Origin of the sequence: uncultured Acidaminococcus sp. (genome assembly GCA_900538365.1) — a bacterium.
Classification (GTDB): Bacteria; Bacillota; Negativicutes; order Acidaminococcales; family Acidaminococcaceae; genus Acidaminococcus.
In genome coordinates this window covers 1-57,671 of record UPXT01000003.1, presented here as the reverse complement: position 1 = coordinate 57,671, position 57,671 = coordinate 1, and the positions used below count along the sequence as shown (strand labels likewise).

The following is a 57,671-nucleotide window of genomic DNA, read 5'->3' as shown; positions in this document are numbered from 1 at the left end:
AACTTTCGGGAACCAGCACATCATTGAAACTGATTCCTCTCGTGTGGAGCGTATGGCTCCATACATGTTCATGACGGTGAAGGAACCCCAGCACAGTAATGGGTATCCAGCTATACACAAAAATCGGATAAAAGATGGTATAGAACCAAGATTTAGGCGCTGCATGGATTTTTAGAAGAATCACGGCAGGAATGACGTACTGACCAATCCCAATAACCTGCCAGATTTCATAAGGCAAAATGGCGTAGAGCACATTCGTATAAAACGGAACATGGGCGTAGATTGTACTGGCAATGACAAAAAGCGTTGAGAGAAGGAGAAAATAAGGCTGAAACAGATCGATAACACCGTCAAGAATGATGATATCCCGTTTCTTGATGCCTTCCTTAAGCAGCTTTGGGATATACCGTTCCCCGACATCAAAATGACCCTGTACCCATCTTTTTCTCTGGTTCCAGGACTGTTTGAAGGTCAAGGCCTTTTCATCATAGACAATTGCATTGTCACACCAAGTCGTCGGGATACCTTCCAAGAGGGATTTCATGGTAAATTCCATGTCTTCCGTCAAGCAAGTCGCTTCCCATCCGTACTTCTTAAGGATATCCACGGCAATGCACATCCCCGTGCCGCCAAGAATGCTGGAAAGACCAATATTGTATTTGGCTCTGGACCAAACCGCATTGGTGATCCAGAAGGAAATGGCAAAGACACCGCTTACCCACGTATCATTAGGATTTTTGGAATCAAGGTACCCTTGAATGAGGCGTTCCCCTTTTTGATAGCGGGAATTCATTTCCATGAGAAAATCAGGATGTACAAGATTATCAGCATCAAAAATAACGACCGCGTCAAATTGACGATCCATTTCAAAAAGCCGCTTGAACATCCATTCAAGGGCAAAGCCCTTCCCCTTATCAGTATCATTGAAACGCTCATGAACGCTGGCACCGGCCTTGCGTGCGACTTCCGCCGTATGGTCCGTGCAATTGTCGGCTACGACAAAAATCTCATACATGGAATCAGGATAGCGAAGCATGCGAAGATTTTCCACCAGTTCGCCAATTACCCGTTCTTCGTTATGGGCGGCCGCAATGACAGCAAAGGTTGTCTTTGGCGTTGTAATTTTCTTTTCTTTTTTTCCAGGCAGGATTCCGAATAAAGACAGGACAAAATAGTAAATGGTAAAAAATACAATCATGACCTGAAGCGGAATCATGATGATGTCAAAGTAACTCGTCATGAAGGACTCCTACTTACTCCCCTGCTTTTTTTCCCGTAACCTTAACATAAATGGCATTGAGGACCCCGCAAATCGTGTAGGTAAACATGATGATAAAAGGCCAAGCATGGAAATTGGTTACAAGCATATAAAGACCAATGGCAAAAGACAAAATGACAGGAACCTTGAAAAGAGGATTGCCGTGACCCTTGAAATCAGGGTAACGAACTTCACTGTACATCAATTTTGCCACTAAAAGCGTCAGGATGGCCGTCCCCATCGGTCCAAATTGATAACCGGAAAGCACATAGGTCACAAGGACGCAGGCGCCAGCCGGTGCCGGCATGCCTTCAAAATACCCTGAAACAACGCCCGTGTTGACATTGAAACGGGCTAGGCGCAGCCCTGCACCAAAGGTGAAAAGGGACGAAATAATCTGTCCCCATAGACCCAGTTCTGTAAGACCATAGGTATAGATCAAAACAGCCGGAGCCATCCCGAAAGAACAAACATCGCAAATGGAATCCATTTCCTTACCGAAGTCCCCGCTGACACCCAGAAGGCGTGCAGCCCGTCCATCGCAGGAATCCGCAAGGACGGCCAAAATGATGAAGATGGCAGCCCTGGAAAATTCCCCATCCATGGAAAGATAGATGGATAAAACCCCAAGGACCATGCTAAAACCACTGATGCTGTTTGGAACCATGCGTCTATAATTCATTGTACTTGCTGCCTCCCCATAATTGTAATACCGCCTTTGACTTTATCTCCCTTTTTGACAAGAATCTCTACGTCGCGAGGAACGACAAGCTCTGTACTGGAACCAAATTTGATCATGCCGTACGTTTCTCCTTGCAAGAGCTGCTTGCCAAGCGTTGTCCAAGAGACGATGCGCCGAGCAAGGATGCCTGCAATCTGAACGACGAGAACGCGGTAGTTTTCGTTTTCCAGTCCAATGGCCATGCGTTCGTTGACGATTGGCGCAGATCCTTTGAAAGCAGGCTCAAAGCCGCCGCATGTATAGCGCAGATATTTAACAAATCCTTTAATGGGTGCGCGATTGGTATGGACATTGAAGACGGACAGGAAGATGGTTACCTTTTTGGCTTCCTCATGAAGAAATTCGTCGTCAAAAAACTCCTCAACAGCCATGACAGTCCCATCAGCGGGGGAGTATAAGACATGGGGATCATCCGGCAGGGGGCGATCCGGTTCCCGAAAGAAATAGGCAAAGTATATGGTCAGGATAAGCGGAATCCCGGCAAATGCGGGATCGGCCAAAAAGCCGACAAGGATGGTTGCTGCCAGACCTGTAAAAATAAACGGATAGCCGTCCTTGATGATTGTATATCGGGTCACGCCCTCACCTCCATTATCTGGTTATTATAATACACTTCAGCGCCCTTTGTCTATTTATGGGCCCTTTTTTCCTTCTGGACGGCAAGAACAAAACGCGGCAGTGCCATCATCCGACCAATCCGTCTTGGCTCCTTGTAAAGACGATAGAGCCATTCCAGGGAAGCTTTCTGCATCCAGTGAGGGGCCCGTGTCGTCTTACCAGCCAGAACATCAAAGGAACCGCCTAGCCCAATCCGTATGAGGGGGCTCAGCTGTTTAGCATGATCACGCAGCCAATACTCCTGCTTAGGTGCGCCAAGGGCTGCAAATAAGATCTGGGCACCGGAATCATTGATTCCGTCAATGATTTCGTCTGTCTCTGTTTCCGAAAAGAACCCATTACGAGTGCCGACGATTGAAACACCGGGAGCCATTTTTTCAGCTTTCGCTTTTGCAGCTTCTGCAATACCGGGAGCAGCTCCAAAAAAGTAGAGTTTGATTCCTTCCTCGGCCGATTTTTTGAGGAGTTCCACGAATAGATCGAAACCAGCCACCCGTTCGGGGACTTCGTATCCCAAGGTGCGACCAGCCCAAACCGTTCCTGCCCCATCTGCCAGAACCAGGTCGGCCTCTTGAAGGAGCGTACCGTAACGTTTATCTTCCCGCGCCATCATGATGATTTCAGCATTGGCAGTAACCACCTGTGTGGGAATCTTCTTTGCAATCCGATCCATAAGGAAGGAGACAGCTTCTTCCATGGAAAAAGGTGTAACAGGAACGCCAAGGATATCGATGGCCTTTTTTATGAGCATACCCTGCTCCTTTCATCAAGTTAGATGGCTCTTGCTTCAGAGGGTACTTCCGTGAAATTGATACCAGGATTCCGCTCCAAGAGCCAGTTAAGGTTCCATTCATTGGATACAAGAACGACGGGACGGCCCAATTTATCATAGACAAGCATCCCATTATCAAGGCCTTTCATATTGCGAATGGCCTCTGCATCATCAGCATAGACCCAGCGGGCCACACTGTAGGGCAATCGATCCATGAGAAGCTGGGCACTGTATTCATTTTTAAGGCGATAATCCAGGACTTCTAACTGAAGGATACCGACAACGCCGACAACAAAGCTTTCCATGCCGATATTCTTTTGACGGAACACCTGGATAGCCCCTTCCTGTGCCAGCTGTACAATGCCCTTTTCAAACTGTTTACGTTTGAGGGAATCCTTAGGCTGGACCTTGGCAAAGATTTCAGGTGGAAAGATGGGGAAATCCTCGAATTGGATTTTGTTCTTTTCAGTCGTAAGGGTATCTCCAATGGTAAAGATGCCTGGATCGAAGACACCAATGATATCACCAGGGTAGGCTGTTTCAACGGTAGTCCGTTCCTGTGCCATGAATTGTTGAGGCTGGGAAAGCTTGACAGGATGGTTGCCTTGGAGATGCCAGACGCTCATGCCCTTTTCAAATTTGCCGGAACAAATGCGCATGAAGCTGATGCGGTCACGGTGGGCCGGATTCATATTGGCCTGGATTTTGAAAATAAAGGCGCTGAAATTCTCATTGTCAGGCAGGACAATGCCGCCATCCTTGAGTTTGCGAGGCTGTGGTGCAGGGGATAGTTCCAAGAATTTTTCAAGGAAAGGCCGGACACCGAAGTTTGTCATGGCAGAGCCAAAGAACATCGGCGTCAATTCCCCATCAAGGACCTTTTGGAGATCAAATTCATCACCGGCCAGATCAAGGAGTTCAATGTCATCGAGCAGCGTCTGATAATTGGCTTCGCCAATGGCTTCCTTGATTGCCGGATCATTTAGGTCCCCCGTTGTCGATTTCAGGATCTTGCTGCCATGGCTGTTATCATTGTCAAAGAGCTCTACCTGTTTTTTGATGCGGTCGTAGACCCCGATATAGTGCCCGTCAACCCCAATAGGCCAGTTGATAGGAAAAGCATTGATGTGAAGGATCTTTTCGATTTCATCCATAAGATCCATGGGGGCACGGCCATAGCGGTCCAATTTATTGACAAAGGTAAAGATCGGCAGTTTTCTCCGATGGCAGACCCAAAATAGTTTTTTTGTCTGTGGTTCCACGCCCTTTGCTGCATCAATCAGCATGACCGCGGAATCGGCAGCAATCAAGGTACGGTAGGTGTCTTCACTGAAATCCTGATGGCCCGGTGTATCAAGGATATTGACGCGATAGCCATCATAATCAAATTGGAGGACGCTGCTTGTAACAGAAATTCCTCTCTGCTTTTCAATTTCCATCCAATCCGAAACGGCGTGGCGATTTGTTTTGCGGCTCTTGACCGATCCGGCAAGATGGATGGCGCCTCCATAAAGAAGCAGTTTTTCGGTTAAGGTTGTTTTACCAGCATCCGGATGGGAAATGATGGCAAACGTCCGCCTTTTATTGATTTTATCCTGTAATTCGCTCATCGATGAAACTCCTCCTAAGGCTCGGTTAAGGTCGACTCCATATGCCATGATCATACCCTGAAAGAGGCATGAAAAAACGCCACAAAGTTTCGAACTTTATGGCGTCAAATCACAAATTGGTCGGAGCGGCGAGATTCGAACTCACGACCTCTTCCACCCCAAGGAAGCGCGCTACCAAACTGCGCCACGCCCCGACAACAGTAGTAATTTTACTCGATATTCTCCATAAAGTCAACCCTTATTTTTTGAAATTGCAAAAATAAGGAGACTTCAATGGGCCATTTCCGCTTCATCCGCCGCGAAAAGGACTGCGCCTTCTGTATCTAGGCTGACTTGATGGAGGGTGTAGGCAATGCCAAGCTTCTGGAAAGGCGCTGCCAAGGCCGCCGCTATACAGGAACGGTCCTTTCCCTCCGGCACATAGGCCATGAGAGTCGAACCCGATCCGGAGATGACAGCATTGTATGCACCGGCATCGCGGGCCCCCTTAAGGGCCTCTGCCGCCCCCGGAATCAGGGAAAGCCGATACGGCGTATGTAACTTGTCTTCCAGGGCTTCCGGCAAGTTTTCAAATTGTCCTGTAAGGAGCGAGCCAACGAGCATGGCTGCCCGACTAGTAGAAAACACAGCATCCTTATAGGGAATCTCTTTCGGCAGAACCTTCCTGGCCTCTTCCGTAGATACATGAATGGCCGGAACCAAAACAATCATGCCCAGGGGACGGGCCGGCAGGAAATGCAGGCTGCTCACCTTATCATCAGCCATAACATTAATGGTAATCCCACCGAGAATTGCCGGGGCCACATTATCCGGATGCCCTTCAATGAGGGTTGCTTCCGTAACCAGTTCGTTTTTGGTCAGCGGTGATCCCAGCATGGCATTAGCTGCCATAAGCCCGGCCACAACCGCCGTGGAACTGCTCCCCAGCCCTCTGGAAACAGGTACGTGGATGACGCTTGTAACACGGATTCCCGTGGCTTTCCCCTGATGTTTCTCCCATAATGTATAAAAGGAAGAGACCGCCAGATTATGGCGGCCTAAAGGAAGGCTTTCAGCACCTTCCCCTACCCCTGAAACTTCGATTCCTTGCGGGATCCGTTCAAAAGTGAAAATATTATAGAGGGAACAGGCGAGCCCTAAACAGTCAAACCCAGGTCCGCAGTTTGCGGAAGTTGCAGGTACACGGACCGTGACTTTTTGAACATCCATATTTCCACTCCTTTATCTACTTAACAGAGGGATTGGTCATCTTCAACGCGAAGTACGTTGCTGATGCGATTGACGACCTTCGTTACGGCCAGTTCCTTTGTGGCTTCTTCCAGATCATAAACGGAAACAGGATGGGTAATCACGACAATTTCTGCCAAATCACCCAATTTTCGAGTCTGCAGAACGTTGAAGAGGCTGACTGCGTGTTTGCCAAAAACACTGGCAATCTGAGCCAGGACACCCGGTGCTTCGTCAACGAGGAGACGCACGTAAAACTGGGAGAAGACTTCCTCCTTAGGAGCCAAGGTTTTCTCTTCATAGCAGGTGCAGCCAACCCGTCCGTTGCATCCTTCATGGATGTTGCGAGCGCATTCAATGATATCCCCGCAAACCGCACTGGACGTCGGGAAGCGTCCAGCACCGCGTCCATAAAACATGGCTTCACCGATTGGCTTACCTTCGATGTAGACGGCATTGAAAACATCATCCACCGACGCAAGAGGATGATTCTTACGGAGCATTGTCGGATGGACCCCAACCGAGATCTTCCCATTTTTCAGCTGCTTGGCAATGCCCAAGAGTTTGATGGTATAGCCCAGTTCCTCAGCGTAGACGATATCGCGAAGGGAAATCTTTTCAATGCCCTCAATTTCGACTTCATCCAAATGGACCCGTGTATTGAAGGCAATAGAAGAAAGAATGGCAATTTTTCGTGCCGCATCAAAACCACCAATATCAGCGGTCGGATCCGACTCGGCATAGCCCTTTTCCTGTGCCTGTTTGAGCACTTCGGCAAAATCCATATGCTCCTCGGTCATCTTGGTCAGCATGTAGTTCGTCGTTCCATTGATGATACCCATAATGAGCGAAATACGGTTGCTTGCCAAGGATTCCTTGAGCGGTCGGATAATGGGGATTCCCCCTGCTACCGATGCCTCAAAAAGAAAATCAACATGATGGGCGGCAGCCAGTTCAAAAAGTTCTTTCCCGTGAACAGCTACGACATCCTTATTTGCTGTGACGACGTTCTTACCGGCCATCAAGGCTTTTTTCATATACTCAAGGGCAGGATGCTCCCTCCCAATCAGTTCAACAACAATATCAATATCAGGGTCACCGATGATATCTTCAATATCCGTGACAACTGGCAGGGACGGATCCAAGGCACGCACCTTTTCCGGATGCCTTGCCAACACTTTTTTGATACGGATAGGCGTCCCCACCCGTTCCGTAATGAGCGCCTCATGATCTTTCAGGACAAGGATCACGCCTCCACCAACAGTTCCTGTACCTAAAAGCCCAATATTGATTTCTTTTTTCAAAATAAGGACCCCTTTAATCGACCTGACCAAGCACGTCCAGCCGTTTTACTCCCTCGATGAGGCGAACTTTGTCCAGTAGGGCCTCCATATCGATGGAGAGGAATTTTGTTTCCACGGAAATGGTTGTGTTGGCAACACCCTGTAGGGGAACACCTTGGTTGATCGTGATGACACTTCCCCCATCAGCGGCAATTGTGTTGAGAACGCTAGAAAGAACGCCCGGTTTGTGTTCCAGGAGCAGGGAAATAGTGATGACCTTTTCACGACTTGCATCATAGAAGGGAAAGACGTAATCCTTATATTTGTAGTATGCACTACGGCTTAGCCCAACCTTTGCAACAGCTTCATTGACAGTCTTAAGTTTACCGCGTTTGAGGATTTCCTTGACCATAATCGTTTTTTTGATGGCTTCGGGTAGGATTTCCTCTCTGACTAAATAGAACTCTGATTTTTTCTCGTTTGTCATGTTGCATCTATCCTTTTCCAAAGAATATTTATCCTTTCTAGAAGGACATTATATCATAATTCAGCAATTAGTTCCACTCTTTCTTTCCCGATCGTGACATAAGATCGTGGGCTGCAAGAGTAATTTCCTTATGATGGTACAGGACTTCGTAAAGTTGATCGATAATAGGCATTTCTACGCCGAGTTTGTGGGAAAGGGCATAAACGGTCTTTGTGGTACTCATGCCTTCAATGACCATATGGGTTCCCCGTTCAATTTCATCAGCAGTTTTTCCTTGGGCAAGCAGGGTGCCTGCTGTATGGTTGCGGCTCAATGGACTTGTGCAGGTCGCAACAAGATCTCCGATTCCACTCAGCCCGGCAAAGGTTTCCTGGTGAGCCCCTAGTTTGAGTCCCAGCCTTGTCATTTCTGCAAGGGCGCGGGTGATAAGGGCTGCCTGGCTGTTTTCACCAAGCCCCATACCTGAAATCATCCCCGTCACGAGGGCATAGCAATTTTTTAGGGCACCGCATAACTGAACACCGAGGATATCCTCTGAAATATAGGGGCGAAAATATCCATTGAGGAAAAGATCTTGCAAGGTTTTGGCTGTCTTGGGGTCCTTGGAAGCGATGACAGAAGCTCCCGGCTGCTTTTGGGCAAGTTCCTTGGCAAGATTGGGACCGCTGAGTGCTGCAATGGCCTGCGACTCAGGAAAATAGTGTTCCAACACATCCGACATCAGCTCTCCCGTCTCCCGCGAGAAGCCTTTTGTACAGGTAAGAAGGATCTTCCCTTTCCCCTTTGAGACCTGAGAAAGATCCCTGCACAAAGCCTCCATTCCCTTTGAAGGGACAACAAAGACAAGGACCTTCGCTTTTCCTACCCATTGAAGATTGTGGGTTACATGAATGGACGGTGAAAGCGTAAGGTCTGGCAGATAGTCGGTATTGATCCGCGTCTGTTCAATGAGAGCGGCTTTTTCTGGATTCCGAGCCCAAAGCACGACGTCATGGCCATTATCAGCAAGGATTTCCGAAAGGACGGTTCCCCAGCTTCCTGCACCAATTACAGCTATGGACATGGGTTCCTCCTTATTTTTTATCTTTCAAGGACAAATGACCTTCCCGAATCTTGTTTTCCGTGCCATGAAAGAGCCGGACCATATTTTCATAATGGCGGACAATGACAACAGCAGCAATAATTGCTGTGAAAATCACAAGGGAAAGATCGTAGCCCAAATAGTAGGCGCCAAGGGGCGCACAAAAGGCAGCCACGATAGAGCCCAAAGAGACATAGCGCGTAACAAAAACGATGGCAAGCCACACCGTAAGGGCAAAGACAGAAACATCAGGCATAAAATAAAGCAGGACACCAAGCCCGGTGGCAACGCCCCGGCCGCCCTTAAAATGGAGGAAACAGGAAAAACTGTGTCCCAAGATGGCGGCAGCTGCACAGATGAGCTGCGGCCAAAGGTCAGTAGAAACAAAACGGCTGACCAGCATAAGAGCCACAACGCCCTTGCCCAGATCCCCCAATAAGACCAGGGAAGCCATGCGGGCACCGACAGTCCTAAAGACGTTCGTCGTCCCAATGTTATGGCTTCCATACTGCCTAATATCAATACCACAGATGGCTTTCACAAATACGAGGCCGCAAGGAATGGACCCCATGAAATACCCGATAAGAGCTGCTAACAATACACTCATTCCAATGCGCCTTCCTTATGGGTCAGTTTTCTTCATTCTTGCCGCGGACAATGAGATTGATGGGCGTTCCTTGGAATCCAAAGGCTTCCCGCAGCTTATTTTCCAGGTAACGCTGGTAGGAAAAGTGCATGATTTCCGGTTCGTTGCAGAAAATCACGAAGGTCGGCGGTTTAACCTTGACCTGGGTTGCATAAAGGATCTTCAGGTGTTTGCCCTTTTCCATCGGCGGTTGGTTCATGGCCACGGCATCGGTTACAACCTGATTGAGGATGGACGTTGAAATCCGCATGGCATTGGCTTCGGCCGCATCCTTGATGAGATCAGGCAGGCGGCTGATACGCTGCTGCGTCAGAGCCGAAACATAAACGACATTGGCATAGGGCATGAAGATGAGTTCCTTGCGGATAGTTTCCGTATAGTGAACGGTCGACATCTCATCCTTTTGATACAAATCCCACTTATTGACAACAAGGACAATGCCTTTACCCGCCTCGTGGGCGTAGCCTGCAATCTTTTTATCCTGCTCGGTCACCCCCTCAACGGCATCGAGGACCATGAGGACAACATCGGAACGGTCCACTGCACGCAGGGTCCGGATGATGCTGTATTTTTCAATCGGTTCGTCGATTTTCCCTTTGCGGCGCATTCCTGCTGTATCTATGAAGAGATAAGTCTGCCCATCCTTCATGACAGGAACGTCAATGGCATCACGGGTTGTCCCTGCTACATCACTGACGATGGAGCGGGTCTGGCCAATAATGTCATTGAAGATGGAGGATTTGCCCACATTCGGTCGGCCAATGATAGCGACCTTGATAACGTCATCATGTTCGTCATCGTCAGATTCATCCTCATCAGGGAAATGGGATACAACGGCATCAAGCAGGTCTCCGAGGTTGAGTCGGTTTGACGCCGAAATCATATAAGGTTCGCCAATGCCCAGGTTATAGAACTCATAGGCTTCCAATTCCTGGGTCGGCGTATCGGCTTTATTAACAGCAAGGACGACCGGTTTTTGGGCCATACGGATAAGTTTGGCCACTTCTTGGTCCTCCGTCGTAACCCCCGTACGAGCGTCACAGACAAAGAGGATGACATCGGCTTCCTTGATGGCAATCTTAGCCTGCTCCCGAATGGAAACAGCAATGGAGTCGGTATTGGCAATTTCAATTCCGCCCGTATCGACCATCATGAAGCGACGGTCGAGCCATTCTGCTTCGGCATAAAGACGGTCCCGCGTGACACCCGGTGTATCTTCCACAATGGAGATGCGGCTGTCTGCGAAAATATTGAATAACGTTGACTTGCCGACATTCGGTCTGCCGACAATGGCAACAATGGGTTTACTCATATAGGATTCCTCTTTCACTCATTCTGATCATGCTTCCGGAGCCATGAAACGGCTTGAGCCGTCTCGCCGGTTAGATAAAATTGCGCCTCTTGAAGGTCCTGATAGGTCCTGCAACCAAGAAGGGTGTAAAAATCACGGACCTTCTTCAGCAGCTGCCGCAGGAAATGAATGGTTTCCTCAATTCCTTCCTGCTGGAGCTTTTGAAGCAGATTCCCAGCCATGGCAACCGCCGAAGCCCCGAGGACCTGGGCTTTGACCACATCAAGGGCGCTCCTGATGCCCCCTGAGGCAATGACCCCATTTCCCCACCCGGCCGCTTCTACGACGGACAGCAGGGAAATGACTGTAGGAATGCCCCATTCCGCAAGTTCTTCATTGCCTTCTGGATAGCGCTGATGCTCAATGGCAGGGAAATTCGTTCCTCCTGCCCCACCAATATCAAGGACCGTGACACCAACATCAAGGAGGGCCTGGGCCTCTTTTTGAGCCATGCCGCAGCCTGTTTCCTTGACAATGACAGGGACCCCGACACCTTGAACCATGGCTTCTATATGGGACAGGCACTTTGAAAAGTCCCGATCTCCTTCTTCCATGGCAAGTTCCTGAGCAGGATTCAGATGAATCTGAAGGGCGTCGGCACAAATCATGTCAACGGCAGCCTTTCCTTGTTCTACAGAGGCAAAAGCACTTAAATTGGCAAAGATAAGCCCCTTGGGATTGCACTTACGAACAATGGTATAGCTGTCACGATGAAATCCCGTCCGCACCGCACCAAATTGAGAACCCACTGCCATGGCTGAACCCGTTTCGCGGGCAACGACAGCAAGGGATTCATTAATTTTTGCGACCGAGTCTGCGCCGCCTGTGATGGCATTGATGATAATCGGATGGGTAAGTGCAGGCAGTCCAGGCAGGAAACAAGTCAGCTCTACCTCATCGCGGCAGATGCCTGAAAGGCAATGATGAAGCAGATGAACGTCAGAAAAGCCGGAAGCGCAAGGCCCATCCCCGATACAAAGTGCGTATCGGATATGATCGAGCTTACGACTTTCCCGGCTTTTCATTGGAGACTCCTTTAATTAGTTGGCTTCGTTTTCAACCTCAGCGAGTTTTTCGCCCAAATCCTGGGAGAGGGCGCCTTTTTTGCCAAGGTACTGGCTCATTTCAGCCTTTTCAGCATCTTCCTTTGCTTTGGTGATGCTGAGGGCAATCTTCTTATGTTCCGTGTCAACACGCAGAACCTTGACCTTGACTTCCTGACCAACTTCCAGAACATCTTCCGGTTTTTCGATACGCTGTTCGGAAATTTCGGAGATGTGGATCATGCCTTCGTTTTTATCGTTCAATTTGATAATTGCACCGAAGGGAAGGAAGCGAAGGACCGTACCGGTAACGATGTCACCGACATGGATATTCTTTGCGGCAGCCTGCCAAGGATCTTCCTGGAGAGCTTTGACAGAAAGGCTGATGCGACCTTTTTCAGCGTCGAGACCTTTGATATAGACCTCAACTTTGTCACCGACTTTGTAAAGATCAGCCGGTTTGACGCTACGATCCCAAGAAATTTCAGAGATATGGACAAGACCCTGAACGAAAGGTGCGATTTCAACGAACATGCCGAAATCAACAATGCTCCGAATCGTCCCTTCAACAGTTTCACCTTCATGGAAGGTTTCAAAAGCCTTATCCATGGCTTCCTTGCGTTCTTCTTCACGACGAGCGCGTTCTTCCTTATAGGCTGCGTTTCTGGCAGCACGTTCTTCTCTCAGGACATTTCTGCGGGAGAAGACAAGACGTTTCTTTTCAGGGTTGATTTCAAGAAGGGAAACTTCAAGTTCCTTGCCTTCATATTCCTTGACATCATCCACATGTCTAAGATCAAGGTGAGAAGCAGGAATGAAGCCCGTCAAGCCTTCATAGGCAACGGTCAGGCCGCCTTTGACAGCACGCAGGCCCTTAACGGTAACAACTTTCTTTTCATCCGTGAATTCTTCCGGCAGTTTCAGCCAAGCCTGGTCAGCTTCAGCTCTCGTCTTGGAAAGAACAACGAGACCATCCTGGTTTTCGCTGGCAATGACTTTCAGCGTGACCTTATCGCCTTTATTTACAGTGGGAGCGACGGTTTCCTTGGTACCACCCTGAACCCATTGGTCAAAAGGTACGGAACCTTCGCTCTGGTAACCAAAGTTAACAACCACTTCATCTTTAGTTACGTCGATGACCGTGCCCTCTACGATCATACCAATGTGCAGTTTCATGCTTTCTTCTTGTCCCAACAGTTCTTCCATCGTTTCCATAGCTACAATAGCCTCCTCAATAATTTCCTGCGGTGTAGATGCACCAGCAGTAATGCCAATTTTTTCTGCTCCGGCAAGCATGGATAAGGTAATCTCACTAGCGTCCTGTAAAAGATAGGTTCGCGGATTGATGGGTTGTGCAAGCTCCGCCAAATGGCGTGTGTTGGCACTGTTTTTCCCGCCAAAGACAAAGAACGCGTCACAGCTTCCAGCAAGCTTCCTTGCTGCTTCCTGCCGTTCAGCAGTGGCTGTACAGATGGTTCTTTCCACCTTGTAGTCACCAGATCGTTTCTCCTGCGACAGATGAAGCAGAAGGTTAAACTTCCCTGCCTCAAAAGTCGTCTGGCTCACTACGCCAAACTTATCTCTTACAGGAAGAGATTCCACATCATCTTCTGTTTCGATGACCAGAGAATCCTTACCTGCCCAAGCCTTGATACTTTGCACCTCAGGATGACGCTTCTCCCCAATGATGATGACAAATCGACCTTCCTTAGAAAAAGCGGCGGCTGTCATTTGTGCTTTTCGCACATGGGGGCAAGTGGCATCAATGATCTTAAGTCCTTTTTGCTCTGCTTCCTCATAAACTTGAGGGGCTGCACCATGGGACCGAAAGATAACCGTATCACCAGCAGAAAAACCGGCCAGTGTTTCCTTGCATTGTACACCTTTTTGCGCAAGCGATTCCACAACCCGAGGGTTATGAACAATTTCACCTAGGGTGGCAATACTAGTATTATATCCTTTTACGTTCATTTGTGCAATGTCTATCGCACGTTTTACTCCATAACAAAATCCACAGGGTTCCGCAACGATGATCTGCATGGCTCAAACGCCCCCATTTTCCTTGATGAGACGGGCAATTTCACCCATCAGTTCCTCGGTAAAGGCTTCCGTATCTTTTTTACCGCCTTCAGCCCCAAAAACAGAAATAGGTTGACCAAAAACAACTTTGATATGGGGCCAGAAGCCTTTTTGTGCTCCCAGGTTGGATCCCAGGATAGCTGTTGGGACCACTTGTGCCTTCCCCTTGATGGCAATGGCCATGGCACCAGGTTCTGCTTTTCCAAGCTTTCCCGTCCGGATCCTGTGTCCTTCCGGAAAAATGCCAAGGACCTTATGCTCTTTGAGAAGCTTCAAAGCGTGGCGTATGGCGTGGGTGTCAGCGGCCCCGCGGTGGACCGGGAAAGCGCCTAAAGAGCGGTAAATCCTTCCTAAGACAGGAACAAAAAGTTCGGATTTGGCCATAAAGTGAATGGGCCTAGAAGCCGCCGTCCCAATCATGGGTGGATCCAAGAGGCTGACATGATTTGAGGCGATGACAACAGGCCCTTCGTGGGGGATGTTTTCCCGGCCAATGGTCTCTAGACGGAAAAGGAAGGAAAACAGCACCCTAAAAAGCAGCTGTACAAATCGGTACCACATGAGCTTCATCTCTCCTTTTGGGCCAAGGACAGGATTGTTTCCGTGACATCCTCGATGGACATCTGTGTAGAATCGATAAGCACTGCGTCCTTTGCCTTTTTAAGGGGAGAAATCGCCCTTGTCTCGTCCAAACGATCCCGCTCAATGATTCTCTTTTTAAGGTCGTCCAAAGAAACAATCTCTCCTTTTTCCTTGATTTCCTCAAAGCGCCGGCGAGCCCGTTCTTCCACGGAAGCCGTCAAAAAGATCTTAAGCTGGGCCTGAGGGAAGACGACAGTGCCAATATCACGTCCATCCATAACAATCCCACCGGCCTTTCCCATCTCCCGCTGCTGAGCAACCATCGCTTTGCGAACGCCGCCATAGGCACTGACGCGCGAAACATTCTGGGAAACGTCAAGGCTACGAATGGCATCAGTGACTTCTTTATCATTGAGATAGACCTTATTTCGGCCATCTTCATAACTGAAAGAAATCTTGATATGCTGAGCCATTTGGTCAGCTGCCGCTTCTGTAAGAGAAAATCCGGCCATTAGGCAGGAAAGGGTCACGGCGCGATACATAGCCCCTGTATCGATATAGGCATAACCAAGTCTGGCAGCAACTTTCCTGGCAATCGTGCTTTTCCCCGCTCCAGCAGGGCCATCTATAGCAATGATGATTTTTTTCAATGTCATTCCTCTTTTCAAAGTTCAGCTGCTTCTTTTCCTGCCACATAACCGGAGGAAAAGGCAGCCTGCAGATTGTAGCCGCCTGTATAGCCATCTACATCCATGACTTCACCCGCAAAAAAGAGATTTGGGTAAAGCTTGGAAGCAAAGGTCGACGGTGAAATTTCCTTGATGCTTACGCCGCCGCTTGTAACGATGGCTTCTTCAAGAGGGCGCGTCCCCGTAACGGGAAGGGGAAAGTTCTTGAGGACATCAGCAAGACGAAGGCGTTCCTTGCGTGTCAGTTGATTGACAGGCTGCTCAGGAGTCAGACAGGCCTCTTCTATGACAAAGGGGATAAGGGCCTGGGGCAGCAAGTCATGCATGCCCGCTTTGAGGGCTTTGCGGCTGTATTTCTGAAAATCCCGCTGCAGCCGTGCATCAAGCTGGTCCCGGGTAAGGGCAGGCTTGAAATCGATGGAAAGATCCAAAAAGCCTTGGGGATGGGACTTGAAATAACGCGCCGCGTCTCGGGAAAGGGTGAGAATAATGGGTCCGCTGACCCCAAAATGGGTAAAGAGCATTTCGCCAAATTCCTTCCCCACTTGTTTTCCTTTGTCCCAAAGGGAAGCTTCAACATTGCGCAGGGACAGACCTTGAAGGGCCTTCATGTCCCCGAGGTCGCAAGTTAGGGGAACTAACGCAGGACTTGGCGCAATAATGGTGTGGCCGGCCTGCCGAGCAAGGTCATAGCCGTCACCGGTTGATCCGGTCCGCGGATAGGAAGCGCCCCCTGCAGCAAGGATAAAAGCATCGGCTTCATAGGAACGGCCATCCGTATCATAGACGGCCCTCACCTTGCCGTCTTGACAGATCAGCCGTGTAATCCGGCGGTGGAAGAGGATTTTTCCGCCCAGCCCATAAAGGATTCCTTCCAGGGTCCGGACCACATCGGCGGCTTTATCGCTTTGGGGAAAGACGCGGCCTCCCCGCTCCACTTTGGTCTTTAATCCATGGCTTTCCAAAAGGGCAATCATATCTTCATTGGTAAAGCGATGAAAGGCACCGAAAAGAAACTTGCCATTACCAGGGATATGGGCAATCATCTCATCCATCGTGCAGTGATTGGTGATGTTGCAGCGTCCCTTTCCCGTGATCATGAGCTTTCGTCCAGCCCTTTCCATCCGCTCCAGGATGGTCACGTCGGCTCCCATCTGGGCTGCGGAGATTGCGGCTAAAAGACCCGCTGCCCCGCCGCCAATGACAATGACCTTATTCATGATGCATCACCAGTTTCTTCAAATGCAGGACTTCTTCTTCTGTCAATTCACGATAGGCCCCTTTTTTGACACCCTGCAAGGAAAGGAATGCGACCTGGGTCCGTTTGAGCTTCCTCACAGGATAGCCAATGGCTTCGCACATACGCCGTACTTGGCGGTTGCGTCCTTCGTGAATGGTCACTTCAAAAATTGACTGATCATGCCGGGAATCATAGCGCTTGACTTCAACGAGGGCAGGGGCTGTCATCCCATCACGCAGACGGATTCCCGCCCTCAGCCGGTCCAGCTTTTCTTCTTCAACGTGCCCGTCTACAACGACTTCATAGGTCTTATTGATATGATAACTGGGATGGGTCATCCCCTGGGCCAAAGCTCCATCATTCGTCATGATGAGAAGGCCCTCCGTCATAAAATCTAAACGGCCCACGGGATAGATGCGTTCACGCTCTTTTTCCATCAGTTCGGCAACCGTCCTGCGGCCTCTCGGGTCCTTCATGGTTGTCATGACAGCAGGCGGTTTATTGAGCAGAAAATAACGGTGCCTTTCCTTACGCAAGGGACGCCCGTCAATGAGGATCCTGTCCGTAGGAGAAACCCTTGTCCCCAGTTCCAATACGGGGCTACCATTTACGGATACCCGTCCTTGCAGGATGATCTTTTCACATTCCCGGCGGCTTGCAACGCCAGAGGCTGCCATCACCTTCTGCAGCCGTTCCACTTGTACTTCCGTCATTTATTCATGCCCCGTCCCTTCCAGACTGGGTACTCCTTCCTCATGCACTGATTCTTTATCTCTTCCTATGTCAGCAGTCTCCTGCCCTTCAAAGGCTCCGTCCAGAAGTTCTTCGGGCAGCTCTGGCAACGCGGAGAGGGATTCAAGGCCAAAGGTCACAAGAAACTTTTCTGTCGTGCCATATAAAATAGGCCGCCCCATGACTTCCTTGCGGCCAACTTCCATAATGAGTTCCATTTCCGTTAAGGTACTTACGACCCCATCGACCTTGACCCCACGAATGGCTTCTATCTCACTTTTTGTAACTGGCTGTTTATAGGCCACAATGGCGAGGGTTTCCATGGCCGCATTCGAAATCTTCTGTTCCTGCTTTTCATAAAGATCTCGAATCACACCTATGGCCTCTTTTTTGGTGACCGCCTGCACACCCCCGGCGACCCGCCTTAGGGTAAGGCCCCGATCTTCCTCCTGATAGGACTTTGAAAGCAGGCTCAACAGGTCATCAGCTTCTTCCAGTGAAAGATGGAGCGCACTGGCTATCCGGTCAAGGGATAGAGGATCACCAGCGGCGAAAAGCAGGGCTTCAAGCTGTCCCAGTTTCGATATCGCCATGAGCGGTCTCCTTTCGTTCTGTAATATAAATGGGAGAAAAAGCGCCCTCCTGCTGAATGGAAATCTGCTTTAGGCGCAGCAGTTCCAATAAAGCCAAAAAGGCTGCAATGGTTTCACTCCGATTATGTCTTGAATGGATAAAGTCCGTAAAAGCCAGCTTCTGGTTATTATTTTGCTTTTTTCTCAACAGCTGGAGGACTTCTTCCATCTTGTCCTGGACATGGAACTCCTGTCGCGGAATAACGGCCGGACGCTCATCCGGAGCAGGAATCATGTTAATCAGGGTGCGCAGCAGATCGGCCATGGTGTAGGACTTGATCTTTCGGGTCCCTGTATCCAGCTTCATAGGCGCGCGAACAGCAAAAAGGCGGGATTCCATAAGGCATTCCCTAAGGAGTCCAGCCCTTTTCTTGAACTTTTGGTAGAGGACAAGCATTTCCACGAGCATGTTCCGTGGATCGTTCTCCTCTTCCTCCTCTGCATCATCCTTTGGCAGGAGCATACGGGATTTGATTTGGAGCAGCATCGCTGCAATGAGGAGAAACTCACTTGCCATATCAAGGTCATAAACCTGCATTTCATTGATGTAGGCGATATACTGCTGCGTAATGGATACGATGGGAATATCATAGATGTCGACTTTATCTTTTTCTATGAGATGGACAAGCAGGTCCAGCGGTCCTTCAAAATCAGGCAGTTTGACGGTCAAGGTTTCCGACATAAAACGCAATCCCTCACAAGCTGTCCCCCGTAACGCAAAGCCGCCTTCCCTTATGGCAGGAAAAAGGCAAAGGGTATCAGCAGAAGATAGCTGACCTCACTGGCCAAACGAAGATAAAGCGTTGCAAGAGGACTGATGATGATTCCAATTATACCTGTAAAACACAGGACAATCAAGATAAGGTTAGAATAAGGCCCAACAAGATTGGCATAGCGATATTGCACACTGGGCGATAAGAAATAGCTCAGGACCTTGAATCCATCCAAAGGTGGGATGGGCACCAAATTAAAGAAGGCAAACCAAACATTGTACAGGCTAAGCCACTGCAGGAAAAAATGGACACTGTAAAATGTTCGGGAGGCAAAATAACGCAGGAAAAGTCCATCCAATAAAATTGCCAGGAAACAAAGAAATAAATTGGCTACGGGTCCGGCAAGGGCCACCTTCATCATGTCACGTCGCGGGTTCCGGTAATACCGGGAATCGACCACGACCGGTTTTGCCCAGCCAAAGCCGACAAGGAGCAGGACCAAGGTCCCGATGATATCCAAGTGGGCCAAAGGATTCATCGTGAGGCGCCCCTGTGCGCCAGGGGTTGGGTCACCCAAATGCGTGCTCATGGCACCATGGGCATATTCGTGAACCGTAAGGGCCATGAGGAGGGCCGGAATGCGGTAGATAATGGTTGCATCAAGGGAAAGCATGATGATATTCCTTTCTGAAACAACATAAGGAAGCGTGACGCAAAACTGTCTGCTGCCTTTCAAGATACAAATCAAGGGTGCCGACTAGACCAGCACCCTTGATCCAAATTATTTTCGATGTTCTTTAAGACCATCCCGCAGGTATTCGTTGAGGATACGGACGTAGGTCCCTTTCATCCCCAGGGATTCGGTCTCGAGGACGCCTGCGCTTTCAAACTTACGCAGGGCATTCACGATGACGCTGCGCGTAATACCCGCCTGGTCGGCAATCTTACTGGCCACCAGAAGACCTTCATCCCCCGGCAGAGCCTTCAGGATTTCAGAGATGGCTTCCAGTTCACTGTAGGATAGATTCGAGAAAGCAATCTGGACCATGGCCTTCTTACGAGAGGCTTCCTCAATGTGTACAGCCTTGTCATGGAGCAGCTGCATGCCGATTACAGTGGCTGCATATTCTGACAGGAGCAAATCGGAATCAATGAATTCCTTCTTGAATTTTCCGAGAATCAGCGTCCCCAGACGGACACCATTCCCAAAGATGGGGACAACCGTTGTATATTTGCTTTCAAAAAGACATTTCGTATCATCGCTGAAAGCACACATATTCTTGACCAGTCGGTAGTTGGAAGAGGTCTCACGGATCTGTTCCAGCCATTTTACATAGTTTTCAGGGAACCGGCCAACATCAAGGACCTTCTTGATCATAAGTTCACATTCAAATCCATCAAGGATTGAATAGCCAAGCAGTTCACCTTCACTGGAAACAATGTAGATATTGGCCTTGATGACGTCCTTGAGGACTTCGGCCATCTTTTTGTAGCTGATGACTTCCGTATTCTGCAGAAGCTTGTTGATCATTCTTGTCTTTTCTAATAATGCCAGCATGCTGTCTCCTCCCATTACGCTCTTGGATGATGTTTCTTATACACCGATGCAATTCGGTCTGCCGTGACATGCGTGTAAATCTGCGTTGTTGATAAACTTGCGTGCCCAAGCAGTTCTTGAACGGAGCGCAGATCCGCTCCGTGATCGAGTAGATGTGTGGCAAAAGTATGCCGGATCGTATGGGGGCTGACGTGTTTTTGGATGGACGCCATCTCCACATAGCGATCAAGGATACGTCTCACACTGCGCGCTGTAAGGGGCGTACCCCGATGATTGACAAAGATGAAGTCATGGGACGGTACTTCATACTTTTCCATAAGTGTGCGCCGGGCTCCCGTCAAATAATCGTTCATGGCCCTAACACAAGGATGACCTAAAGGAACAATCCGTTCCTTGCGGCCTTTCCCCAAAAGAAGGGCATAGCGATTGGATAGGTCCACACGGGTCAAAGTCAGTCCCACAAGTTCTGACACACGGCAGCCTGTTGAGTAAAGGAATTCCAGAAGTGCCCGGTCCCGCTGACCTAGTTCCGTAGAAAGATCAGGCAGTTCCAAGAGATGATTCATTTCGAACTCTTCTAAAAAAACAGGCAGCTTTTTTTCGAGTTTTGGGGTCTTGACCTTAGTAAAAGGATTCTTGTCCGTAAGGCCTTCCCGCATCAGGTACCGATAAAAGGACCGCAGGGAAGAAATACGACGGGCAATGGTCCGTCTCGCTTTTTCCTCCCGATGAAGTTTAGCAAGATACGAACGGATATCAAGAAGGGATACCTCAAGCCAAGTGGCTTTTCCCCGGCCTGACAAAAACGCTGAAAAAGCAGACAGGTCATCTTTGTAGTTCAGGATCGTATTGGGGGAATCATTGCGTTCCACACGCAAATAACGAAGAAAACGCTCTGCCATTGGGTCCAGTACATCATTCATGGCAAGCACCTCCCCCATTCATGAAATTGTAGGTAAAATCCTGATAATTCATACTAGCACATATAAGTTAATTGTGCAACAAATTTTTATAATTTTCCAAAATATCCAATGCCCGCATCGCAATGGCGTGATTCTTCTCCTTTTTACCACGGATACGCGGACCATCCCACGGGGCAATGAGTCCAAAATTAATATTCATGGGCTGAAAATGCTTGACTTCGGGATTGCTGATGTAGTGAGACAGGGCGCCAATGGCGGTTTCCTTGGGGAAAAGAAGTTTTTCCTTTCCAGAAAGAGCCCGGGAAAGGTAGATTCCTGCGGCAAGACCGGAGGCCGCCGATTCCACATACCCTTCCACTCCCGTCATCTGACCGGCAAAATAAAGATGAGGGTGACTCCGCAGGCTGTAATCGGCATCGAGGAGAAGCGGCGAATTGAGGTAGGAATTTTTATGCATCACACCATAGCGAACAAATTCTGCCTCTTCAAGACCGGGAATCATCCGGAAGACCCGTTTTTGCTCAGGCCAGCGCAAATGCGTTTGGAAGCCAACAATGTTAAAAAGGCTCCCTGCCCCATTATCCTGACGGAGCTGGACAACGGCATAGGGATCTTCCCCCGTTCGGGGATCGGGCAGTCCAACCGGTTTCAAGGGACCAAACCGCATGGTATCTTCACCGCGAACAGCCATTTCTTCAATCGGCATGCAGCCTTCAAAGACCATTCCATGTTCAAAGTCCTTCACATCGGCCACTTCAGCGGTGCACAGGGCCTCCCAGAACCGCATGTATTCCTCTTTGGTCAAGGGACAGTTGTAATAGGCTGCCTCCCCTTTTCCATAACGGGATGCCTTATAGGCAATTTCCTTGTTGATTGATTCCAGGGTCACAATAGGAGCAGCCGCGTCAAAGAAGTGGAAGTAATCCTGAGAGACAAGATCCTGGATTGCGCCAGATAAAGTCTCACTCGTAAGAGGGCCAGTCGCCACAATGACATAATCTTCTTCCGGAAAGGAAAGGTCGACAGTCTCCTCTTCAATGACAGTCACCAGCGGATGGTTCCTGATGGCTTCCGTTACGGCTTGGGCAAAGCCCATACGGTCGACAGCCAAGGCGCCGCCAGCAGGGACCCTGTGCGCATCAGCTTGGGCCATGATGAGGGAGTCCAATCGCCGCATTTCCTCCTTTAATAGGCCAACGGCATTTTCAATGTTATCGGCCCGTAGGGAATTGCTGCAAACAAGCTCACTGTAATACGCGGTATGGTGGGCTGGATCTGATTTTTGGGGGCGCATTTCGTGCAGTCTGACAGGAATTCCCCGCGATACAAGCTGCCAAGTGGCCTCACTGCCTGCAAGGCCCGCACCGATCACATGAACAGTCATAGTTTCTTTCATTCCTTTCCCATTTTCTTCACGGCAGTCTTTTTAGTGGAAGCGGATTTCTTGGCAGAAGCTATCTTGTTTGCCGCAGCCGTTTTCTTGGTTCCTATCGTTTTAGCCGCCGCGGTTTTCCTAACAGCAGTCTTTTTTGCCGTGGTTTTTTTGGCAGCCGCTTTTTTCACCGTTTTTTCGGTACTTCCTTCTGTTTTTACAGAAGCGGCCTTGGCACTGACTTTTTTTGGCCCGCTTTTTTTGGTGCCGCTGTTGGGACACTCAGGATTGCTGCAGTGGTGTACGACCTTACCACCGCGCTGGACCGCTTCCAGCATGATATGACCGCAAAGGGGACATGTTTCGTTGATGGGTTTGTCCCAGCTTGTAAAATGACATTCCGGATAATGGGAACAGCCATAAAAGGTCCGTCCAGTCTTGGTCTTTCTGACAATCAGGTCATGACCGCAGAGCGGGCAGGCGACGCCAATCTTTTCATAATACGGTTTCGTATTGCGGCATTCCGGAAATCCTGGGCAGGCAAGGAACTTCCCATGACGCCCTGTTTTTACGACCATCATACGTCCGCATTTCTCGCATTTCACATCACTTACAATAACTTCCTGCGGTTTTACAGGAATCTCACGGTCGGCAATTTCCAGTTCCTTTTCAAAGGGCCCATAGAACTCCTTGAGGACAGTTTCCTTTTTGGTCTTGTGTTCACTGATGGCATCCAGTTCACTTTCCATATGGGCAGAAAAAGGAACATCGATGAGGTTAGGAAAATATTGGGTCAAAAGATCGATGGTCGTCATCCCCAGTTCTGTCGGCATGACTTTTTTTGCTTCCTTTGCCACATAACCGCGGGAAAGAATGGTTTGGATAATAGTGGCATAAGTACTTGGCCGTCCAATCCCCTTTTCTTCCAGTTCCTTGACCAAAGTCGCTTCCGTGAAATAGGCTGGCGGTTCCGTAAAATGCTGGATGGCGTCATCAACGGAAAGAAGTGTGAGGGGTGTACCTTCCTTGAGATGGGGAACCTTCTTCGTCTTTTCCCCAGCAAGTTCCTTTTTATCCATCAAGGTCAGGAACCCGTCAAATTTGACAACAGAACCAGAAGCGCGCAGTTCGTAAGGACCGCCGCTGATGGTTAGGGTCGTGACCTCACTGACGCTTGGTGCCATTTGGCAGGAAACGGTCCGTTCCCAAATCAGGCGGTAAAGCCGCAGCTGGTCCCGTTCAAGATAAGGTGCAACCTCATCGGGGGTACGCATGACCGAGGTCGGACGGATGGCTTCATGGGCCTCCTGGGCGTTCTTCCGGCTGCTGTACACAGTTGCCTTTTTCGGCAGGTAGGCATCACCATAGGCGCTGCTGATATAATCGCGGATTTCCGTGACAGCAACGCTGGCCAGATGGACGGAGTCCGTGCGCATATAGGTAATGAGGCCGACAGGGGTCCTTTTTTCAAGAGTAATGCCTTCATAAAGCTGCTGGGCCAGCATCATGGTCTTTTTCGTTGTAAAATTAAGCCGTTTGACCGCTTCCTGCTGAAGGGAACTTGTTGTAAAGGGGGCTACAGGGCGGCGGATCCGATCTTTTACAGTCGAAGAAACAACAGCATAGGGCTGGTTCAGCAGTTCCTTGGTCACGATCCGGGCTTCCTCTTCGTTATGGATAACAAGTTTTTTGCCCTCTTTTTTAGTCACTTCTGCCGTAAATTTCTGGCTTGGCTTATCTTCCGTCAGGGTTACGGAACTCGTCCAATATTCCTGCGGTTCAAAGGCATCGATTTCCTTTTGCCGGTCGCAAATGATCTTGACTGCGACTGACTGGACACGGCCTGCCGATAGACCTTTAGCAATCTTGCGCCACAATAGGGGCGATAGCTTATAACCGACGATACGATCGAGGATACGACGCGTCTGCTGCGCGTCGACCTTATCCATATCAATGGCAGACGGATGCTTGATAGCTTCTTTGACCGCGTGCGGCGTGATTTCATGGAAAGAAATCCGGCAGTTACTTTCTGGATCGACGCCTAATAGATAGCCCAGATGCCAAGCAATGGCCTCCCCTTCGCGGTCAGGGTCCGTTGCAAGATAAATCTTGTCCGCTTTTTTGGCAAGGGTCTTCAGTTCTTTGATGAGGTCCCCTTTTCCACGGATGTTGATGTACTTAGGCTCAAAATCATGATCCACGTCCACCCCGAACTGGCTCTTGGGAAGATCCCGCAAGTGCCCCATGGAGGCTTTGACGGTATAGTTCTTTCCCAAGAAACGACCGATAGTTTTTGATTTTGTTGGTGATTCTACAATGACAAGATTAGCCATAAAACATCTGACTCCTTTTTAGCGAACTAAATATCGATTGCCCGCGCTCTTACGGATCATGCCGGCAACCTCCATACGCAGGAGAAGCATACTGACAAAAGAAAGCGGCCAAGGGAAGTGGGCCATGATTTCTTCCATCTGTTTGCCATTTCCTCCCTTGATAAAATCATAAAGGGCTTCTGCTTTTTCCCTGTCGGGAACGGGAAAAGCTTCAAATAAAGAAAGTTCCACCGCTTGGGCTCCCTTGGGAAAGGCCTCAGGAAAATAGATATCCAAAAGATCCTGAGGATCATCAACAAGATGGGCGCCTTCCTTGATGAGGGCGTGGGTCCCTTTGCTTGTGGGAGACTCAATAGGGCCTGGCACAGCGTAGACATCACGGTTTTCATCTGCTGCGAGGTGGGCCGTAATCATGGCACCGCTTTTTAGTGCGGCCTCTACAACAAGCACCCCGGAAGAAAGCCCGACGATGATGCGGTTGCGCATGGGAAACTGATAGGCCATAGGCGGCGTAAAAGGGGAAAATTCAGAGATGACAGCACCGGTTTCGGAAATTCGTTCAAAAAGCGCTTTGTGCCGAGCTGGATAAGGCCGCGCCAGGCCGGAGCCCAAAACGGCAATCGTCTTTCCTCCGCCAAGAAGAGCTCCCTCATGGGCTGCCGCATCGATGCCATAGGCACCTCCGCTCACGATGGTTAGCTTCTCTGACGCAAGGACGCGGGAAAAGCGTTCCGCTATAGATAGACCGTAACCTGTGGCTTTACGTGACCCAACAACTGCAAGGCAGGCCATTAGGTTCGGCAGCTTACCTTTGACGTACAGGACCCAAGGCGGAGCTGCAATCTCCTTAAGTGAAGCAGGATACGCACTTTCTTGGATTCCGAGAAGCGAAATCTGGGCGCCCTCACAGTAAGCGGCTATCTTTTGAGGAAGGTCCGGGTCATACCATTTTCGGTAGTGCTGGACCCCTTTTTCTGTAAGGATGCCCGACGCCAGCATCTGTTCGAAGGAAGCCCCAAAGGCTTCCTCTGCCGACCCAAAATAGGCCGCAAGGCGAGGTCCCAAAAGGGCGGCGCGGGAACCCAAAAGATGGGCCATGGCTGCCATATAATAGACTTCCACGATGGATTCAACTCCTACTGCAAATAGGCTGCAAATTCTGTCTTACAATGCTATGAAGATACCACGAATGGATAAGAATGTCCAATCTAAATTGAAAATTTTTTGCAAAATGTTGAAGGATAAACCTTGGGATGATGACGGGTTAGACCACTTTTTTCCCCTTTCAGCGCCAATTTTCACCCTTTTGGGAAAAACCCCATCGACGGAAACTGGAAGATGCGGTATAGTATAGAAGTCAAAATTTTAGAGGGATGGGTTCCCACCCCAGAAAGGAGCTTGCTATGGCCTCTTCGCTTAATGAAACCCCAGCGGCTGAACGCGTCCACATTGGACTTTTTGGCTGCCGCAATGCAGGGAAATCTTCCCTGATCAATGCCCTGACCGGGCAGGACCTCGCCATTGTCTCTGACTTTAAGGGTACGACGACGGACCCCGTCTCCAAGGCCATGGAAATCCTTCCTCTTGGCCCCGTACTGATAACGGATACACCCGGCCTTGATGATGAAGGCACCCTCGGTGAAAAGCGCGTCGAAAAAGCACGCTTTGTCCTGCGCAGCACGGATATTGCCCTCCTTGTTGTCGATGCAGCCCTGGGCCTGTCAGAAGCCGATCGGCACTTACTCAAAGAAATCAAGGAACGGAAGGTCCCCTACCTGCTCATTATCAATAAAATCGATAAAAACAGCGCGCCCCTCCTTCCTCAAGAAGAAAAAGACCATCTTCTTTTGGTCAGTGCCCGGACCCTTACGGGCATTACGGAACTTAAGGAACGCCTGTCCCAGATGAATCCACACATTAAGGTACAGCGCCCTCTGCTAGGAGATCTTTTGGCACCCGGTGACTTGGTTGTTCTCGTCGTTCCCATTGATGAGTCAGCACCTAAAGCGCGGCTGATCCTGCCTCAGCAGCAGACTATCCGGGAAATCCTCGATTTCCACGGAAGGGCCATCGCCGTCCAACCAAACGAGCTGCCTTCCACCGTCAAGGCCTTTCATGACAGCATTCGCCTTGTCATTACGGACTCCCAAGCCTTTTCTACCGTGAAGGACATGGTGCCGGAAGACGTGCCCCTCACCAGTTTTTCCATTCTCTTTGCCCGCTATAAAGGAGAATTGGAAGCCTTTATTGAGGGCGCCAATAAGCTAAAATGTTTGCAAGAGGGCGATCATATTCTTATTTCCGAAGGCTGCACCCATCACCGTCAGTGCAATGATATCGGTACCGTGAAGATGCCTGGATGGATTTGCCGCTTTTCCGGAACAACACCGGAATTTTTCTTTACAAGCGGCAAGGGTTTTCCTGATGACCTTTCTTCCTATTCACTGATTGTCCACTGCGGGGCCTGCATGCTGAATTCACGGGAAGTTTCCTATAGACAGCATCTTGCAGGAAGCGCAGGCATTCCCATGACCAATTACGGGATTGCCATCGCATATATGAACGGCATCCTTAAACGCGTCCTTTCCCCCTTTCCGGAGCTCGTAAAAAAAGTCAAATAAAACATGGACCCACCCTGTTTCTCATCACAGGATGGGTCCTTTTCTTTACCCCTTTTCTTTTAGTACCCGGCCATCGAGACGGTTCATGCGGAACCCTTCGACGATATCCATAAAGACTTTTTCATGAAGCGGGTTTCTCCTAAACCCAAAAAGATGGGACCCATCTTCTGTGCAGTCCGTCGCCCCAAAATGAGGAATGGACCAATCCGCGGCCTTTATCAGATCCCGCGCCATGAGATGTTCTAAATCCGCCTGGGTCCTTACGGGAAGGGCAGCAAGGACCTGAGCTTCGTTACGAAAATAATCAATATGCCAGTGCATCCCTTTGCGCTTCCGTTTATGCCGTTCCAGCCGTTTCATGAGGTTCTTTTTCGCAGATCCGACATAGACATAAAAACCCTTGGGAAAATGGATCCTCCCCAAACTGCCTACGGTAATGTCTCGATCTTCGGCAAGTTCCAGAACAAGAAAATAGTCCCCAGCATCCTTGTTTTCCTCTATGAGGAGCGTCTCTGGGTAAGAAAGGAGTTTTCCCGGTTCAGGATAAGTAAAGGTCTCATCCCAAGAAAGGGAAAAGGCCTTCCAATCAAGACGGGGCGCGCAGCGTCGAAAAGCCTCGGCAAAAGCAGGGTCTGTATGGTAATCAGGAAGGAACCATTCAGCCCGGTTCCAATGGGCAAGGATGAGAAGCCCCGTCCTGATGCCCTTATCATGCATAGCGGCAAGTTCCTCGATATGTTTGCGGCCTCGTTCTGTTACCGCATCAGGGAACATAGCACCCCTACGGCCGAATAAGGTGCAGGATTTGACTTCTACGTAAAAGGGCTGTCCCTCCTGCTCAAGAAGCAGGTCGAACCGGCTGTCCCCCACCGTAACTTCCCGCCTTACGACGCTGCAGGACTCCCAGAAAGGAAGCAAGTGATTCTGAATGAGGTACTCTGCCACGTCATTGTTATACTGCGTGTCAAGTAGGATGGGAATCCCTTCCCGTTCGATCCCGACAACATCATAGGGCGTTTTGCGCGCTGGATCCTTGGCTTTTCGGAGGTAGAGCCGCGTCCCCTCATAAAGGAGTTCCCACATGCGACCCGGATTAGGCATATGGCAAGTGACAACCGTATCCCCGATGGCCGCCTTTGCCACAAATCGATTGGGCCTGCTGACAAAGGCCGCTGGAATAAGTACTTGATGATCATGCATCATCCTTTTTTCCTCCTTAGGAAAAAAGGACTGCCGCCATATGGGTGAGCAGTCCTTATCGGATTTCCTTCTTAGGCTTTGAATATCTTCTTAAAGGCGTCTTTATTCTCTTCGATGGCGTCCTTACTGCCTACAACGCAGCGATATCCATCAGAAAGAACATCCTGCACAACAGGCGCCAGGGCCCTGATATCTTCCACTGAGCAATCAATGACCTCATCGCGATAAGTCTGGGCAAGTTCTTTGGGCAGGCCGCGCAGATAGGTCGTAATGGCCTTTTCAAGCCGCATGGCGTTTGTCAGCGGCGTATCTAGGAGACTGATGGTCCCAATGACATACTTGGTCATTTCCCGTTCCGAAGCTTCAAAATGTTCCAGATACTCAGGCAGTCCTTCATAGGTGCTGAGTGTCTTCATGAGCTGTGGATCGCGGTAACTGGACAGATAGAACAGCCCGTTCGGATCAAAGCGGGCTCCAGCCCCATAAGCGCCGCCCTGAACACGGATCTTGGTCCAGAGATAGCCATAGCGTAGGATGGTTTCAAGGACCTTCATGGCACCAGTATAGTCATGACCATGAGCGCGGAAATTGCCGCCGGCAAGGACATACTGAACCTTGCCGCTTGTCGTAATGCCTTCATTAAGGCCCGGTGCGGCAAACTCCGGCACCGCTTTTCCGGCAAAGGAAGAATGGGGCAGCTGATTGACAAAGAATTCCATCTTCTTTTCTGCCGTTTCCCGGTGTCTTTCGTCACAGCAAAGGCTCATAATAAGACGATCCTTATGGAAGAAAGCGGACAGCAAGGTCTTCAGGTTCTCAATGACGCGGTCCGCCTTTTCCTCAAAATGAGCGCACAGATCCTGGAGGAACTGGTAGTAGGTCAGCTGATCATGCTCGCTGGAGCGGCCGGAAGCGGAGAAATAACTGGAAAGACGAATGGTGGTAACGGTCATGCCGCGGGAGAAAAATAAGGCATCCCACCCCGCTTTGACTTCTTCCACGATTTCCTTGAGGCGAGCCTTGTCCCCCACATGGCTGGTCAATGCCAAGGCTTCAAGAAGCTCAAAGAGCCGGTCCTCGTTGTGTTCCAGTACTTTGGCCGTTACCTTGAAATAGTTCCTGTAGTCATTCATGTCCCGGTAGGATGTATAAGGTTGGATGGCAAAGGAAAGTCCCCCGATATATTGGTCTGTAAACGTATTTAATTCTTCATAGGTGAATTTATTTGTATTGACCTTTCCGAGGATGTCAGAAAGCAAATATGCGCTTGTGAGAAGGTCTTCCGGTACGCCTGTCATATCAAAGCACCAATCATAATAAACGATCTGGTTCGTAAAGGCAGGGCGGTAAAGCAGGGTATGGCTCCCCTTTTCCGTGACCACAGGCGTTTCAAAGGAAACCGTTCGCTCGATATCATCGCGCTTTAACAGAGGAATGGTTTCCAGAGCCTCCGGTGAATCTTCTGCCGCCTGGCGGGCATGGAGTTCATCGGCGATGGCCTTGATTTCATCAATCTCATCCTGTGTGAGGCCTTCTTTGATGGCCTGCATCTTTTTGCGGAAGAGGGCGCCGTCCTTTTCTTCCTTCCCCGGCTCCGGCTTAAGCGTAAGGAGCACCTTATGCGTATTGTCAAGAAGGAACGTTTCAATGAGGGACTCATAATAACGTGTGCCGATTTTGCTGCGCAGGAAGTCCAAGGTTTCCGTAAACTTCAGACACGTCGTCGGGTCCCCGCCATAAAGCCAGGTTTCCATGGTTGAAAGACCATAGATGAGTCCTTTCGGGTAGACATTGAAATCAGCTTCGCGCATCTTGAATTCTTCACTGCTGAGTTCCGCTTCCAGAAGTTCCTGCGGAACGCCCTTGCGGGAAAGCTCCTGGAGCGTGCTGTAAAGGACCTTGATGAAGCGGTCTTTTTCAGTTTCCTCACTGCCGCTGACGCGGATGGAAAGAACGGGCTGAAGCTGGGAAGCGTTGAGGCTGCCTGACACATCGCTGCCGAGTCCTGCCCGCAGGAGGGCAAGACGCAGGGGGGCGTTATCGCCTTCAAAAAGGACCTTTGTAAGGACCTTGAGGGCCATGGTCTGCTTCTGGTCAAGGCTTGATCCCGTAGCAATATTGAGGGAAAGATAAGTCTTGTGATCCACGTCCGCTCCCGGTGCTACCGGATAGTAGGCGGTCACCTCTTTCGTCCGGTCAAAGGATGCCTGCAGAGGAATCTTGACGGAAAAATCCGGATCTTTTTCAAAATGATTCAGGTACGCTTCGTCGAGGTAAGACAAATAATCATCAATATCCATATTGCCATAAAGATAGATGAAACTATTCTGGGGACTGTAATACGTCTTATGGAAATCAAGGAACATTTCCTGCGTCAAGGATGGAATGGCCTCTGGATAACCACCCGATTCAAACCGATACGGCGTATTCGGGAAAAGAGCTTTGTTCATCTCATTTTCTTCGATGGCATCAGGGGAAGAATAGACCCCTTTCATTTCATTATAGACGACGCCGTTATAGACAAGTTGGCCCGCATTATCAAGCTCATAGTGCCAACCTTCCTGGCGGAGCGTGAAGGGGTTTTTATAGGTATTTGGATAAAAGACGGCATCCAAATAAACATCAACAAGATTCCTGAAATCCTTATCATTGCGGCTTGCAACAGGATAGACTGTTTTATCGGAATAAGTCATCGCATTGAGGAACGTATTGAGGGACCCTTTCACAAGTTCGACAAAGGGTTCCTTGACCGGATATTTGCGGGATCCGCAAAGTACGGAATGTTCCGTTATATGGGCCACACCGGTATCATCCCGACTGGGCGTCCGAAAGCCAATGGTAAAAACTTTGTTGTCATCATCGGAAGCCACATAAAAAAGACGGGCCCCACTTTTTTCGTGGGTCATTTCATACCCCACTGCCTTGATATCAGAAAGCTCGGTGATCCGGTCCACGCGAAAACCATGGACCTTATCATTCAGGGAAAACTGCATATTGGTTAACCTCCATTCAGGGAACAAAATCAGCAAAGATGGTTTCTGCATCTAACAACTGTATCACCCTGCATTATAGTAGAAATTGATGAAAAAAGCCATAGCCTCCCCTTTCGGCACATAAAAAGGACCCACCCCCCAAGGAGGTGGATCCTAGGTCCAGATAAATACCTGAACAGCTTATTTGAAGTACTGCACGCCGGACAGGAAGATTGGCTGAAGCTTGTTGCCCGGGATGTTCTTCATGAGGCCATCAGTGTAGCGTTCGGAATGGCCCATCTTGCCAAGGACGCGGCCATCGGGGCTGGTAACGGACTCGACGGCATAGAAGGAACCGTTCGGGTTGTACGGGCTTTCCATGGTCGGATTGCCGGCAAGGTCAACATATTGGGTGCCAATCTGTCCATTAGCAAAGAGGCGCTTGATTTCCTCCTCCGTCGCTACGAAACGGCCTTCACCGTGGGAGATTGCAATGGTATGGATATCACCCGGTTCGCAGAGACTGAGCCACGGGGATTTATTGGAGACCACTTTTGTATCGATCATACGGGAAATGTGACGGCCAATGGTATTGAACGTCAGCGTTGGGGAATCATCCTTCAGCGGTACGATATGGCCGTATGGTACAAGGCCCAGCTTGATCAGGGCTTGGAACCCATTGCAGATGCCAAGGATCAGACCATCCCGATTCGTCAGAAGATCTTCCACGGCTTCCGTAAGGGTTGGGTTACGGAACATGGTAGCCATGAACTTACCGGAACCATCCGGTTCATCGCCAGCGGAGAAGCCACCAGGAAGGGCCATAATCTGCGCTTGTTTCATGCGCTTTGCCATTTCTTCAACCGACTCCTTGATGGCTTCAGGCGTCAGGTTGCGGATCACGAAGATATCCGTCTTGGCACCAGCAGCTTCAAAGGCGGCCGCCGTATCATATTCGCAGTTGATTCCAGGAAAAACAGGAATGAAGACCGTCGGTTTGGCAACGTTATAGGGAGCAGTCAGCGGAAGGTCATTGGTATAAGACGGCATCCGCACATCCTTCTTCTCGTTCTGCGGTGCCTTCATGGGGAAAATTTTATCCAAGGTCCCCGTATAGGCGGCTTCAATTTCAGCAAGACTGATTTCCGTATCGTTTACAACCACTTTGCCCTCATCGGTCAAGGTCCCCAGAACGAGAAGATCCGTCCCTGCAAAGACTTCTTCTGCGTCCACCCCGTCTTCTAGTTCCACAAGGAAACCAGCAGGCTGCAGGGTAAAGAGACATTCCTCATGAAGGAAAGGCTTGACGAAGGAAAATCCCAGTTCGTTACCAAGGCACATGGCAGAAATCGCGGCAGCGACACCGCCTTCCTTGACCACACCGGCCGTGATGACCCGCTTGGACAGGATGCCCTTATGAAGGGAAGCAAGGAGTTTCTTTAAGGCATCGTAATCAATGACTTCATGTTCATCGCAGGCAGCAGGCAGGAATACCACCGTATGGCCGGCTTTTTTGAATTCATTGGAAATCGTATCCCGACCATCCATGACGCCTACGGCAAAACTGATGAGCGAAGGCGGAACTTCAAGATCCATAAAGGTCCCACTCATGGAATCCTTACCGCCAATGGCAGGAAGCCCTAACTCGCAGCAGGCTTCGTACGCACCTAAAAGTGCGCTGAGCGGCTGTCCCCAATGCTTGCTGTCATGGAGTTTCGGGAAATATTCCTGCATGGAAAGACGCAATTTGCTGGGATCGGCGCCAAGAGCGGCTGCACGGCACACAGATTCCACGACCGCGTACATCCCACCATGATAAGGACTCCAGCAGGCAACGTTTGGATTATAGCCAGCGGCCATGACAGAGGCGGCCGTCGTTTTTCCGCCGAGAACAGGAATCCGGGCCGCCATTCCTTCAGATTGGGTCAGCTGACGCTTACCACCGAAAGGCATGATGACAGTCCCTCGTCCGATGGTCCCATCAAAACGTTCCCCTAGCCCTTCCTGACTGCAGACATTCAGACGGTCCAGGTTATGGAGCCAGCGGTCTTTGATGGACGAAAGGCCCTGAACTTGTTTGGGAATCTCATTGAAAGGAGAAGGTGCCGTAATCGCTTCCACTTCAACATCAGCCTTTTGGGGAATCCCATTTGTATCAAGGAAGGCACGAGAAAGATCAACAATCTTTTCCCCGCGCCAATACATGACAAGGCGTGGATCCTTAGACACCTCGGCAACAACCGTTGCTTCCAGGTTCTCTTCATCAGCGGCATCCAGGAATGCCTTTAAGTCCTTGGCAGCAATGACAACTGCCATACGTTCCTGAGATTCACTGATGGCAAGTTCAGTACCATCAAGGCCTTCATATTTCTTAGGAACCTTGTCCAGATTGATAACAAGCCCCGGAGCAAGTTCCCCAATCGCTACGGAGACACCGCCTGCGCCAAAGTCGTTGCAGCGCTTGATGAGACGGGTCACTTCAGGATTGCGGAAAAGGCGCTGGATCTTGCGTTCGTTAGGAGGATTGCCCTTCTGGACCTCCGCCCCGCATTCACTGAGGGACTTGGTCGTATGTTCCTTGGACGCACCCGTTGCGCCACCCATCCCATCACGTCCCGTACGGCCCCCAAGAAGGACTACAAGGTCACCATCACTGGGGCGTTCACGGACGACGGCATCACGAGGCGCTGCACCAATCACGGCGCCGACTTCCATCCGCTTGGCCACAAAACGATCGTGATAATATTCTTCGACAAGACCTGTCGCAAGGCCAATCTGGTTGCCATAGGAACTATAGCCCGCAGCGGCCCCCTGGGTAATCTTACGCTGGGGCAGTTTCCCAACAAGGGTCTTATCATAAGGCGTACGGGGATCCCCCGAGCCCGTGACACGCATGGCTTGATAAACATAGCTGCGGCCGCTCAATGGATCACGGATGGCGCCGCCAAGACAGGTTGCAGCACCGCCAAAAGGCTCGATCTCCGTGGGGTGGTTATGGGTCTCGTTCTTAAACATAACGAGCCATTCTTCTTCGTTTCCATCTACCGTAATAGGGACAATAATGCTGCAGGCATTGATTTCCTCAGAGGCATCCAGATCAGGCAGATGGCCTTCTTTTTTCATCTTCTTGGTTGCAAGACAAGCCATATCCATCAGCGTAACAGGCCGCTTTGTATCCTTGCCATAGACAAATTCCCGATCCTTCAGATAGCGTTCCAAGGCCTGCTGGATAGGTTCGGTATAGATGCTCTCCTCAATATTAATCTTCTCAAGGTTGGTTTCAAAAGTGGTGTGGCGGCAATGATCAGACCAGTACGTGTCAAGGACCTTGATTTCAGTAATGGAAGGATCCCTGCCTTCTTTCTGGAAATATTCCTGGATAAAGGCCAGATCCGCTTCACTCATTGCCAGTTCCTGTTCGCTAAGGAACTGATGGAGTTCTTCCCTGGAAAAGTGTGTGAAGCCCTTGATGATGGCAACTGGTTTCGGAGCTTCCCAGCTCATTTCCAGACTGTCAGGCTTTTGTGCGGAGGCTTCCTGGGCTTCTACAGGGTTGATGGTGTACGTTTTAATCTTTTCAAGATCAGCATCAGTCAGATTGCCTTCCAAAAGAATGACTTTTGCAGCGGCAACTGCCGGCCGTTTGCCCTGACTGATGAGCTGTACACACTGAGCTGCAAAGTCTTCCCGCTGGTCATACTGGCCAGGCAGGAGTTCAATGGCAAAGCTCTTCACGCCTTCTGGGATTTCCAGCGTCTCGTCATGAACCTTGTCTACCGGCGGCTCAGACAGGACAACCCGTTTAGCAGCTTCGTAGTCCTCATCGGACAGTCCTGCAATATCGTAGCGATTGACGATACGCAGCCCCGTCAGCTGGGTCATACCCAAGGTTCCCACAAGGTCTGCCAGGAGTCCTGCTGCTTCAACAGCATACTCCTTCTTTTTTTCCACATAAATCCTTCTCATCGATTCGCTCATGACAGCCTCCCTTAAAAATATTCATTGATAAAGTTTACTTTTTTGGGGAACAACGTTTCAAGCGTCCACAAGGATGATTCTTCTTCCACGTGGATAAAGCCCGCATCTTTCAGCTCCCGGGCTCCGTACGTCCCGAAAAAGAGCTGGGTCAGACTGGAAATATCCATGAGAACCGTTGGATCATCAAGCGTATTGAAAAGGGTAACCCCTTTTTCGTCAAAATGCATCTTCACGAGCATCGTGTTGAGGGGCACCTGCTCGTCTCGGATCCCAATGACGAGGTCCTTACCTACAAGGCAATCGGGAACGAAAAGAGCTTGCAGAACCTGGGCCGCGTTCACGATCCTTCCCATCATAAAAGGCACCATCCGGGGCGCCAGCTCTTGACTGGGGAGCCTCAAGTACAGCAGGTCATCACTGGGTCCAAGATAGGAAAGCTTTCCAAAGGTTCCGTAAAACCCCTTGAAATAATGCAGGAGCTCAAGTTTGGCGGTCTGGTCAAGCGCCATCAGCTCCTGGATGCTTATGGTCCCTTCCCCTTTCTGATAGAGGGCATATCCGCAGGGCTTTTCCCCGTTTTTGAGCACTACGGTCTCGAGGCCTTCCTGGGACCCTGACACAAGCAAGTTTTCCCATTCCCGGTGCTTTCTTTTGACATATCCTGTATAAGCCGCCATGGCGCCATCATAAACCAGTGCCAGCGGCGTCTCGGCCTCTTTAGTAGAAATCCTATGAAAAGTATACCCCGTAAGGCTTTCGCCTACAAGGTCAATCTCCCGCAGGGGTAATTCATACTGGGTGCGAAGGGCCGTAAAACTAAAGCCATAGGGCTGGTAAATCCCTGCATGGATTGGCATGAGGATGACAAAAGGGACCTTCATGGCCCGCAGCATGGTAAATGTCTTATCCATGAGTTCGCCCATTACGTGACGCCCTCGGGCTTCTGGGGCCGTAGCGACGCCGACCAAATAAGGCACGCGGAAATCCTTGTCCCTTACCTGGACCGTGTAAGGGTTCAGGTGCACCATCGTCATCAGCTGATCATCCTCAAAGCCGCCTAACATCTTGTTCTGCTTCAACGCATACTCGGAGAAATACCATTCGTAAAATGGGGTTCCTTTCTTTTCGAAGCATTCATCCCAGAGCGCCGCTACTTGGGGCAGTGTCTTTTCATTGATGAGACGAAAATCCATGCTCAACCTCCCTTAACGAATGATCGTATTGTATTTCTTGACCATGAAGATGGGATTATAGGATTCCTTGGCTTTCCTGAGTCCTTCCTTTCCCATGTCCTCTTCCCTGTTAATAAACTGCACATCCGGCCAGGCATTCTGAACAAAGTCCTTATTGATGGCAGTAAACAGGCCGCGGATATCGGGGTCTGCTTTTTCGACATGGACTACCGCCGTGTGTTCGCTGACCTTTTCCCCGAAGGTAAAGGCTTTGACCTGACCATCCAAACGGATGAGGCCGCCGCGAATCTTTAGGAATTCCATGTTGTTTAGCCCTTCTTCAATGGCGCAGGCCTCGCATTTGATTGATGGATCGGTCTCGGCCCGTTGGGCACACCAAGCCTTGCCAAAGGCAATACATTCATCTTTATTTGAGGCATTGATTTCCTCATAGACGTAATCAGGGTGTTCCTTGATGAACGCATTGTAATGGTTCTTCTTACTATGATACTTTCGTCCCGATAAGGTCGCAAGCTTCTCCCTGTCGTAGACGTAATCCCAGTTATCCCTGTCTTCTGTGTACTCCGTGATTTCCGGCATAGTCCGCTTGAATCGTTCCATCGTCGATTCATAGATACCATGAAATTCAAAAGACCCGCCAAAATATTCTTTCAGCGCATTTACGATAAGAGGCATATCCTCATCCTTACCGCCGAAAGGAGGCAGGACAAAGGTGACACCATTGACGGTGACCTTAAGGATAAGGGCGCCGTGGCTGATTGCCCAGAACGTATCATAGCAGCCACGCCAAATGAAGGTTGAGCCAAAACAGCACTCTGAGCCGCGATAATCCGCTTCGTTATAGTAATCATCAAAAATAGGCTTATCCGATATATCGACATGTTTAAATTCTAAAATAAAAATCTCTCCTAACTTTTTTTGGATGATACCATTATACCAGATACCATCAAGAGGGGAAAAGGAGTGCAAAGAGAGGATCTCCGCTTAAGTCAACAATCCCATTTGATTGAGGTAAATCACACGATACCCCATCAGATCATCATAGGTCAGTTTGGTTACACTTGTATTATCCAAGGTCAAACGCCACATGCAGTCAATAGGGGATTGGAGGATGCTGCATAGTAACAGGCGGATCATCCCCCCATGGCTTACAACCATAATGGCTGTGTCCTCTTCCATGGCATCCTTAATTTCGTTGAGCCCCTTCATTCCGCGCGCCTGGGCCTCTTGGAGGTCTTCCGCACCGGAGAGCGTCACTTGGGTCGGTGTCAGCCAGAGCGTCTGAAGGCGCTTCTGGTCCGTTTTCCTTAAGTCTGCAATTCGGCAGCCTTCCCACTCGCCAAAGGAAATTTCTCGAAAGGCTGTATGGGCCTGTGGGACTAGGTGTTTTTCTTCGGCAAGAGGCTGTGCCGTTTCCTTGGTCCTCACAAGATCGGATGTATAAAGGGCCGCAATTGTAAGGTCATGGGCTCGTTTTTTAAGGGAAAGAGCCTGTTCCTGTCCCACTGGACTGAGCGGATGATCCTCCCAGCCCTGGAAACGGCCTTCTTCATTGGACCTTGTTCGTCCATGACGGACGAGGTAAATGGTTTTCATGTCGCTTTCCTTTCTGCACAAAAGGGCTGGTTACCGTCATATAGAAAAACGAGCCTGTTTCCGAGGCTCGTTTTCGATTGGAAAGTCCTGCCCAGGGCAGGAAGTCCCTTATGCTCTTTCGATGTACTCGCCCGTACGGGTATCGATACGAAGCACATCGCCTTCGTTGATGAACAGAGGGACCTTTACCACATATCCCGTGTCCATGGTCGCATTCTTGTTGCCGCCCGTAGCGGTATCCCCTTTGATGCCCGGTTCCGTTTCAACAACAGTGAGTTCAACCGTATTCGGCAGTTCGACCCCCAGGATCCGGTTATCGAAGGAAGAAATCTTGACGTTCATGTTTTCCTTGAGGAAGTTCATGGCGCTGCCCAGTTGATCTTTGTTGAGTTCGATTTGTTCGTAGGTTTCATTGTCCATGAAGACATACATACCATCATTTTCATAAAGGTATTGCATTTCACGGCGAACGACTTCAGCATTCGGGAGACGTTCAGCGGCATTGAACGTACGTTCAACAACAGCACCTGTACAAAGGTTGCGCATCTTGGCACGGACAAAGGCTGCCCCTTTCCCCGGTTTGACGTGCTGGAATTCAACTACCTGCCAAGCATCGCCATCAATTTCAACTGTTACACCTGTTTTAAAATCGTTCGTAGAAATCATTGAAATACCCTCCAAAAATTTTCTTGATAAGCTTATAGGATTTCCATAAGTTCCTTTTCAACCAGCGTCAGCCGCTCACAGCCCCATGCCGTCACAATGACGGTATCTTCAATACGGACGCCGCCTTTGCCCGGCAAATAGATGCCCGGTTCCACCGTTACGATGGCATCTAAAGGAATCGGGTCCGGGTTGCCCTTGTTGAGGTTCGGCTTTTCGTGGATATCAAGACCCACCCCATGACCCAGTCCATGGCCAAAGTAAGCACCATATCCCTTGGACGCGATAAAATCACGGACGGCCTGATCCACTTCAATGCCTGTCTTGCCAGGAAATAGGACTTCTTCCCCCAGTTCATTGGCAGCAAGGACAATCTCGTAGATTTCCTTTTGCCAAGGAGCCGCTTTTCCCATGACGACCGTGCGGGTCATATCACTGCAGTAGCCGTCATAGATACAGCCAAAATCAAACGTGACGAAGTCACCTTCCTCAATAACCTTATTTGAGGCCACTCCATGAGGCAGGGCGCTGCGCACGCCGGAAGCAACAATTGTATCAAAAGAGGTTTTCTGGGCCCCTCTTTTTCGCATATTATACTCAAGCTCTGCAGCAAGTTCCGATTCTCTCCGCCCCACTTTGATGTGGGGAATCAGTTCATGAAAAGCGTCGTCAGCAATAGCGGCTGCTTTGAACATTTTTTTCTGTTCCTCCGGGGTCTTGACTGCCCGCAGGAAGACGAGATTCACACTCTTAAAGCTTGCTTCAGGAAGGGCCTTTTGCAGGGCCGTGGCTTCCGTATAGGAAAAATAGTCGCCATCAAGGGCCAAACGCCGTGCCGGTCTTACTTGATCCACGACGGAAAAAAGACCATGCTGGTGTTCTAGGACCTCACATTCAGGAGCCTGCTGCTGCGCCTGCAGGATGTAGCGTGAATCCGTAATGAGAACAGCCCGATTAGCATCCACATAAAGAAGACTTTCACCGCCCGTAAAACCCGTAAAGTAGCGAATAGATGAATCACCTTTGATGAAGATTCCCTGTACGCCTTCCTCCCGGAGGAAGGTTCTGAGCGTAAGTAATGGTTTCATAAGCGACCTCCCACAAAAGTACCCTACTATATTAGCATATTCCCTTCAATTTGCCTATATTGAAACGGGAAAATTTTAGGGAAAGTGTACAAAATCATACGGAATTTTTCAAAAAGAACTTTTTCTAGGTCTTTTTGAGGCGCCGCACTAGGGAATAAGGTTCCATGCGGATGTCCCCTGCAGCCGTAAAAATCATCTGCGCATGAGGGGCAGCAACAATGGGCGTGCCCGTTTCATCCTCCATATCCGACAGTGTCCAGGAAAAAACCGTTCCCCCAGGCGTCAGGATCTCAAGGGTCTCCCCTTCCTTCACGTGGTTGCGCTGCTCCAGCGTTACCCTCCCCGAAGCGGCATCGTAGTCTTTCACAAGACCTACAAAATCCGCTGTTTGTTCATAGGAGCTTGTCGTATAGACCTGACTGTCCGCTTCCGGTCTGTGTTCAAAAAAGCCCGTCGTATAAGGCCGATGGGAAATTTTGAGCAGCTCTTCCTTCCATTCAGGGAGCACGCTGAACTGTTCCGGGTCCCTCAAATAGGCATCAATGGCCTTGCGATAAACGCTCACCACCGTTGCGACATAATGGATACTCTTCATGCGTCCTTCGATCTTGAGACTTTTTACACCGCTTTTGATGAGGTCGGGCAAATGGTCCAAAAGACAAAGGTCCTTGGAATTCATGATATACGTGCCGTGCTCATCTTCAGCAATATCAAAGTCCTCATGAGGGCGATTTTTTTCTTTTAGGGAAAATTCCCAGCGGCAGACCTGGGCACAAGCGCCTCGGTTGCTGTCCCGCCCCGTAAAATAGTTGCTCAAAAGGCAACGTCCCGAATAGGAAATACACATCGCGCCATGGACAAAGACCTCAACTTCTGCATGGATATTGCGCACGATTTCAGATATCTCCCCGAGGGACAATTCCCTAGCAAGAACCACCCGCTCGGCACCGAGCGCCTCCCAAGCCTTGGCGGCCTCATAGTTTGTCACGTTGGCCTGTGTGCTGACATGAAGGGCTAAGTTCGGTACGATTCTGCGAGCCATCATCCAGACACCGATATCGGAAACAAGAAGCGCATCCACGCCTGCTTCCTCCAATTCCTTTAAATAAGAGGGAAGCTGGGGAAGGTCACCGTTGTGGGGAACAACGTTCACGGTCACATAGATTTTCTTTCCCAGGGCATGGGCAAACGCGCAGGCTTCCCTGATTTCTTCCATTGAAAAATTTGCGGCAAAGGCCCTCAGTCCGAAAGCCTTGCCGCCCAAATAGACTGCATCGGCACCATAGCGGAGCGCCATTTTACACTTATCGAGGCTCCCGGCAGGTGCAAGAAGTTCAATTTGATTCATATATCTACGTCTCCATGAATGGCGCGGATCATCGCCTTATGTTCTTCATAGGTCTTGGTAAAACGATGATAGCCATCCTTATCTGCTACAAAATAGAGGTAATCGGATTTTTGGGGATTGAGAACAGCTTTGATTGCCTGCTCGCTGGGATTGGCAATCGGTCCTGGCGGAAGCCCAGGATGCAGGTACGTATTATATGGAGATTCCACTTTAAGATCATCATAGCGAAGATCTCCCTTTTGATACCCTAAAAGATATTGGATGGTTGTATCGGATTGGATGGGCATGTTCTTGTGAAGGCGATTCAAGAACACACCAGCAATAAGAGGCATCTCATCTTCATGAACGGCTTCTTTTTCCACCATGGCAGCAAGGTTCACCACATCACGGATACTCATACCGCTTGCTTTGATCTGGTCCTTTAGTCCCTCATCCAGACGGCGGTTGAATTCTTTGACCATGGTGGCAAGGATTTCCTTTTCCGAAGCGCCTTCCGGCAGATCATACGTAGCAGGATAAGCAAAGCCTTCTGCCTTGTAGATCACATTAGGATTAGGCGTCTCCATATAAGGATACGGTGCATAATCAATGGCCGCTTTTTGAAAAGCTTCGGCCGAACCTAACTTTTCCTTTTCCAGTTTGGCCGCAATCTGGGGGATACTCGAAGCTTCAGGCACAGTAAACTTGTTGTAGCGCGTCTTTCCAGACGCAATGATGTCGATGATTTCGGCATCACTCATGCCTGCCGTGATTTCATAGTTTCCCGCTTTCAGCATACTCTCCTTATGGGTCAGCTTTGCCGTCAGGAGAAATAATTCCGGACTGCGTACGGCCTTCTCCTCATGAAGCAAAGCGGCTATATCCCGCGTTGTCATGCCCTCCTTGATGGTAAAATGGACCCGTGTCCCTGTTGCAAGACTGGCATTGTTGTTGAATCCGTGAAGGTACCAATAGACAGCCCCACTAAGGGCTGCCAAAAGAACCAGAAGGACACACATACGCTTTTTGGCCATGTCCTTTGCTCCTTACTCTCCATCCATCTCCTGGGTGATTTCTTCATAAGCCTTTTTTACGGCCTCAAATTCTTCATCCGTCGGATCCACATAGACGGGCTCGCCGTCAGCATCAAATTCAATGCGGGCAATCATGACCGCGTCATCTTCTTCCAAAGTTTCTGCTTCCTCTTCATCCATCGGTTCCCGGACTAGAAGGGCAAAGCTCTTATTATCAATAGGGATGACCATTTCTTCAGCATAGTAGGTCTTGTTTCCTTTATCGTCCGTAACAACAACCAAAGCCTCTTGATCTTCGGTTTGGAGCATATCTTGATCTTTTGTCATGGCATTACCTCCTTAGGCTATCCAGATAATTTTGCAGGATGACGACGGCCGCCATCATATCAATGACTTTTTTGCGTTTTTTACGTGTCAAATCCGCATCGATCAGGACCCTCTCTGCCGCCACCGTAGAAAGCCGTTCATCCCAGAGGGTAATCTTTGCATCAGGAAATTCGGCTTGCAGTAATTTGGAAAAAGCCTCACTTGCTTTTCCGCGTTCGCCAATGGTTCCATTCATGTTTTTGGGGTAGCCCAGGACAAAGGCGCCCACCTCTTCCTTTTGGACCAATTCATGGAGGCGAGCCAAATCATTCTTGGTTCCGCTGCGCCGAATGGTTTCAATGCCGCGCGCAATCAGCCCCATCTCATCGCTTACAGCGACACCGATAGTACGTGTTCCGAGGTCAAGCCCCATGATTCTCATTTTTGGGGCAATTCCTTCAAATAGGATTGTAGGAGGGCTTCAATCAGTTCATAGCGATTGAATTGGCGGATTTTCAGACGGGCATCCTTATAGCTCGTCACATAGGCCGGGTCCCCACTCAACAGATAGCCAGCCAATTGGTCAATGGGGTTATAGCCTTTTTCCTGGAGGGCTTCCACGACTTCGTGGATGGTCCGGGAAACCGTTTCCGTCTTGGAAACGGGTTTAAACATCGTGGTTTCTTGAGTCGTACGTGACATATCGATTCCCTCCTTTTGGGAAAAACATGCAGCCCGCTTCATGAACGAGCTGCACAACGTAACGGATCACGGCCATTAGTAAAAATACTGACTGATGGAAACTGGGATTGATTCCTGGAAGAGGACCAACATGACCTCGATGGGAACCTTCATTCCATCCATCATCCAGCGCATGGTCATTTCTTCCCCGCCGTAAACGACCATTTCCACTGCAAATCGGATGTGGGGATCATTGACGTCCACCCCATAGTGCCTCAGCATCATGGTATAGGCATCACGGACAAAGCGCCGGTTGGTCCGACGAAAGTGCTCGTTATCATCACTCTCATACAGATGGCGGAAGAACCCTTCATACTTTTTATACATGAGGAATTTCTTGTAAAGGGCTTCGGACCAACTCTTGCTGCCCAGGATATCTCGGCCATGGACGGCTAGGATATGAAGAAACTCATAATGGGCTAGGTCTGTCATGGACGCAAAGGCCTTCTCATAGGCGTCCCTAGTGACACCGGATTCCCGAACAAGTTCCGCGACACTGATGAGTTTCAGCGGTTTCTTCGTAAGGAGCCGGCCCATGGCCTCTCCCATCCGTCTTTTAGCATCCATGTAACGACACCTCTTTATTGAATCATATTTTCAATAACTTTCATGGTTTCCGTCATGGCCTCGGCAATCTTTCCGCTATCCTTGCCTCCTGCTTGGGCCATATCAGGACGGCCGCCGCCGTTTCCGCCCAAGACCTGGGCAGCGCCTTTGACAATCTTGCCAGCGTGGGCGCCTTTCCCAACGGCTTCTTTGGATGCCATCGTGAGGATATTGACCTTATCCGACGCCATGGCTGCAAAAAGGACAACAATGCCGCCCGTCTTATCACGGAGCTGATCCCCCATGCTGCGAAGGGCCGAGACATCATCGACTTTAACTTCATCAATGAGGACAGGAACCCCTTTTACATCCTTTACTTTGTCGCCAACGGATTGTGCGGCAGCGGCAACCAATTTCTGTTCAAGTTCAGATGCATGATGCTTTTCTGCTTTCAGTTCATCCTGCAGCGCTTCGATCCGGCTCAGTAGGGTGTTGGGACGGCCCTTCACCTTTTGGGAAGCTTCCTCGAGGAGGGCTTCCAATTCCCGGGTATAAAGAAGGGCACCATGGCCCGTAACCGCTTCAATCCGGCGCAGTCCAGCACCGACGCTTGATTCTCCAAGAATCTTGAAAAGACCGATGCGGGACGTATTGGGTACATGGACGCCGCCGCAAAGTTCCATACTGTGGCCTGGTACATTGACGACGCGGACAATCTTGCCGTATTTTTCACCAAAAAGGGCCATGGCTCCCATTTCCTTGGCCTTATCAATGTCCTCTTCAGAAATCTGGACATCGACCGCATCAAGGATGGCTTCATTCACAAGCTCCTCTACACGGCATAATTCCTCAGTCGTAAGCGGCGAGAAATGAGAGAAGTCAAAACGGAGCCGGTCCGGACCAACATAGCTGCCGGCCTGGTTCACATGACCGCCCAAGACTTTTTTGAGAGCGGCGTGCAGAAGGTGGGTTGCCGTATGGTTGCGGGCAATATCAGCCTTGCGTTCAAGGTTGACTTCAAAGGTGACCGTCTGGCCCACCGAAAATGTACCCGATTCGACGGTTCCCAGGTGAATGGTCGTGCCATCAGGAAGTTTCTTTGTATTTTCCACATCAAAGATTCCCGCTTCAGAAACTAGGCGGCCCGTATCACCAAGCTGTCCGCCCCCTTCGGCGTGAAAAGCCGTATTGGTCAAAATCAGGGCCAGGCTGTCCCCGCTATGGCCTTCTTTGATTGGCGTGGTGTCCCCGATTTGATAAAGGGCAGCCACCACACCCTCCTTGGAGGCTTCATCAACCGTGAGGCCTTCCAATTGGAGGCTGCGCGTATCGTACATGACAGGACGGCCTTCCTTGTCGTTGCGTGCCTTACGAGCCCGCTGCTTCTGGGAAGCCATGGCCTTATCAAACCCTTCCTTATCCATGGTCATGCCCTGTTCCTGAAGGATTTCATCCGTTACTTCCCAAGGGAAACCGAAGGTATCATAAAGTTTAAAGGCATCGTCACCGCTAAGAACCGTCTTGCCTTCTTTTTTCATGGCGGCAATCTTTTCGTTCAGCAGATCCGTACCCTGGGAAAGGGTCTGGAGGAAGCTTGTTTCCTCCATATCGATGACCTTGTCAATGAATTCCTTCTTTTCCACAAGCTCCGTGTAGTGCTCACCATACATGGAAATGACCTTATCGGCAAGAGCGGCAAGGAACTTGCCCCGAATGCCAAGGAGACGGCCATGACGGATGGCCCGGCGCAAGACGCGGCGCAGGACATAGCCTCTTCCTTCATTGGACGGAAGGATTCCATCACCAATCATGAAGGTCAGACTGCGGGCATGGTCAGCAACAACCTTGAGTGAAATATCGGTTTTGGTATCCACATTATACTTCTTATGGGAAAGTTCGCAGGCAAGTTCAATAATGGGGAAAATAAGGTCGGTCTCGAAGTTTGACGGCTTGCCCTGGATGACAGAAGCAAGGCGTTCAAGGCCGGCACCGGTATCGATATTTTTATGCTTGAGCGGCGTGTAGGTTCCGTCAGCGTTTTGGTTGAACTGGGTAAAGACAAGGTTCCACAATTCAAGGAAACGTCCGCAGTCACAGCCAGGGCCGCAGGTTGGCTCACCACAGCCTTTATCGGCCCCTAGGTCGATATGGATTTCTGAGTCCGGACCGCAGGGACCGCTGCCGATTTCCCAGAAGTTATCTTCCAGACGAACGATGCGTTCATCAGGTACACCTACGACATCGTGCCAAATATGATAGGCCTCGTCATCTTTTGGATATATGGTGATCCAAAGCTTATCGGCAGGCAGTTCCAATTCTTTGGTCAAAAATTCCCAGGCCCAGGGAATGACTTCCTTTTTGAAATAATCACCAAAGGAGAAGTTGCCCAGCATTTCAAAATAAGTATGGTGACGGGCCGTGCGGCCAACGTTTTCAATATCGTCCGTACGAACACATTTTTGACAGGTCGTAATGCGCGGAGAAGGCGGCTTCATCTTCCCTGTGAAAAACGGTTTGAACGGCGCCATCCCAGCCCCGATCAGCAGCAGGGTCGGATCATCATGCGGAATGAGCGAGGCACTTGGCAAGACCAAATGACCGCGTGCCTTGAAAAAATCCAGGTATTTTTGACGGATTTCATTACCAGTTAAATATTTCATGCAAGTATCTCCCTCGGTTCAGTTCGTTTTGCAAGGTTAAGAAATGCCGATGAGGCATTCCTTAAGTATATAAAATTTGCAGATAAGTGTCAAACGAGGCCCTTTTTGACGCCGTATTCCTCGGCCAATTTCTTAAATAACGGCAGGGAACGTTTAATCGTATCCCGATTGATGCAGTACGATGCACGGAAATAGCCCGGCACGCCAAAATCTGTTCCCGGCACCAAGAACAGATCATACTTCATGGCCCGTTTGCAGAAGGCATGATCGTCTTCTTCGAGACACTTCGGGAAAAGGTAGAAGGCCCCCTGCGGACGCAGACAGGTAAAGCCAGCATCAATAAGGCCCTGATAAAGCAGCTCCCCGTTGATGCGGTAAGGTTCTGCATCCGTTGGTTTGCCTGCGCAACGGGCCACAACAAGCTGCCAGAGACTGGGAGCGTTGACGTGGGTAAGCACTCGAGCCGCTCCGCAAATTGCAGGATATACTTTTTCAAATCCCGTCACTTCACTGGGAATGACAATATAACCAATGCGCTCCCCTGGAAGGGAAAGCGATTTACTGTAGGAGTAACAGACGATGGTATCCTTATAATAAAGTGGAATATAAGGCACTTCATAACCATGGTAGGCAATTTCCCTATATGGTTCGTCAGAGATGATATAGATGGGATGACCATATTCCTTTTCCTTGCGCAGTAACAGCGCGCTAAGGGTCCGGATGGTTTCCTCCGAGTAGATGGCACCGCTGGGATTATTGGGGGAATTGACAATGACCCCTTTGGTGTGGGGTGTCATGGCCTTTTCAAAAAGATCCATATTGATTTGGAAATCTTCAAGCTGTGCAGGAACAACCACAAGACGAGCCCCTGTTGCCTCTACAAATGGCCGATATTCGGGAAAATACGGGGCCACAATAACAAACTCATCGCCCGGTTCGGCAAGGGCCTTGAAAGTAATGGAAATGGAAGCAGCCGCGCCAGCGGTCATGAACAGATTGTCCTTTGTAAAATGCGTACCAAAGCGGCGGTTGATGTCCTTTGCAAGGATTTCCCGAACCTCTGGATTGCCCGGAGCCACTGTATAACTGTGGATCTTTTGGGTCGGCACAGTGTCAAAGATATCAAGGACGGCCTCCTTGATATAAGAAGGAGCTGGAACGTTCGGATTTCCCAAGCTAAAATCGCAGATGTTTTCTTCTCCGACTTCCTGCGCCCGTTTTCTTCCATATTCAAAGATTTCACGGATCGTCGATTTTTTCGATCCAAGTTCATACATTTTTTCATTGACCATCTGGTTATCCCTACTTTCTGCATCAAAGGCAGTCCGTGAATTGGATGCACTTAGCTGTATTTTAGCACGCTTCCACTGCCCATGCTAGTAGCAATTCGACGAGCAGGCTGTCAGCGTATTAAAAAGCCCTCCCTGAGGGAAGGCTTTTTTCAGAGGCTGTTATTTATTTTTGCTGCGGTTGAAATTGATGAGGCAGCCAGCTTTGATGATTTCCTTTTCTTCCTCGTTAAGGGGCAGGATATAAAGAGTGATGGATTTTGCCTTGCCCTCTTTCAGGACGTAGGCAGGAATCTCATCCATGGACCCTGCGAGCACTTTCTTGATGGAAGGAACGAAAATAAAATCGTTGACATCAAAAGCAATGGTCTCATCTTTTAGATGGAAGGGCAGCATTCCCCAGTTAATCACGTTGCTGCGGTACCGTTTGGTCGCATATTCGCGGGTAATGTTGGCAAGACCGCCAATGACGCGCTGACAGCTGGCCGCCTGTTCACGGGCACTTCCATCGCCTGGTTTGTTGGCGTAGATGACAGAACCAATTTCCGTATTGGCAAGGGTTGCGTCTTCACTGCCAGCAATGGTGTGAATGACCTTAAAAGCAGTTGCCACATCGGTATCCTTCTGCAGAAGGTCTTCGCCTTTTTCACGGGCAAGTTCAAGTTCCTTGACCGCTTTAGTACGGCCCACATACTGCGGATCACGGCGCGAAAGAGCAAATTCGGCAAGACCCAGGGGATTGGATCGGTAGGAGGACGTTTCCCCAGAAGGAATAAGTTCATCCGTCGTCGTTACGGGATCTTCAATCTTGGAGCAAACGCGCAGGAGAATGTTGTCCCCTAAAGCGGGAAGTTCAGGCCAAGCCTTGATGTTTGGACCTTCATAAAGCTTTTCTTCCGGTTCCGCCTTGCCAAAGCCTTCGTAGACACGGGCCTTGTAGGCACTGTCATCGAAGTGGTAACTAGGTACATGTCCAAATGCGTCAGCAAAGGCTTCCGCACTTGTCAGGACGCCGCCGTTTGCTGCCGTTGCGGCAATGCTGCGGGAATCCATGAGGGCCACAGCCGACATCTGACCCTGACCGGGCTTGCTCCCTTCACGGTTCGGGAAGTTACGCGTATTGTGACGAATGGAAAACCCATTGTTGTTCGGCGTGTCGCCAGCCCCAAAGCAAGGTCCGCAGAAGGCCGTCTTGATTACGGCACCCGATGCCATGAGGTCCGTGAGGAAGCCTTTTTTGGCAAGGTCCATATAGACTGGCATGGACGAAGGATAGATATTGAGGGTAAATTCCCCAGCACCGATGCTCTTGCCGCGCAGGAGATTTGCCGCTTCCACAACGTTGGTGTAGTTGCCCCCGGCGCAGCCGCCAATGACGCCCTGCTGTACCATGAACTTGCCGTCCCTAACCTTATCCAACAAAGTATACTGGGCGCGGCCTTGAGCCACTTTTTCGGCCTTCTTTTCCGTCTCACGCAGGATATCCATCAGATTGGCATTCAGTTCATCAATTTCGTAAGCATTCGACGGATGGAATGGAAGGGCAATCATGGGTTTGATGGTAGAAAGGTCAATGTAGACGCAGCCATCATAGTATGCCACATCTGCAGGATTCAGTTCCTTATAATCGCTTTCACGGCCATGTTCCTTGAGGAAAGCCTCCGTATCGCTGTCCGTTCTCCAAATGGAGGACAGGCACGTCGTTTCCGTCGTCATGACGTCAACACCGTTGCGGTAGTCCGTCGTCATGGAAGAAACGCCCGGTCCGACAAATTCCATGATTTTGTTCTTGACGTAGCCGTTTTCATAGACGGCACGGCAGATGGCAAGGGCAATATCATGGGGCCCCACCCAAGGCGCCGGCTTTCCCGTCAAGTAGATAGCGACAACACCAGGATACGGGTTATCCCAGGTATCCCCCAGAATCTGTTTATCAAGTTCTCCGCCGCCTTCACCAACTGCGATGGTCCCAAGGGCGCCATAACGGGTGTGGCTGTCACTGCCAAGGATCATTTTACCGCAGCCAGCATACATTTCGCGCATGTACTGATGGATGACCGCAACATGGGGCGGAACGAAGATACCGCCATATTTCTTGGCTGCCGAAAGACCAAACATATGGTCATCTTCATTGATGGTCCCGCCGACAGCACAGAGGGAATTATGGCAGCACGTGAGGATATAAGGCATGGGAAAATGCTTCATGCCGGAAGCACGGGCAGTTTGGATAATGCCCACATAGGTAATATCGTGGCTCGTCAGGGCATCAAACTTGATATTCAGCTGATCCATGTTCCCGCTTTTGTTGTGGTCCTTCAGGATACCATAGGCAATGGTGCCTTTTTTTGCCTCTGCAGCCGTCACTTCACGGCCGAGACGGGTTTTCAGCTCCCCTGCCTGTTCTTCGGGAACAAGTTCCGTACCATTCAGCAAATAGGCGCCTTTATCAAACAATTTGATCATGATAACTCTCCTCTCTTTGTTACATGGCTCTTTTCGGGCCCTTTATCAGGCCTCCATCTTCTGGAGGGTTTCTGTAACATACTCAGCAAATTCTTCTGCTGTTGCCCCATCTTGATCCGTCGTAATGACGGCCTTGCGTTCCACTTTGGTGCAAAAATCAAGGGCTTTAAAAAGACGTTCCCTTTTTTCAGGGTAACCAATGAAGGCCATCATCTCCCCCATCGCCCGGATAAGGCTGGAAGGATCGGCATACTGGGCACGATTGTGCTCAACAAGATAGACTCCCACACCATGGATGGCTTCAAACATGGCATACTGATCACCAATATTCGAAGAGCTTGCCGTCCCGAGTCCTCCCTGGTATTCGGCCGCAATATCGGTGAGGATGTCGCCGTAAAGGTTGGGAAGCACAAAGACCTGCATGCCTGCATTGAATTCCGGGTCCATCAATTTAGCAGACAGGGAATCGATCAATTCTTCCCGCACATGGATACCAGGATATTCTTTTTCCTTGGCATGGGCTGCTTTCAGGAAATTCCCGTCGACAAGTTTGACAATATTGGCTTTTGTTGCCACCGTGATGTTGGTCTTTCCATTACTTTTAGCGTATTCAAAGGCATTTCGGAACAGCCGGTCGGCACCCGGCTTGGAAAGGACCTTGAAATCAATGGCAAGGTCATCGCCGACGGAAATTCCTTGGTTGCCCCAAATGTATTCGCCCTCGATGTTTTCCCTGAAAAAGGTCCAGTCTATGCCTTTTTCAGGGATGCGAATGGGACGAACGGCTGCATAAAGCTGCAGCCGGCGGCGCAGTAAACTGTTGGCACTCAGGAGATTGGGCCACTTGTCGCCTGCACGCGGTGTCACAAAAGGCCCCTTTACAAGGACGTCGCAGGCCTTGCAAGCCTCAAGGACAGCCTCTGGCAGGCTTTCCTTCTGACGGGCCCGTTCCTCAATGGTCATTCCTTCAATCGGAACAAATTCCACGCGTTGATCTGCGATTTCCTTCTTCAGCATTTCCCGTGCCACCAAAAGGGCCGCTTTCATGATATAGGGACCGATTCCATCACCGGGCATGATGCCCACTTTTACGTGGGATAATTGGGTGAAATCCTTACGGGGCGGTTCTTTCCGGATCTCTTCGATGCGATCAAGGTCCTGTTCAATGAGTTTTCCAAAAGCTTGCTTAGCGCGTTCAATCATTTCTTCACGGTTCATGATGGTCTCTCCTTTTTGGTTTCATAACGGCCGAGCGGCCTACTGATTCCATTTTAGGAAATCCCAACAACTGAGGCCAATACTTATCCTCCCATAAGGATTATACGAAATTTTCTATGTATTTTACCAATTCGGATTTATAATCTATATTCATCAGGTTTTCTAATGGATATTTTTAATTTTATATCTAGATTTTGAATCTTTATCCTAATTAAAGGAAGAGACCGCCAAGGAAAAATACGTGAAGAGCCGCCATGACAACATTAATGCCCACATTGGCCACAGATAAGAGGAAGAGTGTCTTGAACATATTGTTCATTTCCTCTGTTGTTGTCGGTTTGGAAGCGGAATAACTCGACATGATAATGGCGCCGCCCGTCGATAACGGACTGATGGCTGCAGCAAAACTGGTCGCCGTAATGGCAGAGATGAGTTCCACATAGTTTGTCTGTCCGGCAAACGTCCGGGCAATCTCGTCGGCGATTGGAAATAGTGTCGGCATGACAACACCCGTTGTGGAGCTGACCCAGGAGCGGCAATGATGGGTACAGCTGTCTGGGCCGTCATATGGCTTGCAAGGAAGTCAGATACCAGCTTGATTCCGCCAAGCTTTGTCAAGACATTCACAAGGACGCCCACACCGCAGATCATCATCAAGGTCCCCCAAGGAATCTGCCGAATGGCCGTTTTTTCATCGGCACAATGCAGCAGGATCAGGACGGAAGCTGCCGCGAAGGCAAAAAGCCCCGTATCAAACTTAAAGCCAATACAGAAAATAACCATGGCCGCAATCGAAGCCATCGTAATTTTCTGGTTTCGATTAAAGGCAGGAATTTCAGATAGTTTCAAGGGATTTTCCGAGTTGACGCGCCACCCCTTGTAGCCAATATAGACAACGAGCGTAAAAACAAAGCCGGACAGCAGCGTCGAAAGGAAAAGATGTGTCCCAAAGCCGTGGTAACCCAGCGGTTCAGAAAGATTCTTGGCAAGGATGCCAGTCAAGGAAAGTACGGAGGCACAGCCCGCGTTGGCTCCCAATTTTGCATAAAGGGCCGTTGCCATGGGATTGATTTTAAGTTCAAAAGCAAGATAGACGGCGAAGGTCGTCATCAGAATGCCGGCAGCAATATGGCCAGGGCCAATAGCTGAAATGAAAGCGGAAAGCACAAACATTAAGATGGGATTCAAATAGGTTCGCTTACCTACAAGGGCAACCACCTTCTTGGAAAATAGATCGAGCGTCCCATTGGCCGATGCCATCCCAAACAGGAACGTGACGCCAACCAAGGTCACAAACATGGAACTGGAAAAACCCTAGGCAATCTGTTTAGCACTCATATGTCCATAGGAACCGAGAAGGAAAGCAGCCCCAATAGAGAAAAAGCCAATATTGACTTTTTTGATAAACCCAATGGCAACGACAACGGCAAGAACAATCAAGGATATTAAGGATAGATCCATCACGATACCTCCCTATCAGCAGTGGATTCAGTAGGAAATGGGGGCTACGCCTTTCATCAAGAGACGGGCCGTTCGATACCCATACGTTTCTTTAATGAAAGGAATCACCTCTCCCTTTTCGGTTTCAACCCCACAAACAAGTGTGCCTGAACCATGGCCAATCCTGATTTCAGGCTGCTGGCAATCGGAAGAAAGCACGATGTTGACAAGGGTTCCTGGAATGGCGGCTGCGGCTGCCGTACACATTGCGCCTGTCATGGCATAACTGGGATGGGCCTTTTGCATACTCATCATGCGTCCCAAAAGGTCAATCTCGGATGCCTTGATTGCTGTACCCTGTGCCGTCATGTAATCAGCCGGCGGAGCAACAATGGTCATCTTCGGGATTCCCGGTGTTTCCCAAGCAGCCTTTTCCCAAGAATCAGTAAGCCCAAGCAGGACAGCTGCCTGTCCTCGGATACATTCCAAGAGTCGGAGCAGCGCCTCGTTTTTATTGATTTCTTCCGGCTGTTCCGTCCCTTTCATCTTGATGGAATCAGCCCTTACAAAAACAAGGGGGTTAGCCGCGTCGACAATGGAAACGGGCAGGCGCCCGAAATCCGGAATCTCCAGTTCATCGACCACATGTCCCGTCGGCAGGATGCCTTTGCCGAGTGTACCGCTGGGATCAAGGAAGCTGAGCTTGATGGGAGCCGCCGTACCCGGCACGCCAGCAATGGCATAGTCGCCGTTGTAGCAAACCTGACCGTCCGATGTCTTGACCGTTTCTACAATGATTTTCTTGGTATTCGTATTAAAGACCCTGACCGTTGTTTCTTCTCCACAAGCTGTGACGAGACCTTCCTCAATGGCAAAAGGACCGACACCGGATGAGATATTTCCGCAGTTTCCTCCATAACTGACAACGGGCTTATCCACAGATACTTGGGCAAAGGTATAATCCACATCGGCATCAGGGCGGCTGGATCTTTCAACAATGGCAACCTTGCTGGTTACGGACTGGGAACCGCCAAGTCCGTCAATCTGTTTGCGGTCTGGGCTTCCCATGAGTTTTAAAAGGACGCGGTCCCAATCCTTTCTTTCAGGGGGCATGTCCGTTCTTAAAAGATAAGCCCCTTTACTCGTTCCCCCACGCATCAACGTGACGGGAAGTTTGATCTTTTTTGTCATTATGAACCCTCCTTGTTTGCTAGGTAACGGTTATCGCTATTTTCTGAAAACATCATAACAAGAAAAGGTTTATAATTTAAATTCATAAAAATTATTTTTATCATGGTAAGAATGAATGATTTTCTGTTCCAACCATGAATAGATTTCTCCTCATTTCTGTTTTTTTGAGTTGGACCGATGAATCTCCATGTCCCGCATCCCATGTATTATGTTCATAAAAATAATAATAACCATGGTTTTTATGAATAATATAGGCTATAATGAGAAGAAAAAATCCACGCTTTGGATGAAAGGAGTGTAGCCAATGGATTTTCGGGAATTGACCTATCTTCTTGCCATCGCACGCCAGCAAAATATTACGCGTGCAGCAGAATCCCTCTACCTTAGCCAGCCCACCCTTTCCAAGTTCCTAAAAGCCCTTGAAGAAGAACTTGGGCTCCCTTTATTTGAAAGATTTGGCAATAAATATATTCCAACCTATGCCGGTGAACAATACATAAAAAAGGCCAAGGAAATCCTGGCCCTCAAAAAGGAACTCGACCAGCAGATGGGCGATATCATAAAAAACAATGAGGGATATTTAAAGATTGGCTTCCCCGCAATGCGGGGTACGTATATGCTTCCCTGTACGCTGCCCATTTTTCATGACAAGTATCCCAATGTAAGGATCGAACTTCACGAAGCAAATTCCGAATCCCTCATCCAAATGATTATCGATGGGGATATTGACCTTGCCTTTTTCAATTTTGTAGAGGCCAATCCCGCCCTTGCCTACACCGTTATCAGTCATGAAGAACTGGTCCTTGTCATGAGTGCCCATCATCCCTTCACACGTTATGGAAGAAAGCGGCCCGGCTGCAAGTATCCTTACATGGACCTTCATTTACTAAAAGACCAGGATTTTATCCTCCAAAACCGTACGCAGCATACCCGGCTGATTGTGGACCGGATCTTTCATAAGCGGCGGATTGAACCCCACATCGTCCTGGAAACAAGCAATATCCAAGCGGAAGCCGAACTGGCAGCGCGGAATTACGGCTTTACGTTCATTACGGAAACCCATTTAAAATATATTCCAAACCGTGATCAATTGGCCTTGTTTTCAATTGGATTTCCTAAAACAACCGTTGATTTTGTAGCAACGTACCGAAAAAACTCCTACCTTCCATTCCACGCCAAGGAATACATCAAGGTGGTAAAGGAGTTCACCTGATGCATCCAGCTCCTGCAAAACGCCACCTAGGAACAAAACGGGAAGTCAAGCCACTTTTCTCATAGCGCTTGCCCCTAAGATCTTTTCATCACAATAAAATGCCCCCAGCCAGATGATTGGCACGGGGGCATTCGTTTGGTCTATGGAGGAATAGGCTCGTATTAGCGCTTGCCTGCTTCATAAATACAAAAACTCCCTGCCGACATAGCGACAGGGAGTATGGGGTCAGGCAAATCAGATTTTGTTCTTGCAGTCGCCCGTTTCCATGTATTCCTTCAAGTTTTCATAGGTTGTTTCAACCATGTTCTTGACAGCTTCGTCAGTGAAGGACCCCAGATGCGGGGAAAGCAGGACTTTCGGGTACAGGTCGATGAGTTTCTGGAATTCAGGATTCGGAGCCTTACCACCTTCGAAGTCCTTACCGAACAGATCAGCTTCGCCGTCCAGCGTATCAGCAGCAAAACCACCGAGTTTGCCGCTTTCGATGGCTTCAATGACAGCTTCCGTGTCAACGAGCTGACCGCGGGCAGCGTTTACAAGGATGGCACCGTCTTTCATCTTGCTGATGAATTCACGGGTAACAACCTTGCCGTTTTCTTTGATGTACGGGCAGTGCAGGGAGATGACGTCGGACACTTTCAGAAGTTCATCCATTTCAACCTGCGTAGCATAGTCATCGATGCCTTTAATCTGGAAGACATCCTGACCGACAACTTTGGCACCCATACCGTGGAAAATCTGGGCGCAGACGCGGCCGATACGGCCAAGACCGATTACGCCGACGGTGCAGTTGCGGATTTCCTTGGAGAACATATGCTTATCAACAACGAAGTTGCCCTTATGAGCTTCGCTCGTCGTGTATGCCAGATGTCTCAGGAGCATCATGGCATGGGTAACAGCCAGTTCAGCAATGGCATTCGGAGAATAACCAGGAACGAAAGCCATCTTGAAGCCCAGTTCCTTAGCATAGGGAATATCGATATGGTCTTTACCAACCGTTCTGGTCAGTACATACTGAACACCGAGTTTCTTGTAGATATCAAGATTCTGTTTGTTGGCAAAGCAGTTACCGCGCAGGATAACAGCATCAAACCCTTTTGCCATTTCAGCCGTTTCGGGAGTATTCAGGTAATCGGGGACACATTTGATGTCATACCCAAAAGCCTTATTGCTGCTCTCAAAAATTGGTTCTTCAACGTCTCTGACGCCATAACACAAAACCTTCATGACAATACCTCCTAATTAAAGTAGCCCTTTGTTTGGGATGATGCTCAGCACCACACCCGTCTTCCCTATTCTAACATAAAAATCTGTATTTTCCTATATATTTTGTATTTTGTATACACTTTAATTTTCGTAAGTGCCAAAAACAAAGAGGGACGCCGCAAGCGTCCCCCCTCTTTCATTATTTTTCTGCTTTCCAAAGCCCATGCAGGTTACAGTAAGCATAGGCAGCAACGACATCATCACTGGGAGCCAGTGCAAAAACCGCGACAGGGTCGGCCCCAGGTTTCAGTTCCTTTCTCTGGTTGCCTTCCTTGGTTTCCAGGGAAATCCATTCGATATAGTGTTCATCGATCATGGGATGGGCAACGGAACCAACCTTGACCGTCACGAGGTTTTCCTTGACTTCAATGACGGGAACGTGTTTTTCTTGGGCTGCATCAACGGTATTAGGAGCGATTTCCTGCATCTTTTCGCCGCAGCAAATAACAGGGACACCCGTTTCCTTTACAACAGCGATGATTTTACCACAATGACTGCATCTGTAGAATTTTTGTTCCATTTTCTCGTCCTCCTTTGATTTTCACGCATAAAATGCGTGGCTTCCTTGAATGTTTGGACAATCTTTGTCCTTCTTCAAGTATAACATATCAAAGGGCTCCTGTACGGAAAAAGTTGTGAAAAGTATGTGTCAACATTTTCTCGGGAGACCCATATAAGATTGTGTTGCAGCTTAA

General features: G+C 49.5%; 48 protein-coding genes, 1 tRNA gene and 1 pseudogene (1 of these 50 running past the window's edge). 2 read left to right on the top strand and 48 right to left on the bottom strand.

The window, feature by feature from the left end; genetic code table 11:
- From QZQ08_RS01175 to dprA, 26 genes are all read right to left on the bottom strand, one after another.
- On the bottom strand, window positions 1-1,240 hold the 5' portion of the coding sequence (locus tag QZQ08_RS01175; protein WP_296326752.1) for a glycosyltransferase family 2 protein. It extends 59 nt beyond the left edge of the window; the window shows 1,240 of its 1,299 coding nt (coding positions 1-1,240); it begins with the start codon at window positions 1,238-1,240; its stop codon lies off the left edge, out of view.
- A 13-nt stretch (window positions 1,241-1,253) separates the two neighbouring features.
- On the bottom strand, window positions 1,254-1,940 hold the full coding sequence (gene pssA, locus QZQ08_RS01170; protein ID WP_296326751.1) for a CDP-diacylglycerol--serine O-phosphatidyltransferase: 687 nt from the start codon (window positions 1,938-1,940) through the stop codon (window positions 1,254-1,256).
- Entirely contained in the window at window positions 1,937-2,578 is a 642-nt protein-coding gene (locus QZQ08_RS01165; RefSeq protein ID WP_296326749.1) for a phosphatidylserine decarboxylase, read from the bottom strand. Before QZQ08_RS01165 ends, pssA begins: the two co-directional genes overlap by 4 nt.
- Before the next feature lie 50 nt (window positions 2,579-2,628).
- Entirely contained in the window at window positions 2,629-3,369 is a 741-nt protein-coding gene (locus tag QZQ08_RS01160) for a WecB/TagA/CpsF family glycosyltransferase (protein WP_296326747.1), read from the bottom strand.
- Between the two features lie 20 nt (window positions 3,370-3,389).
- Window positions 3,390-5,000, bottom strand: a complete 1,611-nt coding sequence (locus QZQ08_RS01155; protein WP_296326745.1) for a peptide chain release factor 3 — start codon at window positions 4,998-5,000, stop codon at window positions 3,390-3,392.
- Window positions 5,001-5,117: 117 nt separating this feature from the next.
- Window positions 5,118-5,194 (bottom strand) — tRNA-Pro (locus tag QZQ08_RS01150).
- A gap of 76 nt (window positions 5,195-5,270) precedes the next feature.
- Window positions 5,271-6,209: a homoserine kinase gene (gene thrB / locus QZQ08_RS01145; protein WP_296326743.1), complete on the bottom strand. Its 939-nt coding sequence runs from the start codon at window positions 6,207-6,209 to the stop codon at window positions 5,271-5,273.
- 20 nt (window positions 6,210-6,229) lie between these two features.
- The gene (locus QZQ08_RS01140; protein WP_296326741.1) at window positions 6,230-7,531 is read right to left on the bottom strand and encodes a homoserine dehydrogenase; all 1,302 of its coding nucleotides are present in this window, start codon (window positions 7,529-7,531) and stop codon (window positions 6,230-6,232) included.
- 13 nt (window positions 7,532-7,544) lie between these two features.
- Complete coding sequence (locus QZQ08_RS01135) at window positions 7,545-7,997, bottom strand: ACT domain-containing protein (RefSeq protein WP_296326739.1); 453 nt, start codon at window positions 7,995-7,997, stop codon at window positions 7,545-7,547.
- Between the two features lie 67 nt (window positions 7,998-8,064).
- A complete protein-coding gene (locus tag QZQ08_RS01130) occupies window positions 8,065-9,060 on the bottom strand; it encodes an NAD(P)H-dependent glycerol-3-phosphate dehydrogenase (protein WP_296326737.1) in 996 nt (331 codons plus the stop codon).
- A 10-nt stretch (window positions 9,061-9,070) separates the two neighbouring features.
- On the bottom strand, window positions 9,071-9,685 hold the full coding sequence (gene plsY / locus QZQ08_RS01125; RefSeq protein ID WP_296326735.1) for a glycerol-3-phosphate 1-O-acyltransferase PlsY: 615 nt from the start codon (window positions 9,683-9,685) through the stop codon (window positions 9,071-9,073).
- A gap of 22 nt (window positions 9,686-9,707) precedes the next feature.
- Window positions 9,708-11,036 carry a ribosome biogenesis GTPase Der gene (der, locus tag QZQ08_RS01120; RefSeq protein WP_296326732.1) on the bottom strand — a complete coding sequence of 443 codons (1,329 nt, stop codon included), beginning with the start codon at window positions 11,034-11,036 and terminating at the stop codon, window positions 9,708-9,710.
- 14 nt (window positions 11,037-11,050) lie between these two features.
- On the bottom strand, window positions 11,051-12,100 hold the full coding sequence (fni, locus tag QZQ08_RS01115; protein WP_296326730.1) for a type 2 isopentenyl-diphosphate Delta-isomerase: 1,050 nt from the start codon (window positions 12,098-12,100) through the stop codon (window positions 11,051-11,053).
- A gap of 15 nt (window positions 12,101-12,115) precedes the next feature.
- A complete protein-coding gene (locus tag QZQ08_RS01110; RefSeq protein WP_296326728.1) occupies window positions 12,116-14,158 on the bottom strand; it encodes a bifunctional 4-hydroxy-3-methylbut-2-enyl diphosphate reductase/30S ribosomal protein S1 in 2,043 nt (680 codons plus the stop codon).
- A 3-nt stretch (window positions 14,159-14,161) separates the two neighbouring features.
- On the bottom strand, window positions 14,162-14,758 hold the full coding sequence (locus tag QZQ08_RS01105) for a 1-acyl-sn-glycerol-3-phosphate acyltransferase (protein ID WP_296326726.1): 597 nt from the start codon (window positions 14,756-14,758) through the stop codon (window positions 14,162-14,164).
- A 5-nt stretch (window positions 14,759-14,763) separates the two neighbouring features.
- Window positions 14,764-15,435: a (d)CMP kinase gene (gene cmk / locus QZQ08_RS01100; RefSeq protein ID WP_296326724.1), complete on the bottom strand. Its 672-nt coding sequence runs from the start codon at window positions 15,433-15,435 to the stop codon at window positions 14,764-14,766.
- 8 nt (window positions 15,436-15,443) lie between these two features.
- On the bottom strand, window positions 15,444-16,688 hold the full coding sequence (locus tag QZQ08_RS01095; RefSeq protein ID WP_296326722.1) for an NAD(P)/FAD-dependent oxidoreductase: 1,245 nt from the start codon (window positions 16,686-16,688) through the stop codon (window positions 15,444-15,446).
- Entirely contained in the window at window positions 16,681-17,421 is a 741-nt protein-coding gene (locus tag QZQ08_RS01090) for a pseudouridine synthase (protein ID WP_296326720.1), read from the bottom strand. Before QZQ08_RS01090 ends, QZQ08_RS01095 begins: the two co-directional genes overlap by 8 nt.
- Entirely contained in the window at window positions 17,422-18,033 is a 612-nt protein-coding gene (scpB, locus tag QZQ08_RS01085; protein WP_296326718.1) for an SMC-Scp complex subunit ScpB, read from the bottom strand.
- Window positions 18,005-18,754, bottom strand: a complete 750-nt coding sequence (locus QZQ08_RS01080) for a ScpA family protein (RefSeq protein WP_296326716.1) — start codon at window positions 18,752-18,754, stop codon at window positions 18,005-18,007. Before QZQ08_RS01080 ends, scpB begins: the two co-directional genes overlap by 29 nt.
- Window positions 18,755-18,804: 50 nt before the next feature.
- Complete coding sequence (locus QZQ08_RS01075) at window positions 18,805-19,458, bottom strand: site-2 protease family protein (protein WP_296326713.1); 654 nt, start codon at window positions 19,456-19,458, stop codon at window positions 18,805-18,807.
- Between the two features lie 108 nt (window positions 19,459-19,566).
- Window positions 19,567-20,343 carry a GTP-sensing pleiotropic transcriptional regulator CodY gene (codY, locus tag QZQ08_RS01070; protein WP_016459515.1) on the bottom strand — a complete coding sequence of 259 codons (777 nt, stop codon included), beginning with the start codon at window positions 20,341-20,343 and terminating at the stop codon, window positions 19,567-19,569.
- 14 nt (window positions 20,344-20,357) lie between these two features.
- Complete coding sequence (gene xerC, locus QZQ08_RS01065) at window positions 20,358-21,266, bottom strand: tyrosine recombinase XerC (protein WP_296326708.1); 909 nt, start codon at window positions 21,264-21,266, stop codon at window positions 20,358-20,360.
- Window positions 21,267-21,333: 67 nt separating this feature from the next.
- Window positions 21,334-22,662, bottom strand: a complete 1,329-nt coding sequence (gene trmFO / locus QZQ08_RS01060; protein WP_296326705.1) for a methylenetetrahydrofolate--tRNA-(uracil(54)-C(5))-methyltransferase (FADH(2)-oxidizing) TrmFO — start codon at window positions 22,660-22,662, stop codon at window positions 21,334-21,336.
- Complete coding sequence (gene topA, locus QZQ08_RS01055; RefSeq protein ID WP_296326703.1) at window positions 22,659-24,971, bottom strand: type I DNA topoisomerase; 2,313 nt, start codon at window positions 24,969-24,971, stop codon at window positions 22,659-22,661. The genes trmFO and topA overlap by 4 nt, the downstream gene beginning before the upstream one ends.
- A gap of 18 nt (window positions 24,972-24,989) precedes the next feature.
- Complete coding sequence (gene dprA, locus QZQ08_RS01050; protein ID WP_296326700.1) at window positions 24,990-26,093, bottom strand: DNA-processing protein DprA; 1,104 nt, start codon at window positions 26,091-26,093, stop codon at window positions 24,990-24,992.
- Between the two features lie 281 nt (window positions 26,094-26,374).
- On the opposite strand from dprA, the gene hydF reads away from it, so the two are divergent.
- The gene (hydF, locus tag QZQ08_RS01045) at window positions 26,375-27,592 is read left to right on the top strand and encodes a [FeFe] hydrogenase H-cluster maturation GTPase HydF (RefSeq protein WP_296326698.1); all 1,218 of its coding nucleotides are present in this window, start codon (window positions 26,375-26,377) and stop codon (window positions 27,590-27,592) included.
- 45 nt (window positions 27,593-27,637) lie between these two features.
- On the opposite strand, the gene sfsA is transcribed toward hydF, so the two are convergent.
- The 20 genes and pseudogenes from sfsA to QZQ08_RS00945 all read right to left on the bottom strand — a co-directional run bounded on the left by sfsA (window position 27,638) and on the right by QZQ08_RS00945 (window position 54,497).
- Complete coding sequence (sfsA, locus tag QZQ08_RS01040) at window positions 27,638-28,795, bottom strand: DNA/RNA nuclease SfsA (protein ID WP_296326695.1); 1,158 nt, start codon at window positions 28,793-28,795, stop codon at window positions 27,638-27,640.
- Between the two features lie 68 nt (window positions 28,796-28,863).
- The gene (locus tag QZQ08_RS01035) at window positions 28,864-31,785 is read right to left on the bottom strand and encodes an insulinase family protein (protein ID WP_296326694.1); all 2,922 of its coding nucleotides are present in this window, start codon (window positions 31,783-31,785) and stop codon (window positions 28,864-28,866) included.
- Window positions 31,786-31,965: 180 nt separating this feature from the next.
- A complete protein-coding gene (locus QZQ08_RS01030; protein WP_296326692.1) occupies window positions 31,966-35,742 on the bottom strand; it encodes a phosphoribosylformylglycinamidine synthase in 3,777 nt (1,258 codons plus the stop codon).
- A gap of 11 nt (window positions 35,743-35,753) precedes the next feature.
- Window positions 35,754-36,935 (bottom strand): enhanced intracellular survival protein Eis, encoded by a 1,182-nt coding sequence (gene eis / locus QZQ08_RS01025; protein ID WP_296326690.1) that lies wholly within the window; start codon window positions 36,933-36,935, stop codon window positions 35,754-35,756.
- Between the two features lie 12 nt (window positions 36,936-36,947).
- The gene (locus QZQ08_RS01020; RefSeq protein ID WP_296326688.1) at window positions 36,948-37,904 is read right to left on the bottom strand and encodes a DUF2156 domain-containing protein; all 957 of its coding nucleotides are present in this window, start codon (window positions 37,902-37,904) and stop codon (window positions 36,948-36,950) included.
- 15 nt (window positions 37,905-37,919) lie between these two features.
- A complete protein-coding gene (locus tag QZQ08_RS01015) occupies window positions 37,920-38,531 on the bottom strand; it encodes a histidine phosphatase family protein (RefSeq protein ID WP_296326685.1) in 612 nt (203 codons plus the stop codon).
- Window positions 38,532-38,639: 108 nt separating this feature from the next.
- The gene (efp, locus tag QZQ08_RS01010; protein ID WP_009014713.1) at window positions 38,640-39,197 is read right to left on the bottom strand and encodes an elongation factor P; all 558 of its coding nucleotides are present in this window, start codon (window positions 39,195-39,197) and stop codon (window positions 38,640-38,642) included.
- 32 nt (window positions 39,198-39,229) lie between these two features.
- Window positions 39,230-40,282, bottom strand: coding sequence for a Xaa-Pro peptidase family protein (locus tag QZQ08_RS01005; protein WP_296326682.1), 1,053 nt, complete (start codon window positions 40,280-40,282; stop codon window positions 39,230-39,232).
- A 124-nt stretch (window positions 40,283-40,406) separates the two neighbouring features.
- Entirely contained in the window at window positions 40,407-41,630 is a 1,224-nt protein-coding gene (locus tag QZQ08_RS01000) for a U32 family peptidase (protein WP_296326679.1), read from the bottom strand.
- The gene (gene mltG / locus QZQ08_RS00995; protein ID WP_296326677.1) at window positions 41,627-42,643 is read right to left on the bottom strand and encodes an endolytic transglycosylase MltG; all 1,017 of its coding nucleotides are present in this window, start codon (window positions 42,641-42,643) and stop codon (window positions 41,627-41,629) included. The genes QZQ08_RS01000 and mltG overlap by 4 nt, the downstream gene beginning before the upstream one ends.
- Window positions 42,644-42,655: 12 nt before the next feature.
- Entirely contained in the window at window positions 42,656-42,970 is a 315-nt protein-coding gene (locus QZQ08_RS00990) for a DUF1292 domain-containing protein (RefSeq protein WP_296326675.1), read from the bottom strand.
- A 4-nt stretch (window positions 42,971-42,974) separates the two neighbouring features.
- Window positions 42,975-43,391 carry a Holliday junction resolvase RuvX gene (gene ruvX / locus QZQ08_RS00985; protein WP_296326673.1) on the bottom strand — a complete coding sequence of 139 codons (417 nt, stop codon included), beginning with the start codon at window positions 43,389-43,391 and terminating at the stop codon, window positions 42,975-42,977.
- The gene (locus QZQ08_RS00980; protein WP_009014707.1) at window positions 43,388-43,651 is read right to left on the bottom strand and encodes an IreB family regulatory phosphoprotein; all 264 of its coding nucleotides are present in this window, start codon (window positions 43,649-43,651) and stop codon (window positions 43,388-43,390) included. The genes ruvX and QZQ08_RS00980 overlap by 4 nt, the downstream gene beginning before the upstream one ends.
- Before the next feature lie 75 nt (window positions 43,652-43,726).
- The gene (locus QZQ08_RS00975; protein WP_296326667.1) at window positions 43,727-44,257 is read right to left on the bottom strand and encodes a TetR/AcrR family transcriptional regulator C-terminal domain-containing protein; all 531 of its coding nucleotides are present in this window, start codon (window positions 44,255-44,257) and stop codon (window positions 43,727-43,729) included.
- Between the two features lie 14 nt (window positions 44,258-44,271).
- On the bottom strand, window positions 44,272-46,896 hold the full coding sequence (gene alaS / locus QZQ08_RS00970; RefSeq protein WP_296326665.1) for an alanine--tRNA ligase: 2,625 nt from the start codon (window positions 46,894-46,896) through the stop codon (window positions 44,272-44,274).
- Between the two features lie 89 nt (window positions 46,897-46,985).
- Window positions 46,986-48,188: a pyridoxal phosphate-dependent aminotransferase gene (locus tag QZQ08_RS00965; protein WP_296326662.1), complete on the bottom strand. Its 1,203-nt coding sequence runs from the start codon at window positions 48,186-48,188 to the stop codon at window positions 46,986-46,988.
- 159 nt (window positions 48,189-48,347) lie between these two features.
- A complete protein-coding gene (locus tag QZQ08_RS00960) occupies window positions 48,348-50,648 on the bottom strand; it encodes a hydratase (protein WP_296326660.1) in 2,301 nt (766 codons plus the stop codon).
- A gap of 45 nt (window positions 50,649-50,693) precedes the next feature.
- Window positions 50,694-51,866 carry an isocitrate/isopropylmalate family dehydrogenase gene (locus QZQ08_RS00955; RefSeq protein WP_296326658.1) on the bottom strand — a complete coding sequence of 391 codons (1,173 nt, stop codon included), beginning with the start codon at window positions 51,864-51,866 and terminating at the stop codon, window positions 50,694-50,696.
- Between the two features lie 211 nt (window positions 51,867-52,077).
- A pseudogene (locus tag QZQ08_RS00950) lies at window positions 52,078-53,327 on the bottom strand (SLC13 family permease).
- A gap of 27 nt (window positions 53,328-53,354) precedes the next feature.
- Window positions 53,355-54,497: a 2-methylaconitate cis-trans isomerase PrpF family protein gene (locus tag QZQ08_RS00945; RefSeq protein WP_296326656.1), complete on the bottom strand. Its 1,143-nt coding sequence runs from the start codon at window positions 54,495-54,497 to the stop codon at window positions 53,355-53,357.
- Between the two features lie 304 nt (window positions 54,498-54,801).
- Here QZQ08_RS00945 and QZQ08_RS00940 point away from each other — a divergent pair, with 304 nt between their 5' ends.
- Window positions 54,802-55,710: a LysR family transcriptional regulator gene (locus QZQ08_RS00940; RefSeq protein WP_296326654.1), complete on the top strand. Its 909-nt coding sequence runs from the start codon at window positions 54,802-54,804 to the stop codon at window positions 55,708-55,710.
- A gap of 234 nt (window positions 55,711-55,944) precedes the next feature.
- On the opposite strand, the gene QZQ08_RS00935 is transcribed toward QZQ08_RS00940, so the two are convergent.
- Both QZQ08_RS00935 and QZQ08_RS00930 read right to left on the bottom strand, forming a co-directional pair.
- Window positions 55,945-56,937 carry a 2-hydroxyacid dehydrogenase gene (locus tag QZQ08_RS00935; protein ID WP_296326651.1) on the bottom strand — a complete coding sequence of 331 codons (993 nt, stop codon included), beginning with the start codon at window positions 56,935-56,937 and terminating at the stop codon, window positions 55,945-55,947.
- A gap of 178 nt (window positions 56,938-57,115) precedes the next feature.
- Entirely contained in the window at window positions 57,116-57,496 is a 381-nt protein-coding gene (locus QZQ08_RS00930) for a desulfoferrodoxin family protein (RefSeq protein WP_296326649.1), read from the bottom strand.
- Window positions 57,497-57,671 lie beyond the last annotated feature (175 nt).

What these genes read in the sequence shown, in the direction of transcription:
- pssA (WP_296326751.1), bottom strand. Translation starts at nt 1,940, where the DNA reads ATGAATTATAGACGCATGGTTCCAAACAGCATCAGTGGTTTTAGCATG.
- QZQ08_RS01160 (WP_296326747.1), bottom strand. Translation starts at nt 3,369, where the DNA reads ATGCTCATAAAAAAGGCCATCGATATCCTTGGCGTTCCTGTTACACCT.
- QZQ08_RS01155 (WP_296326745.1), bottom strand. Translation starts at nt 5,000, where the DNA reads ATGAGCGAATTACAGGATAAAATCAATAAAAGGCGGACGTTTGCCATC.
- thrB (WP_296326743.1), bottom strand. Translation starts at nt 6,209, where the DNA reads ATGGATGTTCAAAAAGTCACGGTCCGTGTACCTGCAACTTCCGCAAAC.
- QZQ08_RS01135 (WP_296326739.1), bottom strand. Translation starts at nt 7,997, where the DNA reads ATGACAAACGAGAAAAAATCAGAGTTCTATTTAGTCAGAGAGGAAATC.
- QZQ08_RS01130 (WP_296326737.1), bottom strand. Translation starts at nt 9,060, where the DNA reads ATGTCCATAGCTGTAATTGGTGCAGGAAGCTGGGGAACCGTCCTTTCG.
- plsY (WP_296326735.1), bottom strand. Translation starts at nt 9,685, where the DNA reads ATGAGTGTATTGTTAGCAGCTCTTATCGGGTATTTCATGGGGTCCATT.
- der (WP_296326732.1), bottom strand. Translation starts at nt 11,036, where the DNA reads ATGAGTAAACCCATTGTTGCCATTGTCGGCAGACCGAATGTCGGCAAG.
- fni (WP_296326730.1), bottom strand. Translation starts at nt 12,100, where the DNA reads ATGAAAAGCCGGGAAAGTCGTAAGCTCGATCATATCCGATACGCACTT.
- QZQ08_RS01110 (WP_296326728.1), bottom strand. Translation starts at nt 14,158, where the DNA reads ATGCAGATCATCGTTGCGGAACCCTGTGGATTTTGTTATGGAGTAAAA.
- QZQ08_RS01105 (WP_296326726.1), bottom strand. Translation starts at nt 14,758, where the DNA reads ATGTGGTACCGATTTGTACAGCTGCTTTTTAGGGTGCTGTTTTCCTTC.
- cmk (WP_296326724.1), bottom strand. Translation starts at nt 15,435, where the DNA reads ATGACATTGAAAAAAATCATCATTGCTATAGATGGCCCTGCTGGAGCG.
- QZQ08_RS01095 (WP_296326722.1), bottom strand. Translation starts at nt 16,688, where the DNA reads ATGAATAAGGTCATTGTCATTGGCGGCGGGGCAGCGGGTCTTTTAGCC.
- QZQ08_RS01090 (WP_296326720.1), bottom strand. Translation starts at nt 17,421, where the DNA reads ATGACGGAAGTACAAGTGGAACGGCTGCAGAAGGTGATGGCAGCCTCT.
- scpB (WP_296326718.1), bottom strand. Translation starts at nt 18,033, where the DNA reads ATGGCGATATCGAAACTGGGACAGCTTGAAGCCCTGCTTTTCGCCGCT.
- QZQ08_RS01080 (WP_296326716.1), bottom strand. Translation starts at nt 18,754, where the DNA reads ATGTCGGAAACCTTGACCGTCAAACTGCCTGATTTTGAAGGACCGCTG.
- QZQ08_RS01075 (WP_296326713.1), bottom strand. Translation starts at nt 19,458, where the DNA reads ATGCTTTCCCTTGATGCAACCATTATCTACCGCATTCCGGCCCTCCTC.
- codY (WP_016459515.1), bottom strand. Translation starts at nt 20,343, where the DNA reads ATGCTGGCATTATTAGAAAAGACAAGAATGATCAACAAGCTTCTGCAG.
- xerC (WP_296326708.1), bottom strand. Translation starts at nt 21,266, where the DNA reads ATGAATGATGTACTGGACCCAATGGCAGAGCGTTTTCTTCGTTATTTG.
- trmFO (WP_296326705.1), bottom strand. Translation starts at nt 22,662, where the DNA reads ATGAAAGAAACTATGACTGTTCATGTGATCGGTGCGGGCCTTGCAGGC.
- topA (WP_296326703.1), bottom strand. Translation starts at nt 24,971, where the DNA reads ATGGCTAATCTTGTCATTGTAGAATCACCAACAAAATCAAAAACTATC.
- hydF (WP_296326698.1), top strand. Translation starts at nt 26,375, where the DNA reads ATGGCCTCTTCGCTTAATGAAACCCCAGCGGCTGAACGCGTCCACATT.
- sfsA (WP_296326695.1), bottom strand. Translation starts at nt 28,795, where the DNA reads ATGATGCATGATCATCAAGTACTTATTCCAGCGGCCTTTGTCAGCAGG.
- QZQ08_RS01035 (WP_296326694.1), bottom strand. Translation starts at nt 31,785, where the DNA reads ATGCAGTTTTCCCTGAATGATAAGGTCCATGGTTTTCGCGTGGACCGG.
- QZQ08_RS01030 (WP_296326692.1), bottom strand. Translation starts at nt 35,742, where the DNA reads ATGAGCGAATCGATGAGAAGGATTTATGTGGAAAAAAAGAAGGAGTAT.
- eis (WP_296326690.1), bottom strand. Translation starts at nt 36,935, where the DNA reads ATGGATTTTCGTCTCATCAATGAAAAGACACTGCCCCAAGTAGCGGCG.
- QZQ08_RS01015 (WP_296326685.1), bottom strand. Translation starts at nt 38,531, where the DNA reads ATGAAAACCATTTACCTCGTCCGTCATGGACGAACAAGGTCCAATGAA.
- efp (WP_009014713.1), bottom strand. Translation starts at nt 39,197, where the DNA reads ATGATTTCTACGAACGATTTTAAAACAGGTGTAACAGTTGAAATTGAT.
- QZQ08_RS01005 (WP_296326682.1), bottom strand. Translation starts at nt 40,282, where the DNA reads ATGAAACCATTACTTACGCTCAGAACCTTCCTCCGGGAGGAAGGCGTA.
- QZQ08_RS01000 (WP_296326679.1), bottom strand. Translation starts at nt 41,630, where the DNA reads ATGAATCAAATTGAACTTCTTGCACCTGCCGGGAGCCTCGATAAGTGT.
- mltG (WP_296326677.1), bottom strand. Translation starts at nt 42,643, where the DNA reads ATGGCCAAAAAGCGTATGTGTGTCCTTCTGGTTCTTTTGGCAGCCCTT.
- QZQ08_RS00990 (WP_296326675.1), bottom strand. Translation starts at nt 42,970, where the DNA reads ATGACAAAAGATCAAGATATGCTCCAAACCGAAGATCAAGAGGCTTTG.
- ruvX (WP_296326673.1), bottom strand. Translation starts at nt 43,391, where the DNA reads ATGAGAATCATGGGGCTTGACCTCGGAACACGTACTATCGGTGTCGCT.
- QZQ08_RS00980 (WP_009014707.1), bottom strand. Translation starts at nt 43,651, where the DNA reads ATGTCACGTACGACTCAAGAAACCACGATGTTTAAACCCGTTTCCAAG.
- QZQ08_RS00975 (WP_296326667.1), bottom strand. Translation starts at nt 44,257, where the DNA reads ATGGATGCTAAAAGACGGATGGGAGAGGCCATGGGCCGGCTCCTTACG.
- alaS (WP_296326665.1), bottom strand. Translation starts at nt 46,896, where the DNA reads ATGAAATATTTAACTGGTAATGAAATCCGTCAAAAATACCTGGATTTT.
- QZQ08_RS00965 (WP_296326662.1), bottom strand. Translation starts at nt 48,188, where the DNA reads ATGGTCAATGAAAAAATGTATGAACTTGGATCGAAAAAATCGACGATC.
- QZQ08_RS00960 (WP_296326660.1), bottom strand. Translation starts at nt 50,648, where the DNA reads ATGATCAAATTGTTTGATAAAGGCGCCTATTTGCTGAATGGTACGGAA.
- QZQ08_RS00955 (WP_296326658.1), bottom strand. Translation starts at nt 51,866, where the DNA reads ATGAACCGTGAAGAAATGATTGAACGCGCTAAGCAAGCTTTTGGAAAA.
- QZQ08_RS00945 (WP_296326656.1), bottom strand. Translation starts at nt 54,497, where the DNA reads ATGACAAAAAAGATCAAACTTCCCGTCACGTTGATGCGTGGGGGAACG.
- QZQ08_RS00940 (WP_296326654.1), top strand. Translation starts at nt 54,802, where the DNA reads ATGGATTTTCGGGAATTGACCTATCTTCTTGCCATCGCACGCCAGCAA.
- QZQ08_RS00935 (WP_296326651.1), bottom strand. Translation starts at nt 56,937, where the DNA reads ATGAAGGTTTTGTGTTATGGCGTCAGAGACGTTGAAGAACCAATTTTT.
- QZQ08_RS00930 (WP_296326649.1), bottom strand. Translation starts at nt 57,496, where the DNA reads ATGGAACAAAAATTCTACAGATGCAGTCATTGTGGTAAAATCATCGCT.